General features: G+C 32.3%; 50 protein-coding genes and 1 pseudogene (1 of these 51 cut by a window edge). 16 read left to right on the forward strand and 35 right to left on the reverse strand.

Going from position 1 to position 57,671, the window contains the following annotated elements; all coding sequences use genetic code 11:
* Positions 1–26: 26 nt before the first annotated feature.
* The 8 genes from B2U95_RS07445 to B2U95_RS07480 all read right to left on the reverse strand — a co-directional run bounded on the left by B2U95_RS07445 (position 27) and on the right by B2U95_RS07480 (position 6,674).
* On the reverse strand, positions 27–725 hold the full coding sequence (locus B2U95_RS07445) for a DUF4369 domain-containing protein (protein ID WP_296314362.1): 699 nt from the start codon (positions 723–725) through the stop codon (positions 27–29).
* A gap of 52 nt (positions 726–777) precedes the next feature.
* Positions 778–2,037, reverse strand: a complete 1,260-nt coding sequence (locus B2U95_RS07450; protein ID WP_296314516.1) for a DUF819 domain-containing protein — start codon at positions 2,035–2,037, stop codon at positions 778–780.
* A 548-nt stretch (positions 2,038–2,585) separates the two neighbouring features.
* Entirely contained in the window at positions 2,586–2,765 is a 180-nt protein-coding gene (locus B2U95_RS07455; RefSeq protein WP_296314365.1) for an Arc family DNA-binding protein, read from the reverse strand.
* 4 nt (positions 2,766–2,769) lie between these two features.
* Entirely contained in the window at positions 2,770–3,273 is a 504-nt protein-coding gene (locus tag B2U95_RS07460; RefSeq protein WP_296314368.1) for a DUF1648 domain-containing protein, read from the reverse strand.
* A 2-nt stretch (positions 3,274–3,275) separates the two neighbouring features.
* A complete protein-coding gene (locus B2U95_RS07465; protein WP_296314371.1) occupies positions 3,276–3,434 on the reverse strand; it encodes a DUF4177 domain-containing protein in 159 nt (52 codons plus the stop codon).
* Between the two features lie 188 nt (positions 3,435–3,622).
* Positions 3,623–4,483: an SPFH domain-containing protein gene (locus tag B2U95_RS07470; protein ID WP_296314373.1), complete on the reverse strand. Its 861-nt coding sequence runs from the start codon at positions 4,481–4,483 to the stop codon at positions 3,623–3,625.
* A 286-nt stretch (positions 4,484–4,769) separates the two neighbouring features.
* A complete protein-coding gene (locus tag B2U95_RS07475) occupies positions 4,770–5,696 on the reverse strand; it encodes an alpha/beta hydrolase family protein (protein WP_296314376.1) in 927 nt (308 codons plus the stop codon).
* A 372-nt stretch (positions 5,697–6,068) separates the two neighbouring features.
* Positions 6,069–6,674 (reverse strand): alpha-ketoglutarate-dependent dioxygenase AlkB family protein, encoded by a 606-nt coding sequence (locus tag B2U95_RS07480; protein WP_296314379.1) that lies wholly within the window; start codon positions 6,672–6,674, stop codon positions 6,069–6,071.
* Positions 6,675–6,706: 32 nt separating this feature from the next.
* Here B2U95_RS07480 and B2U95_RS07485 point away from each other — a divergent pair, with 32 nt between their 5' ends.
* A complete protein-coding gene (locus B2U95_RS07485) occupies positions 6,707–7,387 on the forward strand; it encodes a M15 family metallopeptidase (protein WP_296314383.1) in 681 nt (226 codons plus the stop codon).
* A gap of 2 nt (positions 7,388–7,389) precedes the next feature.
* On the opposite strand, the gene B2U95_RS07490 is transcribed toward B2U95_RS07485, so the two are convergent.
* The 5 genes from B2U95_RS07490 to B2U95_RS07510 all read right to left on the reverse strand — a co-directional run bounded on the left by B2U95_RS07490 (position 7,390) and on the right by B2U95_RS07510 (position 12,157).
* Positions 7,390–8,565: an MFS transporter gene (locus B2U95_RS07490; protein WP_296314386.1), complete on the reverse strand. Its 1,176-nt coding sequence runs from the start codon at positions 8,563–8,565 to the stop codon at positions 7,390–7,392.
* A 12-nt stretch (positions 8,566–8,577) separates the two neighbouring features.
* Positions 8,578–8,934, reverse strand: a complete 357-nt coding sequence (locus B2U95_RS07495; protein WP_296314390.1) for a DoxX family protein — start codon at positions 8,932–8,934, stop codon at positions 8,578–8,580.
* Positions 8,927–9,910, reverse strand: coding sequence for a hypothetical protein (locus tag B2U95_RS07500; protein ID WP_296314393.1), 984 nt, complete (start codon positions 9,908–9,910; stop codon positions 8,927–8,929). Before B2U95_RS07500 ends, B2U95_RS07495 begins: the two co-directional genes overlap by 8 nt.
* A 2-nt stretch (positions 9,911–9,912) precedes the next feature.
* On the reverse strand, positions 9,913–11,697 hold the full coding sequence (locus B2U95_RS07505) for a DUF885 domain-containing protein (RefSeq protein WP_296314396.1): 1,785 nt from the start codon (positions 11,695–11,697) through the stop codon (positions 9,913–9,915).
* Positions 11,698–11,809: 112 nt separating this feature from the next.
* Positions 11,810–12,157, reverse strand: a complete 348-nt coding sequence (locus tag B2U95_RS07510) for a DUF6249 domain-containing protein (protein ID WP_296314400.1) — start codon at positions 12,155–12,157, stop codon at positions 11,810–11,812.
* A 139-nt stretch (positions 12,158–12,296) separates the two neighbouring features.
* Here B2U95_RS07510 and B2U95_RS07515 point away from each other — a divergent pair, with 139 nt between their 5' ends.
* Both B2U95_RS07515 and B2U95_RS07520 read left to right on the forward strand, forming a co-directional pair.
* On the forward strand, positions 12,297–12,878 hold the full coding sequence (locus B2U95_RS07515; RefSeq protein WP_296314403.1) for an RNA polymerase sigma factor: 582 nt from the start codon (positions 12,297–12,299) through the stop codon (positions 12,876–12,878).
* Complete coding sequence (locus tag B2U95_RS07520; protein WP_296314405.1) at positions 12,868–13,272, forward strand: hypothetical protein; 405 nt, start codon at positions 12,868–12,870, stop codon at positions 13,270–13,272. The genes B2U95_RS07515 and B2U95_RS07520 overlap by 11 nt, the downstream gene beginning before the upstream one ends.
* Positions 13,273–13,543: 271 nt before the next feature.
* On the opposite strand, the gene B2U95_RS07525 is transcribed toward B2U95_RS07520, so the two are convergent.
* Positions 13,544–13,867 (reverse strand): hypothetical protein, encoded by a 324-nt coding sequence (locus tag B2U95_RS07525; protein ID WP_296314407.1) that lies wholly within the window; start codon positions 13,865–13,867, stop codon positions 13,544–13,546.
* Between the two features lie 128 nt (positions 13,868–13,995).
* Here B2U95_RS07525 and B2U95_RS07530 point away from each other — a divergent pair, with 128 nt between their 5' ends.
* The 3 genes from B2U95_RS07530 to B2U95_RS07540 are packed head-to-tail and all read left to right on the forward strand — an operon-like array spanning position 13,996 to position 16,196.
* Positions 13,996–14,544, forward strand: coding sequence for an RNA polymerase sigma factor (locus B2U95_RS07530; protein WP_296314409.1), 549 nt, complete (start codon positions 13,996–13,998; stop codon positions 14,542–14,544).
* The gene (locus B2U95_RS07535; RefSeq protein ID WP_296314412.1) at positions 14,528–15,043 is read left to right on the forward strand and encodes a hypothetical protein; all 516 of its coding nucleotides are present in this window, start codon (positions 14,528–14,530) and stop codon (positions 15,041–15,043) included. Before B2U95_RS07530 ends, B2U95_RS07535 begins: the two co-directional genes overlap by 17 nt.
* Positions 15,027–16,196, forward strand: coding sequence for a hypothetical protein (locus tag B2U95_RS07540; protein WP_296314415.1), 1,170 nt, complete (start codon positions 15,027–15,029; stop codon positions 16,194–16,196). The genes B2U95_RS07535 and B2U95_RS07540 overlap by 17 nt, the downstream gene beginning before the upstream one ends.
* Positions 16,197–16,198: 2 nt before the next feature.
* Here B2U95_RS07540 and B2U95_RS07545 read toward each other — a convergent pair whose 3' ends face one another.
* Positions 16,199–16,585: a DUF2306 domain-containing protein gene (locus B2U95_RS07545; RefSeq protein WP_296314418.1), complete on the reverse strand. Its 387-nt coding sequence runs from the start codon at positions 16,583–16,585 to the stop codon at positions 16,199–16,201.
* Between the two features lie 93 nt (positions 16,586–16,678).
* Between B2U95_RS07545 and B2U95_RS07550 the strand changes: the two genes are divergently transcribed.
* Positions 16,679–17,764 (forward strand): hypothetical protein, encoded by a 1,086-nt coding sequence (locus tag B2U95_RS07550; RefSeq protein ID WP_296314419.1) that lies wholly within the window; start codon positions 16,679–16,681, stop codon positions 17,762–17,764.
* A gap of 2 nt (positions 17,765–17,766) precedes the next feature.
* Here the strand turns inward: B2U95_RS07550 and B2U95_RS07555 are convergent, their stop codons facing one another.
* The 14 genes and pseudogenes from B2U95_RS07555 to B2U95_RS07620 all read right to left on the reverse strand — a co-directional run bounded on the left by B2U95_RS07555 (position 17,767) and on the right by B2U95_RS07620 (position 34,347).
* Positions 17,767–19,002: a DEAD/DEAH box helicase gene (locus tag B2U95_RS07555; protein ID WP_296314422.1), complete on the reverse strand. Its 1,236-nt coding sequence runs from the start codon at positions 19,000–19,002 to the stop codon at positions 17,767–17,769.
* Between the two features lie 115 nt (positions 19,003–19,117).
* Positions 19,118–19,828 carry a CPBP family intramembrane glutamic endopeptidase gene (locus B2U95_RS07560; RefSeq protein ID WP_296314425.1) on the reverse strand — a complete coding sequence of 237 codons (711 nt, stop codon included), beginning with the start codon at positions 19,826–19,828 and terminating at the stop codon, positions 19,118–19,120.
* Positions 19,829–19,913: 85 nt separating this feature from the next.
* On the reverse strand, positions 19,914–20,870 hold the full coding sequence (gene rlmF / locus B2U95_RS07565; RefSeq protein ID WP_296314427.1) for a 23S rRNA (adenine(1618)-N(6))-methyltransferase RlmF: 957 nt from the start codon (positions 20,868–20,870) through the stop codon (positions 19,914–19,916).
* Positions 20,871–20,875: 5 nt separating this feature from the next.
* A complete protein-coding gene (locus B2U95_RS07570; protein WP_296314430.1) occupies positions 20,876–24,328 on the reverse strand; it encodes a pyruvate carboxylase in 3,453 nt (1,150 codons plus the stop codon).
* A 104-nt stretch (positions 24,329–24,432) separates the two neighbouring features.
* The gene (locus tag B2U95_RS07575; protein WP_296314431.1) at positions 24,433–25,494 is read right to left on the reverse strand and encodes a hypothetical protein; all 1,062 of its coding nucleotides are present in this window, start codon (positions 25,492–25,494) and stop codon (positions 24,433–24,435) included.
* 192 nt (positions 25,495–25,686) lie between these two features.
* Positions 25,687–26,322: an MOSC domain-containing protein gene (locus B2U95_RS07580; RefSeq protein ID WP_296314434.1), complete on the reverse strand. Its 636-nt coding sequence runs from the start codon at positions 26,320–26,322 to the stop codon at positions 25,687–25,689.
* Between the two features lie 17 nt (positions 26,323–26,339).
* Positions 26,340–26,873 (reverse strand): hypothetical protein, encoded by a 534-nt coding sequence (locus B2U95_RS07585; RefSeq protein WP_296314437.1) that lies wholly within the window; start codon positions 26,871–26,873, stop codon positions 26,340–26,342.
* Between the two features lie 154 nt (positions 26,874–27,027).
* Positions 27,028–27,603: a Crp/Fnr family transcriptional regulator gene (locus B2U95_RS07590; RefSeq protein ID WP_296314440.1), complete on the reverse strand. Its 576-nt coding sequence runs from the start codon at positions 27,601–27,603 to the stop codon at positions 27,028–27,030.
* 175 nt (positions 27,604–27,778) lie between these two features.
* A complete protein-coding gene (locus tag B2U95_RS07595) occupies positions 27,779–27,904 on the reverse strand; it encodes a hypothetical protein (protein ID WP_296314443.1) in 126 nt (41 codons plus the stop codon).
* A gap of 134 nt (positions 27,905–28,038) precedes the next feature.
* Positions 28,039–28,586: pseudogene (locus B2U95_RS07600) on the reverse strand (serine hydrolase domain-containing protein); the annotation flags it as partial.
* Between the two features lie 66 nt (positions 28,587–28,652).
* A complete protein-coding gene (locus B2U95_RS07605; RefSeq protein WP_296314445.1) occupies positions 28,653–28,817 on the reverse strand; it encodes a hypothetical protein in 165 nt (54 codons plus the stop codon).
* A gap of 103 nt (positions 28,818–28,920) precedes the next feature.
* Complete coding sequence (locus tag B2U95_RS07610) at positions 28,921–29,241, reverse strand: LytTR family DNA-binding domain-containing protein (protein WP_296314446.1); 321 nt, start codon at positions 29,239–29,241, stop codon at positions 28,921–28,923.
* Between the two features lie 520 nt (positions 29,242–29,761).
* Positions 29,762–31,675 carry a molecular chaperone HtpG gene (htpG, locus tag B2U95_RS07615; protein WP_296314448.1) on the reverse strand — a complete coding sequence of 638 codons (1,914 nt, stop codon included), beginning with the start codon at positions 31,673–31,675 and terminating at the stop codon, positions 29,762–29,764.
* Between the two features lie 218 nt (positions 31,676–31,893).
* Positions 31,894–34,347, reverse strand: coding sequence for an alpha/beta hydrolase family protein (locus B2U95_RS07620; protein WP_296314451.1), 2,454 nt, complete (start codon positions 34,345–34,347; stop codon positions 31,894–31,896).
* 170 nt (positions 34,348–34,517) lie between these two features.
* Between B2U95_RS07620 and B2U95_RS07625 the strand changes: the two genes are divergently transcribed.
* Positions 34,518–35,528 carry a 3-oxoacyl-ACP synthase III family protein gene (locus B2U95_RS07625; protein ID WP_296314453.1) on the forward strand — a complete coding sequence of 337 codons (1,011 nt, stop codon included), beginning with the start codon at positions 34,518–34,520 and terminating at the stop codon, positions 35,526–35,528.
* 459 nt (positions 35,529–35,987) lie between these two features.
* On the opposite strand, the gene B2U95_RS07630 is transcribed toward B2U95_RS07625, so the two are convergent.
* Complete coding sequence (locus B2U95_RS07630) at positions 35,988–38,462, reverse strand: TonB-dependent receptor domain-containing protein (RefSeq protein WP_296314455.1); 2,475 nt, start codon at positions 38,460–38,462, stop codon at positions 35,988–35,990.
* A gap of 104 nt (positions 38,463–38,566) precedes the next feature.
* On the opposite strand from B2U95_RS07630, the gene B2U95_RS07635 reads away from it, so the two are divergent.
* Entirely contained in the window at positions 38,567–38,929 is a 363-nt protein-coding gene (locus B2U95_RS07635) for a CoA-binding protein (RefSeq protein WP_296314457.1), read from the forward strand.
* Positions 38,930–38,931: 2 nt separating this feature from the next.
* Here B2U95_RS07635 and B2U95_RS07640 read toward each other — a convergent pair whose 3' ends face one another.
* From B2U95_RS07640 to B2U95_RS07650, 3 genes are all read right to left on the reverse strand, one after another.
* Entirely contained in the window at positions 38,932–40,263 is a 1,332-nt protein-coding gene (locus B2U95_RS07640) for a vanadium-dependent haloperoxidase (RefSeq protein WP_296314460.1), read from the reverse strand.
* 3 nt (positions 40,264–40,266) lie between these two features.
* Entirely contained in the window at positions 40,267–43,518 is a 3,252-nt protein-coding gene (locus tag B2U95_RS07645; protein ID WP_296314463.1) for a VCBS repeat-containing protein, read from the reverse strand.
* Between the two features lie 112 nt (positions 43,519–43,630).
* Positions 43,631–45,091, reverse strand: coding sequence for a sodium:solute symporter (locus tag B2U95_RS07650; RefSeq protein ID WP_296314465.1), 1,461 nt, complete (start codon positions 45,089–45,091; stop codon positions 43,631–43,633).
* A gap of 76 nt (positions 45,092–45,167) precedes the next feature.
* Here B2U95_RS07650 and B2U95_RS07655 point away from each other — a divergent pair, with 76 nt between their 5' ends.
* From B2U95_RS07655 to B2U95_RS07670, 4 genes are all read left to right on the forward strand, one after another.
* The gene (locus B2U95_RS07655) at positions 45,168–48,155 is read left to right on the forward strand and encodes a VPS10 domain-containing protein (RefSeq protein ID WP_296314467.1); all 2,988 of its coding nucleotides are present in this window, start codon (positions 45,168–45,170) and stop codon (positions 48,153–48,155) included.
* An 83-nt stretch (positions 48,156–48,238) separates the two neighbouring features.
* Complete coding sequence (recR, locus tag B2U95_RS07660; RefSeq protein WP_296314470.1) at positions 48,239–48,856, forward strand: recombination mediator RecR; 618 nt, start codon at positions 48,239–48,241, stop codon at positions 48,854–48,856.
* A 4-nt stretch (positions 48,857–48,860) separates the two neighbouring features.
* Positions 48,861–49,961 carry a glycosyltransferase family 2 protein gene (locus tag B2U95_RS07665; RefSeq protein WP_296314472.1) on the forward strand — a complete coding sequence of 367 codons (1,101 nt, stop codon included), beginning with the start codon at positions 48,861–48,863 and terminating at the stop codon, positions 49,959–49,961.
* A gap of 80 nt (positions 49,962–50,041) precedes the next feature.
* Entirely contained in the window at positions 50,042–51,358 is a 1,317-nt protein-coding gene (locus B2U95_RS07670) for a dihydrolipoamide acetyltransferase family protein (protein ID WP_296314473.1), read from the forward strand.
* 91 nt (positions 51,359–51,449) lie between these two features.
* On the opposite strand, the gene B2U95_RS07675 is transcribed toward B2U95_RS07670, so the two are convergent.
* Positions 51,450–53,081 (reverse strand): isocitrate lyase, encoded by a 1,632-nt coding sequence (locus tag B2U95_RS07675; RefSeq protein ID WP_296314475.1) that lies wholly within the window; start codon positions 53,079–53,081, stop codon positions 51,450–51,452.
* An 84-nt stretch (positions 53,082–53,165) separates the two neighbouring features.
* The gene (gene aceB / locus B2U95_RS07680; protein WP_296314478.1) at positions 53,166–54,764 is read right to left on the reverse strand and encodes a malate synthase A; all 1,599 of its coding nucleotides are present in this window, start codon (positions 54,762–54,764) and stop codon (positions 53,166–53,168) included.
* A gap of 125 nt (positions 54,765–54,889) precedes the next feature.
* On the opposite strand from aceB, the gene B2U95_RS07685 reads away from it, so the two are divergent.
* From B2U95_RS07685 to B2U95_RS07695, 3 genes are all read left to right on the forward strand, one after another.
* Complete coding sequence (locus B2U95_RS07685) at positions 54,890–56,368, forward strand: helix-turn-helix domain-containing protein (RefSeq protein WP_296314480.1); 1,479 nt, start codon at positions 54,890–54,892, stop codon at positions 56,366–56,368.
* Positions 56,369–56,463: 95 nt separating this feature from the next.
* The gene (locus B2U95_RS07690) at positions 56,464–57,240 is read left to right on the forward strand and encodes a 3'-5' exonuclease (protein WP_296314483.1); all 777 of its coding nucleotides are present in this window, start codon (positions 56,464–56,466) and stop codon (positions 57,238–57,240) included.
* 84 nt (positions 57,241–57,324) lie between these two features.
* Positions 57,325–57,671, forward strand: the 5' portion of a protein-coding gene (locus B2U95_RS07695; protein WP_296314486.1) for a fumarylacetoacetate hydrolase family protein. It continues 265 nt past the right edge of the window; 347 of the gene's 612 nt are visible here — the first part of the coding sequence; the start codon lies at positions 57,325–57,327; its stop codon lies off the right edge, out of view.

The following is a 57,671-nucleotide window of genomic DNA, read 5'->3' on the forward strand; positions in this document are numbered from 1 at the left end:
ATTGGATTTTTTAGTTTTTAGAGTGATTATTTTTTATTAACTACTTCACTAAGTCGTTTTCCGTATAGTGAAGTTTTAATTTTATCCGTTAAGTTGTTGTAGACTGAATCTATATAAATAGGGTTAGCGTTAGGCATCTCATATAGAGCTAAATAAGCAGCAACTTCACTATCCTTGTTGTTTATAGCAAATTGAATGGTATATGAATACTTTCGTTTTATTAAAGTATTAGATTTGCGAATAATAGAGTCTAAAGCAATACTGTCATTCTCTTTTTGAGCTAGAAAATTAGCTTGCATTAAATTTAGATTTTCATCATTAAAACGAGACATAATATCAGTGAACTCATTCAATAAATCTTGCTGTGAAGATCCTTTTATTTTTGCGTCAAAATTAAAATTCTTTAATGTTGTATTAACTTCTGTAATTCCTTTATCAGCAAAAAAGGGAATATAATGTTCTTCACCATCGTTCTTAAAAAGCTTTAAATATAACAATATAGGTTCATCTATGTTAGTTTGTAAACTAAAATTGGGCTCTCCATTAATGACCATTGAATCTAAATCTATAATTGATGAATCACCATCCTTTTGTAAATAAACAACACCTTTTTTAAGGCCTTTTACGTTGCCTTTTAAGGTAAAGTTTGCTTCTTTGTCTTTACCACAAGAAACGACTACTAATACTAGAATAATAAGGCTTAATACTTTATTTAGTTTTGACATGTTTTATTTAAAATAATTAGAGAGCAAATATCTTATAATAGTTTTAGAATTGCTAACTAACAGCAGCCAATTCCATTAAAATTGTACATGCAATAGCAGCAATAGTTCCTACGGCATAACCAAAAACTGCGAGTAGTACACCAACAGTTGCTAATGATGGATGAAAAGCAGAAGCAACAATAGGTGCAGAGGCTGCACCACCAACATTGGCTTGGCTACCAACAGCTAAAAAGAAATAGGGTGCTTTAATAAGTTTAGCAACTAGAATTAGAAGTAAAGCATGTATCGTCATCCAAACCACACCAATTGCTATGAGACCAACGTTATCAAAAATCATAGTTAAATCCATTTTCATTCCAATAGTAGCAACAAGGATATAAATAAATACGCTTCCGAACTTACTAGCACCTGCACCTTCATAGTTTTTTGCTTTTGTATTAGATAATAGTATAGCGATTAAGGTGGCAATACTAATCATCCAAAAGAATTTAGAACCTAAGAATGTAAATATATTTCTTGAGGTTGGTGACTCAATATCTGCAACAACACCATCGAAAAATGGTGCTAAGTAATTGGCGCTTAAATGGGCAATACTTACAGTTCCAAAAGCTATAGCACAGATAATCATAATATCTGTAAGTGATGGGTTACGTTTTACTTTTTCTGAAAATGTTGACATTTTCTCTTTAAGGTCTTCTATAGAGGACGTGTCTGCTTTTAACCATTTATTAATACGATTCCGTTTTCCGATACCAATGAGAATAATTGCCATCCAAATATTTGCAACTACGATATCTACAAATACCATTCCGCCATAAAGACGTTGATTATAGCCGTAAATTTCTAGCATGGCAGTTTGGTTGGCTCCACCACCAATCCAACTTCCTGCTAATGTAGAAAGACCTCTCCAAACGGCATCTGGTCCAATACCTCCAACAGTTTCTGGCGAAACAGTAGCTATTAATAAAATAGCAATTGGTCCACCAATAACAATACCCAAAGTACCTGTGAAGAACATGACTAAAGCTTTCCAGCCTAAATTAAAAACAGCTTTTAGATCTATACTTAATGTCATTAGTACTAATGCTGCAGGTAATAAATAGCGGCTAGACATATAATAAAGGTTAGTTCCATGCTTTAAAATGTTATTTTTTTCTGATATGCTTTCCCATTCAGGTGATATTAATCCTGTTGTTGTTAATACAGCTGGTAACATATAAGCAACAAATAAACCAGGAACTATTCTATAGAATTTTGACCAAAAGCCTGTTTTAATAGATTCTGTAATAAACACAAATCCTAATGCAAGCATTAAAAGGCCGAATACAATAGTATCATCTGTGAAGAGTGGTGGTTTAATTATTGCTGTTGAAATTTTATTATCAATATTTACATCTAAAATTTTATTTCCATTTTGGAATGTAATATTCTTTACGTCTATGATTGTTTTATCAATAAAACTTTCGTCCGCTTTAATAATAATATCAAATAATTTCTCAGAGTCTATGCCGATAGTTTTCTTAGAGCTGAATTTTATGATTGCATAATAATCAGAAACTTCAGTTGTGTATAAGTCAACATTTTTAAAAGGTACTATTTTTTTTATTTTGGCAAGAGAATCTCTTGTGGATATTTTAAAGATGAAATCGGTAAAGACAAGTTTATCAACAATTACTGGGACTTCAATAGCTTTAGAACTATTTGCATCAAAACTTCCTATAGTAATTTGTGCTTCAGAATAATTTAAAAAAAGTAAGACAAATATTAATAAAATACTAAATTTTGAAATTGCATTCATATTAGAGGTTTAGTCCTCGCAAAATACAAAAATTAAAAACTAAAAAAAGTGACCGTTTCCGATCACTTTTCTTCTGTTGAGTTATCTTTCTTTTTGGGTTGCCTATTATGCTCTTTTAGATATTGCATAAGCATCCATTCTATTTGTCCGTTAGTGCTTCGAAATTCATCTGCAGCCCATTTTTCAACAGCTTTCAGCATTTCTTCATTCATTCTTAGTGCAAAGGCTTTCTTCTTAGACATTATACTATTTTTTCAGTTTTTGTTGATACACATAAATAAATACAGGTAGTAAAACACTAACACCAACAACGGTTATTAAAAACCCAACCCCTAAATCTGAAGCATTGTTTTGAGCGCCAATAATTATCTGATAATTAATATATGCTAATATTAATGCACACAGAAAGTTTACAATTCTAAGTATTCTAGTACTGAATCTGTATTGTTTTAAAGTATTCTCTTCAGTAATATTCACCTTATAATTATGGAGATGCGGAAAACGATTTAAAATAAATAAACCAATATACATTACAGTAGCTAAAGCAGGTAAAAACCATAAAAAACCTTTGCCACTATAATTATCTGGCTCACCTGCAGCATTAAAATGAGAAGGAACAGAATCAGGTAGATTAGCAAATTCTAGTATTAGGTGAATCCACATTAAAATTAATACTGTAATCGAAGCTAGTTCAATAACGATATCAATAGTTTGAAAAGGTATTTTTAGTTTTGGTCTTTCCGCATTCATTTTTATCTGTTTTTGTCGCGTTCTAAAACAACACTAGCCCAATTGGGTGCAATATGACTTACGACCCAACCTTCACGAGCATATTGATTTAAAAGATCTTCAAAATTTTGAATTCTATTTCTAAATCCAAGTTTTGGTATTACTACTTTATATTCCTTCATTTTTATTTTCTGATTTTATCGTCTTTAAATACAGTCAATGCTAATACAACACCTATTAACAAACCGATGATTGAACCATAGATTAAGCTCATGGCTATGTTATTTGTAACAGTTCCAATAGTTGTGCCAATACTAGATCCTAAAGAACTACCAATGGCTATACTATATGTTTGATTTTTATTTATTTTTTAATGACTTAAGGTGCCTGTATTTAGTACTGGTGATGCATCCTTGTCACCACAAAGTACAACCATTAGGTTACTCACCATGGCAGCTTTACGTTCGTCGTCTAAATCTACAACATTCTTTTTGCTGAGTTCGTCAATGGCCATTTCTACCATGCTTACAGCTCCTTCAACAATTTTATGTCTTGCTGCAACAATTGCTGTTGCTTGCTGACGTTTTAACATTGCGCTTGCAATCTCGTTTGCATAAGCTAAGTATCCAATTCTGGCTTCGAGTACTTCAATACCTGCAATAGTTAAACGTTCGTCGATTTCTTTTTCTAAAGCGTTGCTTACTTCATTTACACTAGAACGAAGCGTAATATCCTCAACAACACCTTCATCTGCAAAATTATCATAAGGATACATACTTGCTAGCTTTCTTACAGCGGCATCGGTTTGTACACGTACAAAGTTTTCATAATTATCTACATCAAAGGCTGCTTTATAGGTGTTTTTAACACGCCATACTAAAATGGTACTAATCATAATAGGGTTACCTAATTTATCATTTACCTTAAGACGTTCACTATCAAAGTTACTAGCTCTCAATGATATTTTCTTCTTAGTATAAAAAGGATTTACCCAATAGAAGCCGTTCTTTTTTATAGTACCAACGTATTTTCCAAATAAAAGTAATACTCTAGACCCATTAGGTTGAACCATTAAAAAACCAAATGCTAATACAAATGCTGCCAGAATTCCGAAAGCAGGCCAGCCCGTTTTGGTGATAGCGATAAGTGTTATGCTTCCAAAGAATAGCAATAAAAATAAAAATAGCATGAGATAGCCATTTGCTGGGACGATAATTTTTTCTTCTTTCATAAGTTTGAAATTTAGTTGGTTAATTAATATTATAAGTCAATATGATATTAAAATGATATCATAAAGATATAATTTATTTTATTAGTATGCAAATTCATTCATTTGTTACAGATATATAAATTAAACTTTGGCACAGCATTTGTTATATGCTATTTGTAATGAATAATGTGATAGTTACCTAGAGTAACATACTACAAAATCGCAGCATTACATTGGTTGGTTAGTTAGAAAAAAGCATCTCGTGGTCGGGATGCTTTTTCATTTTATGTGTATTTTAGAATAAATATTAAGACTTAATAAAGTCGGTAATACTTGTAATCAATAATGGAGAGATTGATCTAAAGGATTCATTGTAAGATTTAGAATTTTCTAAGTCATCACCTTTAATTTCAAATAAGACATGATTCATGTTTTCAATAATGATGAGCTTAGCTTTATAGTTAGCCTGCTTTAGTAATTCAGCTTCTGCAACAGAAACTTGTAGATCTTTTGTGCCATTGATTAATAGAATAGGCATGTTTAAGGTTTTTAAGATATCTGTTGGATTATGGGTCATCCAATTAATCATAAAACTTTGAATATCTGGGCCAAATAAAGAGGCTAGTGGAGCAGGATAGTCTGTTGTCGTTTTGCCAGTTTTAAGTATGTCTACAACACGTTGCGTTTCTTTACCTAATATAGGCGCCATTTTGCTCACTTGTTCAACAAGAACATCTCCTATATTATTACCAGCACCTGCAAGAGATATAAAGCCATCCGCTTTATCTTTAGCTGCGAGCATGCCAACCAAGCTTCCTTGACTGTGACCAATAATATATATATTAGAATAACTATCTTTTTCTTTAAAGTAGTATAAAACGTCTGAAGCGTCATTTACAAAATCATCGAACTTAGTGTCTTTATCTACATTGCCTTGGCGAATTTGTTTTACAACACGTTTATCATATCTAAAAGTAGCGATACCATTATTAGTTAGGTCTTCTGCTAGTTTCTTTAAAGAATTATTTTGTAAAAAGTTCTGGTTTCCATCTCTATTTGTAGGACCAGAGCCAGCTATGATTATAGCTAAATTTGGTTTATCAGATTCATTAGGTATGAGTAGTGTACCATCAATCCATTTAGAAACAGATATATTTTCTTGAGCGTATGTTTTTTCTTGACTTAAACTTACAGATGAAACTAAAAGTGAAATTAGTAATAAGTAATACTTCATTTTAAATTTTTTACGATGCTTAAAGTTACTTTATAATACAATGCATTCTTATTTTTGAAACAACTTTTACACTAATTTATTGTAATTTATATACTTCGATATTTTATTTTTAAGTGTATTTCATCGATTAAATGTATTATTTCGTCTTCAAAAGTTAAAATTAAGTGTATTTCATCGATTAAATATGTTTTTAACCGTTATAACTGAAATACAATGATATATTTGAAGTGTACTAAGATTTAGTTTTTAGTTCAATGGATTAATTAATTAATATTTGCATTATGTTGTTGACTTAGAGACCCTAAATTTACTGCATGATATAAAAGCAAATTTTAGAAAAACCGAGATTGAGGGATCTCGGTTTTTTGTATTTTATAAAGTTATTAATTTTCTAAACGTCAGGTTTATTCTTGGATTAATGTCTTTTTTAGTCTTTGTAATTTGATGTAGCCAATGCTTTTGCATTTCACCTTCCATTATTAATAAGCTTCCGTGTTCTAAAATTAATTTATGACGTTGCTCTTTTATTGTTCTATGTTTAAAATGAAAGGCACGCAATTCACCAAAACTAACCGAAGCAATTACAGGGTGTTCACCTAACTCTTTTTCATTATCTGCATGCCAACCATTACTATCGTTACCATTTCTATAAAGATTAACTAAAACGGTATTGAATGAGTGCTTAATAGCATCTTCAATCTTAGCTTTTATGTGTTGAATTGGTTTGGTAAACGGCTCAGGATGCATTACAATATTAGAATAACCATAAGGTTGGTTAGAATCTCCAAAAAGTGCAGTTAGACGTGGTTGCTTGTATGTTTTGCCGAAAACGGTAATGTCATCATGTTGCCAATTCGTGTCTGTTTCAATTGCTTTGAAATACGAATCAGCTTCAGATACAGAGAAGAAATTTGGAATATAAACTAACTCCGCATTCGGTAGATTAAAATGTTGTTTCTCTTGCGAAAACAAGTCCATAGTATAATTTTTGTCTAAATTAGTATTTCAATATGAATTATAAAAACCTCATATTAATTGTTTGCGTTGCGATGCTCTTCTTTTGTTTTAATAAAAAGCAGACGTTACCTGATGGTTTTGTTTACGCTAAAGATATTATTCCAGATTTAGATGTAGAATTACGCTATTTTACTACTAACAATTTTGTTGGTGATACGATTGATGGTTATAAAACCAATAAGTTAATTCTCACCAAAGAAACGGCCGAGAAATTGAAATTAGTACGAGAAGAACTTCAAGAGCAAAACTTGTGCTTAAAGGTTTATGACGGTTACAGACCGCAAAGTGCTGTTAATCATTTTATACGCTGGGCAAGAGACTTAAACGATACAATTAATAAGCAACAATTTTATCCAGATGTTAATAAGCGTAACTTATTTAAAGCAGGTTATATAGCATCGCGTTCTGGGCATAGTAGAGGAAGTACTTTAGATTTAACTATTACTAACGGAGAAACAGGTGAGCCTATAGATATGGGAAGTCCTTATGATTTTTTTGGTGAACAATCTTGGGTTAATTATAAAGTGATTACAGAAAAGCAAAAGGAAAATAGGCAGCTATTACAAACTGTAATGCTAAAGCATAATTTTAGAAACTACCCAAAAGAATGGTGGCATTTTACGTTGCGTTGGGAGCCGTTCCCAAAGACTTATTTTGATTTTGAAGTGGAATAGTTCTACGATTTCTTCAAAAACAATAATCCCACAATAGGTCCTAAAGCCAAAATCATAAATGCGAATTGTGTATAATCAACTATTAAACTATTTAGCAATTGAATACTCACAATAGTAATTGCAAAACCAATACAATTTACAATAGTCAATGCTGTGCCTTTAGATTGTGCGTCACTATTTTGTGCTACCATAGTAGAAAATAATGGAGAATCTGCAATAACTACCATTCCCCAAATAACAAGAAAGCCAATGAAAACTGGAATAGAATTTATCAAAAAGAATAATGGTGAGAGTAAACAACATAAGCCAGAAATACTCAGAGATAATACGGCTATTTTTTTAGTACCATAACTATTTGAAATAAAGCCACCTAATATGCAAGCTATAGTTCCGGAAGCTATGACTATGAAAGAAAATAAAGAGATATTAAGTTCTGTATTATGAAGTTCAGTATGCGTTAACAGAAGAATTGGTACAAATGTCCAAAAGGCATAAAGTTCCCACATGTGTCCAAAATAGCCAAAAGCTGCAGATCGGAATGACGGATTTTTAAAAACCTTTACGATTTTAGAAACATCAAATTTGCTAGCTAATTTTTGATAAGGTCCATTTGGTACAAATAAAAAAACCAGAAAACCACCAGTTAGTGCTAATATTGATGTCGTCCTAATGACGCTTTCCCATTTAAAATTGAATCCAACAGACTTTATAAGATGAGGAAATGCTGTGCCTAATACTAGCGCACCAACTAAAAGGCTAAGTGATTTTCCTAAGCCTTTTTCAAAATGATCTGCTGTAATCTTCATTCCTACGGGATAAATACCAGCTAAGCTAAAACCCGTTAGGAATCTAAAACCAATTAGAGTTAAAATAGAATTGTTAGAATAAAGCATACCAAGATTAAAAATAGCACCAAGAACTGCACAGATAAAAAATACTTTAGAAGGTGAAAACCGATCACTCAGTGTTAGAATAGCAAATACAAAAGTGCCTACAATAAATCCAAATTGTACAGAAACGCTTATATAACCTAAAGATTGAGAGCCCAGGTTAAAGGTTAAAATTAAATCATCAATTATAGCGTTACCTGCAAACCAAAGCGAGGTACAACAAAATTGGGAAAATATAATTATTGGTAAAACCCATTTGTTGGTGCTGGTAATAGCTTTGTTTTTCAAGTAATTTATGTTTTAATTCAAATACATCCAAGCCCAATACATCAAGCCAAATTGAAGTGGAATACGAAGTAAGAGTATCCATTTTGGGATACCTGCAGCAGCTTTTTCGTTAGATAGCATATAAAAATGAACCATTAAGAAAACAGCTAGCATAGCTATAATACCGTAAATAGAAATTACTTTAAGAATAGCGATACATAAGCTGACTCCTAAAAGTATTTCCGCAATACCACTCCAAAACACTAACGCTTTGTGGTTTGGTAAATATTTTGGCATAATGGGCAGATATATTTTTGGTTTTATAAAATGCATAACTCCTGCTAAAATATACATTACAGCCATAATGTAAAGTCCAATGGGTTCACTCATCTTTAAATGTTTTGTAGATTAAACCAATTCCGTAGTTATTGAAATTTTTGTCTAATAAACTAGATTTAAAACCATTCCCTTTTTCAAATTTAACCCAGCCATTACCACCAATAAATACACGTTTTATAAAGGTGTTTTTGGTTTCAATCTCATCAGTAAATGGAAGTAATGGTCTAAAATTAGTAGGGATTTTAACCAGGCCATTTTTAGATTTTATCTCTTTATATTTTTTATTTGGTAATAATTTCCCAGCTTTATTCGTGTAGCCAAGAGCTTGTAATGATACAAAAAATCCATTTTCAGGAATATAGATATCATAGTCGTCTACATTAAGTTCATAAGCATCTCCGTTTTTTTCTGTTGCTCTAAATGCAATGGTTTCATAGGTTAAAACTTTACCAGGAAGTCCATTGTCATTTTTGTAAAATTGTACTTTAAACAATGTTGAAAAAGGTTTTTTATCGCTGTTGGCACGCTTGCGTTTGCTCCAATCTTTAGATTCTAATGCAATCGGAAAAAGTACACTAGCTAATTTTTGATTTTTAGCAGTTGTTTTAGGGAAAAAAACTGCGATTTCAGACTCAATTGTTGGTAACCAACATTTATAATAATCGTTGTCTAAATAAGGTTTCAGAGTTTCTTTTTTGAATTTACGCTTTAGTTTTACATCAATTACAACTTCATCTAGTTCGTCTGCCTGCGATTCCATTAATAATACTTTTGGAAGGTTGTGCGTAGAAAGATTAAGGTTTTTAAAACCTAATGCAGAGATAAACAACGAATCTATATTCGGATATATTTTTTGTGTGAATATAAATACACCTTCATCATCAGCGAAAATACCTTGCCCATTTCCAAAAGAAATGGTGGCATAAGATATTGGAAATTCTGTTTGAGAATCTTTAATATTTGTTTGCGAATGTGCTAAATTAAAAAGATGAAAACAGCAAATAAAGCATAAGGTTTTATAGCGCATATTTATTTATTACTTTCTATCCAAGCATTTATTTTTTCTTGTAATAAAGCTAAAGGAATACAACCAGGTTCTAATATTTGATTGTGAAATTCACTAATTTGAAACTTGTCACCTAATTGTTCTTCAGCCTTGGCACGTAATTCTAATATTTTTAATTGTCCAATTTTATAAGATAATGCTTGACCAGGATTTGCCATATAGCGCTCAATTTCTCGGGTAATACTTTCTTCACTTTCAGCTTCGTTTTTTAAAGAATATTCTATTGCCTTTTCTCGGCTCCACCCTTTTGTGTGTATGCCAGTATCAACAACCAATCGGATAGCTCTATGCATTTCTGCACTCAGATTGCCGAAATATTGGTAAGGATCTGTGTATAAACCTAGTTCTTTTCCAAGTGATTCTGTATATAAAGCCCAGCCTTCTCCATAGGCACTATACCATAAAGCTTTTCTGAATTTTGGTAAGTTTTCATTTTCTTGTTGTAATGAAATTTGAAAGTGATGACCAGGTATTGCCTCATGTAAAAAAAGGGACTCATCAGAATAGATATTATAGGTTTTGGTGTCTGGTATAGGAACATAAAAGACGCCTGGACGATTTGCTGCTATCGAACCTGGGTTATATTCAGCACTAGCTGATGCTTCCCTAAAGGCTTCCGTACGTCTTACTTCAAAGGTTGTTTTTGGTTGAATATTAAAAAGTTTATCGACTTGAGGTTTCATTTTATTATAAATCGCATTAAAGTTTTCTATCACCTCTTCAGGAGTTGTAAATGGCATAAGTTCTTTTTTGTTTCGCACGTGGTCAAAAAACGAAATGATATCACCTTCGTAACCCACTTGCTTTTTTACTTTTTCCATTTCTGATAAAATACGTGCAACTTCAGTTAAGCCTAATTTATGAATTTCATCTGCGGACATATCTGTTGTCGTATATAATTTTATTTGGTGTTTGTAATATGCTTCACCGTTTGGTATATCAGAAATTCCGCTAGAAATTCTACCAGCCAACATGTAATCAGTACCCATAAAGGTGTGTAATTGCTCAAATGCTGGAACAATTTTATCTAAAACCATACTCTTATAGTCTTGTGTTAAATTGGTCTTATCTTCTTCCGAAAACCCATCTGGTAAATTAGTAATAGGTTTGTAAAATAAATGTGCGCTTAAATCTTTGGTAGTTAATGCTTTTAGTTGAGGTAGTACTTTAACAATTAATGATTTTGGTAATACATGTTTAGCTTTAATACCTGCTTTCATATTGTCTTCGGCTGATTGCATCCAAAGTAAAAAACCGTCAACACGCTCTAACCAATTCTTATAATCTTCAACGGTCTTAAAAGGTTGTGCACTTGCGCCACTTGCAAATTGGCCAATCATTAAATTGATGGACCACATTTGGTCTACTGGTGTATAAGCCGTAAAATTTAAACGACTTAGATTAATATCGCACTCCCAGTTTAAGACAGCTTTACTTAATTGTTGACTTTCAGTTAAATCTGAATCCTCGAACGTATTAACTTCATATTTAAATCTTGTTAAATACGCTTTTTCGGTAGCAATGAAATTATCATCTAAAACATTTGGTAATACATTGTTGTAAGTGTTATCACCCATAAAAGTTGCCTCTAAAGGATGTGCCATAAGGTTTTCGTTGTAGTAATCATTTAAAAGAGCACTAAATGAATCAGAAGTTGTAGTACTTAATTCCTCATTAGTAGTTGATGTGTTCTCTTTACATGCTGTAAGACTAAGAAGTATGCAAGCAAGGACCAAAATGTTTTTCATGATTAGTATGATTTTATAATTAATTATCTAAAGATATTGAATCTTAACTATTATCAATAAAAAAACTGCTAAGTATTAGTTAGCAGTTTTGGTAAAAGTAAGGGTAATGCGCTTATTCTTTGTCGAGATTTTTTGTCATGTTAAAACCTACAAATAATGCAATACCTGCTGTTAAGAAAATAGTACCTGGATAGGCTGCCTCTTCTGCAACTCCTAAATTGTGGTAAAGTATCGAAGCTACAAAAATACCAGCACCAATTCCCATTAACAACAATGCTAAGTTTAAAATAAGAACTTTCCAGATCGGTGCTGCATTTCTGCGACCTTTCATAAAAATAGTGGCATCTGCGCCTTTTTCGATAAGTGCTAAACGTTCTTTGTTTCTAGTTGAAAGGTATAAGTATACCACACCAAAAATAGCTAAAAACATGCTAATTGGTATTAAAATTTCTCCTGACATAATGTTTGATTTTTAATTGATTATTTTTAAGTGTTCATAGCTTATGACGACAAGTTTTGGATGAAGGTTACAATTTTATCAAAAAAAGTTTTTTAAAATTTATGTAACCTATTATTATATAAGGTCGTCTTAAATAGTAATGACCACCATCGACGACCAAAAGCTAATAGAAACTATTCAAAATGGCGACACTAAAGCGTATTCGCAATTAGTGAATCGTTATAAGGACTTGGTGTTTACATTGGCCATAAGAATGCTGAAGCATAGGGAAGAAGCAGAGGAAGTGGCACAAGATACTTTTATAAAGGTGTTTAAATCCTTAGATAAGTTTAAAGGCGATTCTAAATTTTCGACCTGGATTTATAAGGTCACTTATAATACTTGCTTAGATCGTATAAAAAAGAATAAGAAGCATTATAATGATGTAGCTATAGATGAATTTACATTTAATAAATTAGATACTATTGACAACGCTTTGGATAATATGATAAATGAAGAAAAGCGTGTTTTAATAAAGAATTGTATCAACAAATTACCAGAAGATAGTAGTGCTTTATTGACTCTATTTTATTTTGAAGAATTATCTTTAGAAGAAATATCTAAAATTATAAATATTGAAGCGAACACAGTTAAGGTAAAGCTTTTTAGAGCAAGAAAGAAGTTAGCTGTTATATTAGAACAGTATTTGAAACCTCAAAATAGCATGAATTATGAAAAATGATGAAAAAAAAATAGAGGCATTTATAGATAAGCTAATTGCTAATGAAACTTTAGAGCAACCCGCTTTAGATTTCACAAATAAAGTGATGACTGAGGTTGAAGCTATTTCTAATTCAACAGCGACAGTTTATAAACCATTGATTCATAGGTCTGTTTGGCTACTTATAGGTGTTAGTTTCGTTGCTTTGGTTGGTTATATTTATTTAAAAGAACCTATAACAAGTAGTGGATGGCTGGGTCGTTTTAATTTGTCTAATATTTCTGTAAATCCTTTAGAAAATATAGCGATCAATTTTTCGTCAACATTAATGTATGCTTTTGTCCTATTGGCGATCATGGTAAGTATTCAAGTCCCATTATTAAAGCATTATTTTAATAAACGTAATGTTTTTTAATTGGGATAATACCAGAATAAAATTTCAGCATAGTTTAGGTCAATAGTATCTTTTTCTCTAATCTTTTAGTAAAAATATTGAGCACATGATTGCCTTCAGGTAAAACCTCATTTTGAAGTATATATTCTATAACAACTGCAAAGGAAATAATTGAAAATGTTAATGCCAATACATAAAAAATGAGTAAAAAGGAAATGGCAAAAATGATACTACAATAGTTTTCTAAAGTCCCAATATTTTTTCAAAAGATACCACCTTCTTTTTAAGATATTTAGTGAGCTTTTGGCTGTAATTGTTTTTCATAATCAAGATTACCAGAAACATAGTGCAAGCCTAAAGTACCAATCCATAAGCCTCTTAATAAAACATGCAGTAATAAATTAAATATTAAAATAAAACATGCAAACATAGTAATAATACCTTTATACATTAAACCGTTTATTTGTGCTCCTTTAATGCCAACTACAATAGGTTCGTAAGCACTGAATAAAGCAAAAATTGCAAAACCAGAGATTAGCAATTCTAGTTGCCACCTTTCTTCCTGCAATTTTTGTAAAAGTTTTTTGAATGTAGGATTATTGCAATCGTTATTCATTGTTAGGTTGGTTCCGTTTAATTTCTCCTAAATTTAGTGATATTCAATTAATTTCAATCTTTCTAATCAAATTTTGAAACCCTTTTGCTTTTTTTTCGTTTTTAATATTGAAACCGCTAACCAATTAGATGCATAAAACAGATAACACGTTAATAGAACTTTGCAAAAAAGGCAATCAAAATGCTCAGATGCAAGTTTATGATGGGTATAGCCAAGCGATGTTTACCATTGCTTGCCGTTATCTAAAACATGAAGAAGATGCTAAAGACGCGATGCAAGATGGGTTTTTAAAGGCATTTACAAATATTGAAATGTATAAGCCTGAAGCCACATTTGGAGCATGGCTAAAACGAATAATTATCAATCAGTGTTTAGATGTATTAAAGAAAAAACAATTAGAATTTGTTACTGTTGAGGTTTCAGAATTACGGATTATTGAAGATGATAATTGGAATTTTAATAGCTCAATTTCTAAAAATGATATTCTAATAGCTATTGAGCAATTAAACGAAAAACACAAAATAGTAGTAATCCTATATTTAATTGAAGGCTACGATCACCAAGAAATTTCAGAGATTTTAGCCCTGCCAATAAAAACCTCGAGAACCCATTTAAGACGCGGAAAGCAAAAATTACAAGACCTTTTAAAACGAAAGTACAATGAAGCGAGATATTAGAGATTTATTTAAGGAAGAAGACGAATTAAAGTCGCTTCCTGAAAATTACAGAAAAGAGTTTTTAGAAAAGCTTAAAAAGCAATCTAAGAAAAAAGTAACATCTTTTTCTTGGTTAAAAATTGCAGCAGTATTACTAATTGCATTAACAGTAGGTTTTAGTTTGTTTTATAATAATCCTGAAGAGGAAAAAGTATCACCAATTATAGCACAAGTTGAAGCAGTAGAAGCAGAGTATTTAAAAAATATTGAAGTCGAGTGGGAGAGTTTTGTGGCTCTTGCCGATGATGAAATTTTAATTTCAAGATTTAAAAAGAAACTAGAGGACTTAGATACTGACTATCAAGAAATTTCTGTTAAGTTTAAGAATGAATCTGATAATTTAGTTGTTATTGAAGCTCTAGTAGAAAATCTTCAAACACGACTTCAGATTCTGAAAAATATACAAAAACACATCAAAATATTAAATCAAAAAAACGAACAACATGAGAACATTATTTAAACTTATACTATTAATCACAGTTCAAGTATTGCATGCGCAAAAGCCTTCTAATATTGAAATGGAAGAGATTCATACAATCTATGATGAAAGTTTTACGACAGATGCAAATACGACTTTGGTTTTGAATTTAAGTAATACTGCGGCTCGTATTTATAAATCTAAAGATGATAAAGTCCATATTAAATATACTATGGAATTTAATAATTACAGAAAAAAAATAGTAGAATCTAGTTTGAAACGTGCAATTGTCTCTGGAAAAAAAGAAAATAATAAAATCACATATACTTCAAAAAGCCGGAATTCAAAATATTATAGACAATATCAGATGGAAGAGGTTTTGGTAGGTCGCTTGGGTAAAATGGTGGATTCAACAAATAAGATAAAACCCGTTATCAGAAAATCTTTAGATTCAATTCTTATTCAAATTAACCTATCTGAGCGCAAACGTTTAAGGAAATTTTATGGCACATTTAAAATTAAGCCAAGAGTAAAAAAATGGAAGAAAAGTGATAAACTCCAAATAACTCGAATGGTGATTTATATACCAGAAAACATTCATGTTAGAGCAACTTTAGAAAATGCACAGCTTATATTTTTAGATGATTTCATTAATAGAGCAACTATAAATAGCCGAAATTCTAAGCTTAGATTTAAGACTATTGGCCATGAGCTAAATATATTTGATATTGACAATGGCTATTTTAATGCAGAAGCAGTCACTAGTGGTAGTTATAGTTTTGCAAACACAAAAGAAGTTACTATTGGTAGGCTTAGCAATTCATTGGTGAATTCTGAATTTACTAAGATTGAATTAGGTGAAATAGGTAAAAATAATAAGGTTGTTGATTTTAATAGTAAATATTTTATCTACAATTTTAGTAACGATTTTGGTGCATTTAATCTTGATACTGATTATACCGAAGTTAATCTATTTTTTCCTGAAAGCATAGACTATTATATCGAAACGTTTGGTTACGATACGGTACATTATTCGAAGGGTTTCACAGGGGTTATTGGGTCACCTAGTAAATATGAACCTACAAAAATGATGACTATTGGTAAAGAAACTAATCCTAATAAAATTAAAATTAACACCACACATGGTATAATTAGGCTTGGTGAGGATTCTATAGACTTTGGTAAAAAAAACTAATATTACCCAAAAAATACTCCATGCAAATAACGACCAGGCATTAACGTAAAGCCACCAGCAATAATGAGAGCGCCAAAATAAAGTAATATCATCTTTCTTTTGTGCGCTTTTACATTCCCTTTTTTAATGGCTAAATAAGCCGTTGGTACTGTCCAAATAGTTAAGAAACTAAATAGGTGAATCCAACCAAAATGATTTAAAACTCTACCACCAACATCAGCTGGCATAAATAAGGTCACAATGGCTGTAAACAGCATTAAAATCATATAGATTCTACCAAGTTGTTTATGGATTTGCGTTCCTTTTTTAATGATTAAAAGAAAACCACCAATAAATACACAAGGCACTACGGTGTATAAATGGAGAAACATTAGAGTGTCGTAGCTCATATATTATTTTTGAAAGTAAATAAATTTTAAGAATCAAATTCAGCTTCAGAGGCATAATCAATAAAGGATCTAACTCCTTGAAAAGGACTATATTTGATAAAGTTAATCATTGCTATGTGTTTATATAAATTAAAATTTATAATATTTTTTTTCTTCATAAATACAATTTCTAGCCATAGCCAAACAAATCAAAATTTTGACGACTCTAAATTAGAAAAGACCCTTTTTGAGAGTAACGACTTACTTTCTATTAAACTTTCCTACTCAAGAAAACAACTCAAAAAAGAAACTAACGATTCTACATTTCTCGATTCATTTTTAGCGCATAAAAGTGCAGATAGTAAATGGGATACATTACGAGTAAAAATTAGAGCTCGTGGTAATTTTAGGCGTGCAAAGTGTCATTTCACACCTGTTAAATTAAAAATTAAGAAATCTGATGCTAAGAAAACTATCTTTAAAGGTCAGAAGCAATTAAAAATGGTCTTGCCCTGTGTTAATGAATCTTCTAAAGATGATAATGTAATAAAGGAATATATTATTTATAAAATGTTTGAGGTTGTCTCGCCCTATTATTTTAGTTCGCGGTTGTTAGATATAGAATATTCAGAAATTAAAAAAAGACGAACTCAAGTGCACAATTTTAAGGGTTTAATGATAGAAGATAATAGCAAAGTTGCTAAGCGATTAGACGCTAAACTTGGTAAAAGAAAATACTATCCACAAGCTTTTGATGAGTTGGGTGCTGTGAGACACGCTATGTTTCAATTTATGATTGGGAATACGGATTTTTCTACAGTTTATCAGCACAACACTAAGGTGTTATTCGTAAACAAAAGGTTTTTTACGATACCGTATGATTTTGATATGGCTGGTTTTGTAAATACAAGTTATGCTGTAGTATCGCAGATTGGTAACCAAAAATTACCAATAGATAAAGTGATAGATCGTTATTATAGAGGTTATAAACATGATTATAAATTCTTTCAACAAGTACGAGAAGAATTTATCGATAATAAAGAGGATCTGCTTCAAATTATAGATGATAACAAGTTGAATTTTATAGACCAGAAAAGTTATAAGGTTGCAAGAGTCTATATTTTAGATTTTTTCAAATTAATAGGGAATGAATCAACTTTCAAAAAGCGCACTTATTTGGCCGCATTAGAACTAAATTAAACTTAATACCAACGTTTCTTTTTCTTTTTAGAAGCCTCACTCTTTCTACCCTTTTTATATTTACTCCCTTGCTTTTTATGTACAACAGGTTTTGCTTTAGGATCTAAAGGATAAGGATGTTCAGTCTCTACAGGGATTTGAACATTAATACTGTTTTGAATCGCTTTTACATAGCTTTTTTCGTCAGCAGAACACATCGCGTACGCTTTTCCAAGATTTCCAGCGCGTCCTGTTCTACCAATTCTGTGCACGTAAGTTTCAGGTACATTTGGCATATCAAAATTAAGCACGTTATCTAATTCATTAATATCAATACCACGAGCTGCAACGTCAGTCGCAATTAAAACTTTGACGTATCCATTTTTAAACTTGTTTAAGGCGTTCTGTCGTTCACTTTGGGCTTTATCTCCATGAAGGCTATTTACTGCGTAACCATTTTTCAATAAAGTTTCCTCTAGTTTATCGACACCATATTTAGTGCGTCTAAAAATAAGAACGTTGCCTTCTATAGTGTTTCTCAATAAATGCAAACACAACTCTATTTTACTTTGTTTAGGTACATAATACAAGACTTGACTCACATCTTTCGCTACAGATTTTGTAGGAGTCACATCGATACGTTCAGGATTTTTAAGAATGGTATTTGCTAATTCCTCAATCTTATAGGGTATAGTTGCTGAGAATAAAAGTGTTTGTTTAGTTTCAGGACAAAGACGTTCAATCTTTTTAACATCATCAATAAATCCCATCGCTAGCATTAAATCTGCTTCATCTAAAACGAAGGTTTCAACATAATCGAGGTTAATGTAATCTTGTTTGTGCAAGTCGAGTAGGCGACCAGGTGTTGCTACTAAAATATCAACCCCTTTTTTCAAAACATCTTTTTGTGGTTCAATAGAAGTTCCTCCAAAAACAACCAGAGATTTTAGGTTAGTAAACTCAGCATACGTTTTAAAATTTTGTTGAATTTGAACAGCGAGTTCTCTAGTTGGACTCACAATCAACGCTCTTATTTTTTTTCCTTTCTTAGGCGCATCTTGTTTATCATATAGTTTTTGTAGAATAGGTAATGCAAAAGCCGCTGTTTTACCAGTGCCAGTTTGAGCAGATACAATAACATCTTTACCATCTAATACAAGAGGTATTGAGCGCTGTTGTACCAAAGTTGGCTCAATATAGCCAGAAGCTTCAACGGCTTTCTGTAAGGGTTTTATGAGGCCTAAGTCTTTAAATGACATGTGTTTTAATTTGTGGTAAAGGTAATGTAAAAGATGAAGTTGATTTAAAATAAAAGCGATTTCAAATTTGAAAGCTTTTATACGTTTTGGCGGTTTTATAGACAATGATAAAATGCTAAAGAACGCGCTCAATCATAGACATACTATTCAAGATGCAATGTGCAATTATTAAAGGCCACAAATTACGACCAAATTTAACATATGCAATTCCCATAACTAAGCCAATAAGTCCAACAGTTATTGATCTTTCAGATAAATCGTTTGAGTGTCTAAAACCAAAAATCACTGCTTGTAATACAACTGCTATAACAGTAGCAAATGAAGTAAAAGAAAATAGTTTTTCAAACCAATTCATTAAAAAACCTCTGTCTAGTAATTCTTCGAGCATTGATTCAATTAAAACCATTGGAATAATTGTGAAGAAGAGCGACCAGTTTCCTTTAAGGTCTCCAAATTTAGAGGTAGTACTACCTTCAGAAACCTCTTGTTCAGTTATAAAAGGTAAAGCATCTTTAATAATATTGAAAAGCATTATAGATGCTACTGTTGCAATTAAAATCCCAATACTAACCAATATTGTTTTTTTGATGCTTTTGGGTTTACGCAGGCCTAAATCTTTCCATGATAAACCTCGGACTTTCATTCTCCACATGGCTATAATTAATGTTGAGAATGACCAAAACAGACCATTTATGATAAAACCAACATTTGGAAAATAAATTTCTCTAATGAGAAACATGACTGTGATATAGATTACTAAATCGACTAAAATACCCTTATGGTTAGGGTTTTTAATTATTACTTGGGTATTAGTATGATTCGTCATTTATCTTTACCGTTGGTTAGATTAACTTTTTATAGGACGATAAAAACTACAAATAGGTTACAGTCTTAAAAAAAATCACCTGAATTTACCAACGCTCAATAGCCCAATCCTTTTGCTCTTTCTCAGATAAAAATGTCCAAGCAATAAATCTGCTAATCTTATGACCTTGACCCATTTCAATAGTTTTTACATCAATAGCATTCACTTTTTGTAAAATCTTATAGGTTGGTTTTAGTGTTGCTTCTTTCGAAATTAAGCTTGTAAACCAAAAGCATTGTTTACTGAAATGTTTACTCTCGTAAATCATGTCTTTTACAAAACGTGCTTCACCACCTTTGGTCCATAATTCATTATTTTGCCCGCCAAAATTAAGAAGTGCTTTACTCGGACGTTTTCCTTTTAAGTTTTTAAGTTTTCGTAGACTGGCTTTTTGAGCATCTTCTAATGAGACATGAAACGGTGGATTGCACATTGTAAAATCAATATGCTCGTTTGGTTTTATAATATCTTTAAAAAATGCATTAGATTGCTCTTGTCGTCTAATTTCTAAACTAGATTTTAAATTTGAGTTTCTTTGCTCTATCTCTTTTGCAGATATAATTGCAGTTTCATTAGTGTCACTTCCAATAAATGACCAGTCATATTCAAAATTGCCAATAATTGGATAAATACAGCTTGCACCAACACCAATATCTAAGCCTGTGATATGGTTTCCTTCTGGAATATTAGTTCCATTTCCTTTTAAAAGATCTGCAATATTATGAATGTAATCTGCACGACCAGGAATAGGTGGGCACAAATAATGCTCCGGAATATCCCAAAATTCAACATTATAATGATGTTTTAATAAAGCTTTATTTAAGGCTTTAACGGCATCTGGATTAAAAAAATCAACCGAATTATCACCATATTTGTTTGGTGCTACAAATGCTTCTAATTCAGGTGAGCTTTTAATAAGTTTATCAAAATCGTAGCGTTCTCTATGTTGACTTCTAGGATGAAGTTCTGATTTTACTTTTGCGTGTTCTTTTTTATCTTTCAATTGTTCTATTCTAAAGTAATAACTAAATCATTTTGTTTTACCATTCTGCCTTCTTCTAAGCTTATAGATTTTACTTTACCAGCTTTGTGTGCCGCAACTGTAGTTTCCATTTTCATAGCTTCAATGATAAATAAAGGGTCATTCTCTTTTATAATTTGATCCTTCTTAACCACTATTTTATAAAGTGAGCCTTGCAAAGGTGCACCAATTTGATTAGGATTTTCAGAATCTATTTTTTTATTTTCTTGTTTTACGATTTTTGAAGATTTATCAAAAACATCAACAAATCTATTCTCACCGTTTACTTTAAAGAATACGGTTTTATAACCATCATCATTTGCGATACTTACAGAAAGTAACTTTACAATAATAGTTTTTCCTTGTTCTAATTCTATTAATGTTTCTTCGCTAGGTTTCATTCCGTAAAAGAAGTTTACCGTCGGAATTAAACCAAGGTTTCCATAATTCTTGTAATTTTCGTGAGCGTCTTTAAAGACTTTTGGATATAAGGTGTAGGATAAGAAATCTTCTAGCTCAATAGGTCTTGTAAATCCTTTTTGAAATTTCTTTTTAAAGTCTTTATAATCCTTATCAAAATCAATAGGCTCTAAATGTGCATTTGGTCGATCTGTATATGGTATTTTATTTCTTAAAATTATTTTCTGAAGTTTTTTAGGAAAACCGCCAGTTGGTTGTCCTAAATCTCCCTTAAAGAAATTAATTACCGATTCTGGAAAAGAAATTGATTCACCACGAGTCATCACATCTTCTGGTGTTAAATTATTGGTCACCATAAAAATAGCCATGTCACCAACCACTTTAGAACTTGGTGTTACTTTTACCAAATTACCAAACATTTTATTGACTTGCGCATACATTAATTTTACCTCACTAAATTTATCTACCAATCCTAAAGCTGTGGCTTGAGGTCTTAAATTTGAATACTGTCCACCTGGAATTTCATGCTGAAAAATTTCAGCAGAACTGGCTTTTAATCCAGATTCAAAAGGGTAATATAATTCTCTTGTATCTTCCCAGAAGTTTGAAAATTGATTTAACTTATCCATGTCAAAATTATGAGCACGTTCTTGGTATTTCATCATTTCTACAATCGAATTAAAATTGGGTTGTGATGTTAAACCAGATAAGCCACCAAGGGCAACATCTACCACATCAACACCCGCCTCAATAGCTTTCATGTAAGTCGCAGATTGTAACGATGATGTATCGTGGGTATGTAAATGAATAGGGATATTCACGGTGTTTTTTAAAGCCGAAACCAGCTCAGTAGCTGCATAAGGTTTTAGTAAACCAGCCATGTCTTTTATAGCAATCATATGTGCGCCTGCATTTTCTAAATCTTTAGCAAGTTGCGTATAGTATTTTAGCGTGTATTTTGTTTCTTCAGGATTTAAAATATCACCTGTGTAGCTTATCGCTGCTTGTGCAATCCCACCCGTTTTATTGCGGACATAGTTAATACTTGGTTCCATGGCTTTCACCCAATTGAGCGAGTCGAATATTCTAAAAATATCAACACCATTTTCCCATGATTTTTCAACAAATTTTTCAATCAAATTATCAGGATATGCTTTATAGCCAACAGCATTAGAACCACGTAAAAGCATTTGGAATAAAATATTAGGTACTGCACTCTTAAGTTCTCTTAATCGTGTCCAAGGACTTTCGTGCAAGAAACGCAGACAAACATCGAAAGTTGCACCTCCCCAAACTTCCATACTAAAGGTATTCGCATGGTTTTTTGCAAAACTTTCTGCGACTTTAAGCATGTCGAATGTTCGCATTCGTGTTGCTAATAACGATTGGTGCGCATCTCGCATTGTCGTATCTGTATATTGAATTTTATTTTCAGCTTTTAACCATTGGCAAAATTTTTCTGGACCAAGTTCTGTAAGTAAATCTTTGGTGCCTTTTGGGAATTCTGCTTTAAGATCAAACTTAGGAACTTTAGGATGTCTAAATACTTTATTATCATCCTTAAACTTTATATCAGGATTGCCATTGACAACAACTTCAGCTAAATATTTTATGGCTTTAGAGGTTCGGTCTTGTGGTAATCTTATTTCGAATAACTCTGGTGTATTCTCTATGAAATTCACAGATACTTTACCTTCTCTAAATGTATTATGAACTATAACATTCTGTAAAAAATGGATATTAGTTTTTACACCTCTAATTCTAAATTCTTTTAAGGCACGTCTCATTTTTCTAATAGCTCCATCTAATGTTCTGCCCTGAGCAGATACTTTTACGAGCATAGAATCAAAAAATGGACTCACATTATAGCCTTGGTAAATGCTACCAGCATCGAGTCTAATTCCCATGCCAGACGCACTGCGATAGGTGGTAATGTTTCCATAATCTGGTGTGAAATTATTTTCAGGATCTTCTGTTGTTAATCTACATTGCAGTGCAAATCCGTAAGTTGCCAAACTATCTTGCCCATAGATTTTTATTTGTTGGTCAGACAATTTATAACCTCCTGCAATGAATATTTGTGTTTTTACCAAATCGATACCAGTCACCATTTCGGTTACTGTGTGTTCGACCTGAATTCTTGGATTCACTTCAATAAAAAAGATGTTGTCTTGTTGATCTACCAAAAACTCAACCGTTCCAATATTATTATAATTAACTTCCGAAGTGATCGCAATTGCATATTTGTAAAGCGCATCTTTAACGGTTTGCGATACATTAAAAGAAGGAGCGACTTCAACTACTTTTTGGTGCCGACGTTGTACGGAACAATCGCGTTCAAACAAATGACGAATATTGCCATGTCTGTCGGCAACAATTTGTACCTCAATATGTTTTGGATTTTCGACATACTTTTCTAAAAACATGGTGCCATCACCAAAAGCATTTAAGGCTTCATTACTTGCGGAATTAAAATTTTGTTCTAAATCCTTGTCAGTTCTTATGACGCGCATACCTCTTCCGCCACCACCAGAGGCTGCTTTTAGCATTAATGGATAGCCTATCGCGTTAGCTTCCGAAATAGCAATCGTTAATGAGGTTAGATCATTTTGGTTGCTTTCTATAATTGGGATATTACATTTTACAGCGATTTTCTTAGCTGTTATTTTATCACCCAAAGCATCCATAACTTCTGGATCTGGACCAATAAAAATGATGTCGTTTTCAGCACATCGTCTGGCGAATTCTGAATTTTCAGATAAGAACCCATAGCCAGGATGGATGGCGTCTACATTTTTCTCTTTTGCTAATGCTACAATTTCTTCAATATCTAAATACGGTTTTAGAGGATCATTATCTTCACCAATTTGATACGACTTGTCTGCTTTATTTCTGTGTTGGGAATACCGATCTTCATAGGTGTAAACTGCAACTGTAGCAATATTAAGTTCAGCACAAGCTCTTAAAACACGAATCGCAATTTCACTTCGGTTGGCAACTAAAATTTTCTTAATTTTCATGTCTTTATTTTATTGTTTTTCAATGGTCACCTGCAGTTCTATTTTAATTATTCTCTTAGGTAATAAAAATTTTGAACATGTGCGTTTCACGGTAGATAAAAAATTTATTTTATGATATATGGGTTTTCATTTTGGTAATTTCTAATGACAAATTGTAGTACTGCATTTAATAATTCGCCCATATTTTTTGAACGTTTAATTCGAACATCTCCTGTTAAGTTGAATAAGCCTTTTTTTAATTGTTTTACTTTTTCAGGTGAAGAAATGATGTCTTTTTTCATGCATTTTATTAGGTGGTTTAAGCGTTTATGTTCACTCTTAGCGCGTTTTGCTAATAATGAGCGTTCTTCTTTTTCGTATTGCTCTATTGACTCTTTAGCTAAAACTTTTAAGCTCATATTTACGAGTGCGTTGTTTTCTTTTAAAAACTGAGGTTTATATACTTTTGGATTGCCTTCATAACTCTGTTGATCAAAATCTACTGCACGAATACGATATTGTTTACGGTCGAAATCGTAAGTAATTACGATAACGTAGTTGTACGATCGCATATCTGCTAATAATCTAACAAAGCAACGTTCATTAAATTTAACAAATTCCTTAGCCAAAGCACGTTTGTCTTGTTCTGAAATGGTATTAAGATATTCGCTTATGTAAGTGTCTCCTGGTATTCCAGAAATATGTTCTTCTATTAAAGTGTCTCGATGAACTAAAAAATTAATGTGATTTGGAGATAATATATCTTCTAGTTCTAAGCCATAAATACGTGATGCATCTGCCTTTTTTATGTAAAGAAAGATATAGTTGTCGTTTAAAATATTTCTAACCTTTATACGGAAAGGCTTCGTGTTGCCAAAGGTGCAAAAGTCTATACTGTCAATATTTAAATATGGAATAATGCTATCACTACCATCAGAATGTAAAATGGAATACACCTGTTTTAAACTGAGATCTATTTCGTCACGCTCGTATTCGGCATAATAACAACTGATCCAAAGCGTGTCTTTTCCATTGGCGTCAAAAACTTCAACGGCACCTTGAAAGCGTAATAAGTCATCATAAAATATAGGTATTTTTATATTTCTTCCTTGGGCAGTTAGATAATTTGATAATAGACTACTTATAGGATATGCTGGTTTTTTTTTAGAAATAAGTTTTTTATCCATTTTGATTTGGTCTAATGGTAGTTTTAAAAGTCTTGTTTTAAGTGTTTTGTATTGATAATCTTAAAGTTACATAATTAATTAATACCCTGCCTTATAAGAATTTTTTTTATAGATGTAAGGTGTAAATATAACTACGATGCAAGAAATTATTCAACAAATATCGATTTGGAAACAAAATTGAACTGTTGTTAATTATCGCATAAAAAACTTTAAACGTCGTTTAAAATCTTTTGGTAAAGCATCAGTTTTTAGCATTAAATTTATATGCTCTTTATTTTTGTTTTCAGCATAAAGTAATTCAAATAATTGAAAAATTGAAATACTTTCATTGGCTTTTTCAACTAATTTTAGAGTGTCTCCTTTTTTAACATCACCTTCTTCTATTACTTTGACATACATGCCAGAGTAACCATGGTCTATAAATTGTTGTAAAACTGTTTCTGAACCAAATTTATAGGCAAACTTAAAACAAGGTTCTCTCGGTTGGGTTATTTGTACTAATGCACTACCGAGTTTATAAATGTCGCCTACAAATAATTCTTTTTCTTCTAAGTTCTCTACTGTTAAGTTTTCACCAAGCATACCATAAGTCCAATCTAAGTTTGGATATAAATTGCGCCAAAAAGGGTATTGATTGGCTGAAAACAAATAACATGCTTTAAACTCACCACCATGAACTTTTCGATCTGAAACTTCATCACCTCTAACTTCTTCTTTTCCTAAATGTATAGTGACATCAGTTGGCTTTTTATAAATGCCAGTAATAACTTCGTTGCCTTCCCATATAAAACTGGTTGGTTGTGCGATATTGGTAGAGATTACTTGCATGGTCTAGTGTTTTATAGTTATCCAAATAGGGAATAAACTCTTTTAAATTTTTTATAAGCTTCTGGGATTTTAGTTAATGGTTCTTCTGTAAACGAAAAGGTTTTGTTCGCTTCAGAAATCCAATACCGTTTGCCTAGTTCTCCATCCGCAGATTTTGTATGAGATTTAGGGAAATTAGTCATTGAGAACTTACCATCTTTATTTAATTCTATGCCAAATACTTTTAAGTCTAATACTTTGTTATAGGTTAAGCGTATTTTTGAATTTAATGCTTTAGTGTCTTTAGAGATGAAGAAACGTTTCTCTTTTTTTGTATAATCCTTAAACTCTGAACTCCACTTATAAGTTGCTTTAGAAATAGCGGCTAATTCTGTTCTAACTTTTAGATTATCACTTTCATTTTGAATAATTGACACAATATTTTTACGTAGAATGACAATAGTTTTCTCTTCAGGATTAATATTTACTATTGTTTTCTCTGAGAGAACAAGACTTTCTTTCACTCCAAAAAATGAACCAACGACTAAGAATAGTATTTTTATAAGTTCCATAGGCTAATTTATACAAAAAAAGCGCAAGTTTATAACTTGCGCTTTAATGCTATTAATCTTAAGGGTTCTAAGGTTTTAATCTCGTCTTGTAAAAAAGCAAAATTATAATTATTAATTCATCTAAAAATTGATGTATGATAAGAAATAAATAGATTTATAATTCTTTTCTAATTCTGCTTAGGCTCTCGGTAGTAATGCCAAGATAAGAGGCTATATGGTAGTTTTTTATACTTTTTTCGATATTTGGATAGGTCTTCATGAAATCGAGGTAACGCTCCCTTGCCGATTGGGATAAATTAGATAAAATTCTTTTTTGAAAACCGGCAAATGCGCGTTCAAGTTTTATTCTAAAAAAACGATCTATTTTAGGGATTTTCTTGTACAAATACTCTTTGTCTTTTACGGCAATTCTGTAAAGCGTTGCGTCTTGAATCACTTCAATAGTCATTATGGACTTTTCTGAGGTAAAAAACCCTGTATAATCACTAATCCACCAATCTTTAATACCAAACTGAACCGTGTGCTCTTTGCCATGAGTATCTATATGGTAGCTTCTTAAACAGCCGTCTAAAATATAGTATTGCTCATTAACAGATTCACCTGCGTTCAGTAAAACGCTACCTTTCTTTACATTTATTTTATGAAAAAGAGAGGTGATTATTTCTACCTCATTTTCTGTGAAAATAACGTCTTTAAAAATGTCTTTTATTTTGAAATTATCGCTCTGCACCTAAAAGTTAAATTATTCATTAAATATATGTAAAAGCTTTTAAATGAGTGTGTTAAAATCGACGTTATGGTTTAAAAATAGTTTATCGATTTTTTTATATAAGAAAAAACCACTTTATTTAGTAACGTGGTTTTTAATACTAAACGATTAACTGAAATAATTTCAATATATCATCTTAGTCTTTCTGTTGAGTGATGTTTATCAATTTTCCTGCGACAGTAGTCACTTCTCTTATTGTACCAGAGGTGTTTGCAACTACCGCAATAACAGTATTTAGACTAGGGATTACAAATAATTGCATTGAGGTGCCGCTTTGTGCTCCATTATATCTTCTTTTTGCACGCCTACATAAAGGTAGAACCCAAACCATTATTCACCTTTTCTAAACTGTGGTGTTCTCCCATGAGTTTAAAAGTGTCGCTACGCACTAATGTATTATTGATTAAGGTCTTCCGAATTTATAAGATTGTTTGTAGTAGAGTAGAAACCACCGGCTGGAATTCTGTTACTTAAATTAATAGTCTTAGCCTCTTTAATTTTTCCTTTGCGAACTCTAAGATATAGTGTTGTTGTATGTTCTTGTTTCACTTCAGGTTTCTCTATTCTTGTGTTCGCCATTTTCGCTTTATCCCAAATATCAGTTTGCATATATGCCTCATAAGATAAACCTGAAACTTTTTCTATAAGTATACCAAGAATTACATAGCCATAACTTGTATAGTAGAACTCTTTAACAGGTTTAAAACGAAGTTTGTGGTACTTAAATACAGCATAAGCATCTAATAAAGTCGCGTAATTATTTTTGTTGTCAGCTTCTTTATCGTTTTTGTAAGTATCCATTACAAATGTATGTGCCAACAAATGTTTTGTAGTGATTTTTGTTTTTGAATAAACTCAGGTATGTAGTTGTCAATAGGTAATAAGTCTTGCTCTACCAATTGCATTATAGCGATAGCTGCCATCGATTTGGTGATCGAAGCCGTTCTAACTTCAGTGTATAAAGTAAAATCTTGTTTTTTATCTTTATCTGCGTAACCTTTAGCAGCCTCCTATGTGATGTCTCCATTTACGGAATAACTTGCTGATGCGCCAATTGCAAAACCATCCTTTACTAAAGTTTCTAGTAACGCATTAGAGGTTTTAGTTCTATCTTTAGTAACACTAAAAAATGTGTGTAATAATGAAATGATGGCTATAAAAAATGTCTTATTCATGATGAAAATATTTAAAATTGATTTGATTAAAAAATAGACAAGAATTGTCCACTAATCAATTCCTCTATTGGTTTGGGATAAACTATTCGTTTTTAGGGAATGTCTAAATGACCTCTAATAGTGCTGCTCTGTAATTTTCGGAAACAGGTACTTCCATTTCTGTTAACACGATAGTGCTAGAACTCTTCCCTTCTTTAAAGTGAGTTGGGTTAATTAAATGAGAACGATGTACTTTTAGTAAATCTGGAATACCTTTTAATGTATTACGTAATAATTTTTTATGTAATTCTCCTTGCGTTAAATAGCTCACTTCAACATAATTATCTGCACTAGAAATACAGATTAAATCTTTTGGTAAAATCTTCAAAACATCTAATTTACTATCCCTTTTTAAGATGCTGTTGTTTTGGGTTTTATTGGGCACTTTTTTGTTTAGAAACCACCTAGAGAATAGAATTATAGTAAGAAGTACAAAAAATATAGGAAGATAAACTTCATGCAAGAATTTTTGAAAATCATAATTCCCATTAACAATACTAGATTTGTAATAGCTGTTGCTTAATATAATTTGAATACAATGAAAAGAACTTCAGAAAGCAATGCCTATTTCTCAAATTGTTTAAATGTCCAATTCTGGATAGGAATCAAAGACATATAAACCACAAAACTTACAATTCCATAAATAGGAAGAATTTCTAGACGGACGCTAAATTTAGGTTCTGCGATATAAAAAGGAGCAATAAGAACCAAAAACAACACTAACCATAGACTAATTACTAGAGCAATGATTGTATGGTATTTATAAGATATGTTTAAAGGGAAGTTTGCATGGATTGCTAATAGATGAAAATTTTTACAACGACAAGGAATAAAAAAACCACTTTGAATTAACAAAGTGGTTTTAGGTTGTTTTTGATAAGATTCCTGTGTTCGTAGGAATTTATTTATTTAATCATCTCATAACTTCGCTTAATAAAGTTCGTCAACTCTTCACCTTTTAATAGGCCTTGAGATAAACGCGCTAAATCTAAACTCTGCGTGATTAAACGTTCTTGTTTCTTTTTGGTTTTAGTACCTAAAATTTCACCAACCAATGCAGAATTTGTGTTTACGATGAGGTTATACATTTCTGGCATATTACCAAACATATTCATTCCGCCTCCACCACCTGTGGCTTGCATCTCTTTCATACGACGCATAAACTCTGGTTGTGTAATTATAAATGGAGACGCATCGCTATCCATAGCTTCTAACTGTACAGCAAACTTTTCAGAAGGAATCGTTTCTTTTAATAAAGCTTCTAATGCTGTGTTCTCTTTTTCAGACAATTTAGAAATTGCAGTCTCGTCTTTCTTAATTAAATTATCGATATGATCACCATCAACTCTAGCAAAAGTAATATTCTCTTTAGTAGATTCTAACTTCTGAATTAAATGCGGAACAATAGGAGAATCTAACATTAAGACCTCGTAACCTTTTGCCTTTGCAGCTTCAATATAACTGTGCTGTTGGTCTTTATTAGATGCATAAAGAACTACAAGCTTGCCATCTTTGTCTGTTTGATTTGCTTTTATAGTATTAAATAATTCTTCGTATGTAAAGAATTTACCATCTACCGTTGGGTATAAAGCAAAAGCATCAGCTTTCTCAAAGAATTTATCTTCAGATAACATACCGTATTCAATAACGATTTTAATATCGTCCCACTTTGCTTCGAAATCTTCGCGATTTGCGTTGAATAAAGACTTTAATTTATCTGCTACTTTACGAGTAATGTAAGATGAAATTTTCTTCACCGCTCCATCAGCTTGCAAGTATGAACGCGATACGTTTAAAGGAATATCTGGTGAATCAATAACACCACGTAACATGGTTAAAAATTCTGGTACAATACCTTCAACATTATCCGTTACATAAACTTGATTTTGATACAGTTGAATTTTATCCTTCTGCATGTTCATATCATTCGTCATCTTAGGGAAATACAAAATTCCTGTTAAGTTGAATGGATAATCTACATTTAAATGAATGTTGAATAACGGCTCTTCGAATTGCGCTGGATATAACTCTCTGTAAAAGCTTTTATAGTTTTCATCCTCTAAGTCAGCAGGTTGTTTAGTCCAAGCTGGATTTGGATTATTGATGATATTATCTACCGTAATCTGTTTGTGTGGCTCAGTCGTTTCTTTACCTTCAGCATCAGTCGTAGTTGCTGGAGTAAATTCTGGATCGTTTATCTCATTAGTTCCAAATTTAATTGGAATAGGCATAAATTTATTATACTTATTTAATAACGTACTAATTCTTGCGTCTTCTAAAAACTCAGTAGAATCTTCAGCAATATGAAGAATAATCTCAGTTCCTCTTTCTGTTCTGTCAGATGCTTCTAAAGTAAATTCTGGTGAACCATCACACGTCCAATGTGCTGCATCAGCTCCATTATGCGACTTTGTAATGATTTCAACTTTTTCCGCGACCATGAATGCAGAGTAGAAACCAAGACCAAAATGGCCTATGATTCCTGAATCTTTAGCAGAATCTTTATACTTATCTAAAAACTCTTCAGCCCCAGAAAAAGCGACTTGGTTAATGTATTTTTCAACCTCTTCGGCCGTCATTCCTAAACCTTGATCAATGATGTGAAGTTTTTTTCCTTCTTTATCAACCTTTACTTCTAGGATTGGATTACCATACTCAGATTTAGATTCACCAATACTGGTAAGGTGTTTTAATTTTAGTGTGGCGTCTGTACCATTACTAATGAGCTCACGTAAAAAAATTTCGTGATCACTGTATAAGAACTTTTTAATTAGCGGAAAGATATTCTCTACCGATACATTAATACTTCCTTTTGTCATAATTATAATTATTTTTCGTCACTTCGAGTGTTTCGAACTATATCGAGAAATTATCGATACTTCGACTTTGTCTTAACTCAAACTGACAACATTAGTTGTTTTATTGTTTACTTAACTACTAGTCAAATAAAATACCAAGAAAATATTTATGACAAGATGGCATAAAAAAACCATTCGTTTTACGGAATGGTTTTTCAAAATTATATAATAGTAGTCACTTAATCTTTAATCTTTTCTTTTAGGTCTTCGATAGTTTGCACTTTCACAACCCGATTTTTCACATGTTTATCTAGCCATTGGTCTTGTTCCCAAAGCATGTGCATAATAGATTCTTTAGCTCTGTAACCATGACTCTCTTTAGGTAACATTACTAGTCTCACTGTTGCGCCTAATCCTTTGAGTGCATTAAAATAACGTTCACTTTGTAATGGATATGTGCCAGAATTATTATCTGCTACACCATGAATTAGAAGTAAAGGCGTCTTCATTTTATCAGCATGCATAAAAGGTGACATGTTATAATAAATCTCTGGTGCTTCCCAATAACTACGCTCTTCACTCTGAAAACCAAAAGGGGTTAGCGTTCTGTTATAAGCTCCACTTCTTGCAATTCCGGCAGCATACAGATTAGAGTGCGATAGTAAATTAGCCGTCATAAAAGCTCCATAACTATGACCGCCAACTGCAACTTTATTTCTATCTATATAGCCAAGATCATCAACAGCACCTATTGCTGCTTTTCCGTTGGCAACTAATTGTGTCCTAAAAGAATCATTAGGCTCTTCATTGCCTTCTCCAACTATAGGGAAAGCCGCTCCATCCAATACTACATACCCTTTGGTTACCCAATAGATTGGCGAACCCCAATTAGGATATACAAATTTATTAGCGTTAGCTGTACTTTGAGAAGCACTTGCTTTATCCTTATATTCTCTAGGATATGCCCATAAAATCATTGGGTATTTTTTACCGGTTTCGTAATTTAACGGCAAATATAAAGTACCGTCTAAATCTAATCCATCGTCACGCTTATAGTTAATGACGCGCTTATCTACATTCTCTAAACTTTTAAATGGGTTGTCAAAAGCGGTAATTGCAGTAAGGCCATTTTTTTTATTAATATTTCTAATATAATAGTTTGGATATTCTGTTTGAGATTCTATTCTTACTAAGATTTCTCCCTTTTTCATGTCAATTGCAGAATTTAGACTTTCTAACTTATCTATATATTCTGACTGGTATACGCGTTTTGTTTTATCTGTTTTTACGCTATACTCATCAATAAATGGGAATTGCCCTTCTTTTGAGTAACCAGCTCCCATTAGATAGAGTTTATCATTATTCATTTCTAGTGTATACCGGCCTAACTCATTTTTTGATTGTACAAAGCTTCCAGGATTGCTATAAACATCTTGATAATTTCTATCTGAAATAATCTTTGCTTTTTGCTTATTATCTGATGGATTAAATACGTACGTTTTTGTGTTTCTTGTATTCCACCATCTGTCATAAGCAACCGCGGTTTGGTCATTTCCCCAATCTATACCAGCAAAACGTTGTTCTGTTTTTAAAATTAATTTTGCATTAGCAGTAAAAGGAGCATTTTGTTGGTAAACAGCATCTCTGTAGTCTACATTTACTTCAGGGTCGCCATTATCTAAAGCTTCTGCCCAAACTAAAGAAGCTGGTTTATCTGCTCTCCAGCTCATGTTACGTTTTCCTGCTCTTGTAGCCATGAAACCTTTTGGTCTCACTTCGTCTAAAGCAACTTTGTTAACGGTTTTAATTTTGTTTCCGTTAGTGTTATAAATTATACTTTCGCTAGGAAATCTTGAGTAGGTTACTAAATAAGAAAATGGTCTCTCAATTTTAGTAATCATTACATAGGCACCATCTGGAGAAAAACTAACACCACGATACATATCTGCTTCCAAAAAGTTTGTAACCGAACCATTAATAGATATTTTTTTTATTTCAGAACGTGCTAATTGTTCAAAGTTAAATTCGTCATTTGGTGTTTTTAATAAATCTTGATAGGTTCTGTTTTGTGCTTTTTCTCCATCACTTACAGAAACGGTAGGTCCTGATGGTACAGCAACAGCAGTATTGATTAACGGCTTTCTATCTGCTGGTAACATTTTTACTAATAAATGTTTATTATCCTTCATCCAATTTAAAGTACTACCCATATTTGCATTTACAGTAGCAGTTGTTAATTTTGAGACTTTCGTATCATTAATATTGAGAACCCAGACTTCTACACCACTATTTGTTGTGTTTAGACAAGCAATCATAGATTCGTCTGGCGACCAGCTAAAACCAGATAATCTTGGATTTTCTGGTAATCCAATTACTTGTTTAGCATCTTTATCTGATGTTTTTTTGACTTTTAAATTTGTGTAGTAAGTCGTTCTGCTACCAATGTTTGTAATAGGGTTTATTCTAAGTCCGGCTAAACGTAGTTCTGTTTCAGAAAGTTCTGATATAGACTTGTACTGATTGCGATATAGCAATACCATATGTTCCCCTTTACTATCAATCTGAACGCCAGGTGCAAGATCTACATCTGCGAGTTCTAGTATTTCTTGTGAGGGTTGTTGGTACTTTAAATTTTGTTGCGCATAGCTGTTTACAACTATTAAAAACGCAAATAATTGGAAAAATAATTTCATAATGAGTTTTAAAGTTTGATTAATTGCATTCAAGATACTTATAATGTATGCCTATAAATGTGAGAGAATTGTTAAAATTATAAATTGTGTTATGCATGCATAACGAATCCAAATTGGAATAAAAGTAAATTGTTTCTTATAGATTAACTTCGCATTATTAAATAGATACTATGTACAATTCAAAAATAATAGGCTTAGGTAAGTATGTTCCAGACAACGTTGTTACTAACGAAGATTTATCTAAAATGATGGACACCAATGATGATTGGATAACAGAGCGTACAGGTATTAAAGAACGTCGTTGGGTCGAAAAAGGGAGTGGTGATACTACGGCTACAATGGGTGTGAAAGCCGCTAAAATTGCGATTGAACGTGCAGGTATAGATAAGGATGATATTGATTTTATCATTTTTGCGACATTAAGTCCAGATATGTATTTTCCTGGTCCGGGTGTACAAGTACAACATGCTCTAGATATAAAAACGGTTGGTGCTTTAGATGTACGTAACCAGTGTTCTGGTTTTGTATATGCTATTTCCGTAGCTGATAACTTTATAAAAACTGGGATGTATAAAAACATCTTAGTTATTGGTAGTGAGTTACATTCTTTTGGTCTAGATAAAACGACTAGAGGTAGAGGAGTTTCTGTAATTTTTGGTGATGGTGCAGGTGCTGCAATATTAACTAGAGAAGAAGATATGTCTAAAGGTATTTTATCTACACACTTACATAGCCAAGGTGAACATGCAGAAGAATTGGTATTGATTGCACCAGGAATGGGTAAGCGTTGGGTAAGTGATATCTTAGAAGATAACGATCCTAATGACCAAAGTTATTTCCCTTATATGAATGGCACATTTGTATTTAAAAATGCAGTTGTCCGTTTTAGTGAAGTGATTATGGAGGGTTTAATGAAAAACAACTTGCAGGTAGATGATATTGATATGTTAATTCCGCACCAAGCCAATTTACGTATTGCACAATTTATACAGCGTAAGTTTAAGTTAACTGACGACCAAGTCTTTAACAACATACAGAAATATGGAAACACCACAGCTGCGTCGATCCCAATTGCTTTAACTGAAGCATGGGAAGAGGGTAAGGTAAAAGAAGGAGATACCGTTGTATTGGCTGCTTTTGGTAGTGGCTTTACTTGGGGAAGTGTGATTGTTAAGTGGTAAAACCCCTTTAAAAAAAAGAGATCTTGTGGATTTAGTACTGACTTGACTTTTTTTAAATTTTGAACTAACTTCTTTTAACGTCTGATATAAGTCATTAAAAACAGTCTCATATCATTAAAGTTAAACGCAACATCACAAAAAGCCCAAACAACTAACGTGTATGGGCTTTTTAACTATTAACCAACTTAACTAACACTATTATAAAAATTAATTTATAATTACTATTAACTAAAACTTATCTCATTACTATAGACGTAAAAGTTTCAATTTTATTTTATTGAAAAATGGATTTAACTTGTATTTAACAAAAACCCGAAACATAGCGCTTCGGGTTTTTTTATTTAATAGCTAAACATTAACACTAACCATCAACTATTTATGTAGGCTATTAAACATTATCTTCACTTGTTATATTAAAGACAATTTAAAAAGCTGAGTGTGACACTTTATTATGGGTTATTACATAAACCCTCCACCATCTTTCTCATTGTCGTCTCGTTGCTTACGAGATTTTGCTCTGTATTTTCCTCCACCAAAACGGTAAGATAAACCAGCGAAAATCGTTTTAAATTCTGGCTGTACAAGGACGTCTTGTCTAAAAGGACGCTCACTGAGTATATTTATTTCTTGTGTATTAAATACATTATTAAAGTTTAAGCTAAATGTTGCTCTGTTATCTTCTAAGAAGCTATAGCGCATTCCTAGATTAACAAAATACATAGGCTCCATTTCAAAATTTAGACCCGTATCTTTTCCGCGATACATTGCAAATGCTGAGAGGGATAGTTTCTTTGTGACTTTAAAATTGTTGAATACTCTAAAATTATAAATAAGGTTGTCGACTTCAATATTGTTTAAGTCTATATCGTCCTCAGTCGGGTTAACAATATTTGGATCTAGACTTTCTGCAAAACCACGTTGTGTGCGACCATACAAATCAAAGCTTGCATTAAAATTCCACCATTTTGTAGGTTTATAACTTCCAGAAACTTCTACACCATAAGCTGAAGTATTACCGAAATTATCAACTCTTAATATTACTCTGCCAGATCCTAAGGTTGAACGATCAACAAAAAGACCTTGGTTAATCTCATCTTCGATAAGTCTGTAAAATACACCACCAGTAATACTGCCTTTTTCTAGATTTCTTGTGTAATTTACTTCAAGAGAGTTTGTAAATTGTGGTTCTAACTCCTGATTTCCAAATTGCGATATTAAAGGGGTGTTAAACTCTGGTATTGGATTTACTTGTCCTACGCTTGGTCTATCAACTCGACGACTATAACTGAATTGATAGGAATTCTTATCCGTTGGATTATAAGTTACAAAAGCAGATGGATAGACTTGTACATAATCATTTTCAAAAGGAAACTCTGTAACTATGTTATTTGCTAAATCTGTATCTACAGCAAATGCATCAACGTTAACCGTCTCTGCTCTAAGACCTAATTTATAAGACCATTTATCTAGTTGTTTGCTATAACTGGCGTAAAGCGAATAAATGTTTCTTTCATAATTAAAAGCTGTGGATGTAGGAATGTAATTTCCAAGTTCATCTTGCACACGTGCATCGGAGGTATAAGACAGATCGTTAGTAAAAAGTCTTATCTGAGCACCGAACTCAAGTTTTGTAGATTCAGACAATGGGTTTACATAATCTAAATTTACAGTGGTGCGCTCTCTGTCTGTGTCTGTGAATTCATCAAAATTGGGTCTTACATTTGCTCCAGAAAATCGGTTAAATGTTTCTACATCATTATTAAAAATATTATAATCTATTTCTAATTCAATATTATGTCCTTCTTTATCAAAATCTAATTTGTAGTTGGCATTGTATTGTTGACTGTTATTTTCATTGCTATTATCAATGATCTGAGTTTGACTTAAGTTAGTGTCATTGCCAAAAGTTAATGTAGACTCTCCTAAAGCTCCACCATCAAATATATTTTGATTTGAGAATAGCGAGAAGGTGTTTTTATCATTGATATAATAGTCTACACCAAATTTAAATAAGTGTGAATTACGTTCTTCTAATAAATCTAAATCTTGAATTAATTCTGATGCTGTCTGTTCTAGAACTATAGCATTTCTGTTGTCGGATATGTTATTACCATAACTTCCATAAAAATTCAACTTACCATTTCTATAATTCATGTCAATAGAACTATTAAACTTAGGTTCTAATTGATAGCCTAATCCAAGATTTACATTACCATTAAAACCAATATTTACATTCTTATGTAGTATTATGTTTATAATACCGCTCATACCATCAGGATTGTATTTGGCAGATGGGTTGGTAATCAATTCTATTTGTTTTATAGATGTGGAAGGGATTTGTCTTAGCAACTGTGCCGTGGGAATGTTAGATAATTTTCCATCTACCATAACCTGCACATTTTGATTTCCTCTAAGCGCTATTTCACCAGTTTGTTGATCTACATTTACAGTAGGAATATTATTCATAATATCTGATGCAGTTGGCCCAGAAGTCGTCAAGTCTTTACCGACATTTATAACTTTACGGTCAATTTTTTGCTGAATGGTAGTTGTTTCAACTATGATGGTAACTTCGTCTAAAGACTCGGCACTTTCTGCTAGCATAATATCTCCAACATCTATATTATAGCCATTTTTTCCAATATTTATCTGTTTTTTAATAGTCTTGTAGCCGATGAATTTAATTTCGACGTTTACATTGCCTTCAGGTATCTTGCTGATTTTAAAAGTACCATCACTATTGGTAATACTACCGGTAATGATCTTATCTGCAACATTTTTAATAATTACATTAACATAAGGTAATGGCTCATTGAGCTCTGCATCCATAACGCGTCCTAAAATTGAACCGTTTTTAATTTCCGAATTGGAGTTGGGTTGTGCACTTAAAATGGCTGATGAGACCATTATAAGCATTAAGAAGAAATGCTTCATTTTTTGATTGTTTTTTGATTGTTTTTGATTGTATGTTATAATGTAGACGACTACATTTACAATATGTTACTGTATTTAACATTCCTTAACATCTATTAAACAGTATGAAGAAAAAAACATTAGTACTTGGAGCATCGCTTAAGCCAGAACGCTATTCAAATATTGCTATTAATAGATTGGTGAATTATAATCACGATGTCAAAGCCTTTGGTTTAAGAGAGGGTGAGGTAAGTGGTGTTAGTATTGACACAGAACTAGTGTCTTATGATAACATTGATACAGTCACTTTATACTTAAATCTTAAGCGCCAGGTGGCGTATTACGATTATATTATTGGCTTAGAACCTAAACGGGTTATTTTTAATCCAGGTACTGAGAATCCTGAATTTTATGAGTTATTAAAAGCACATACTATTGAATTTGAAGAGGCTTGTACTTTAGTGCTGTTAGGAACAGGGCAGTATTAAATTTACTTTAAAAAGGAAACTTTAGAATTTACTAAAGTACCAACACCAATACCTTGATCTACACCAACCTCTACAGCAGCTCTATAATGAATACCTCCATAAAGTCTACTTTCTGCAGCTTCATTTGCAGCTAGTTTAAAGGATTTAAATTGGCGCATTGGTAAGCCATAAGGTAATTCTGTAGTATCATTAAAAGCAAAATTGTCACCAAAAATTTTGGTTAAAACTTCAGAGGAAGCAGCAGATACTACTGAATGTCCACTTGTGTATTCTGGGAAAGGTGGTGTTTGGATTATTGGAGCCCACTCTAAATCTATGTATTTATTTATTAAAGTTTCTGGCCTAATGAGGTTACTTTTATATTTTTCATCCCAACAACTTATAAAAGCATCTGCAATAGCTACAGATGTTTTGGTATAAGCAAAGACTGTTTTTTCAAAATCAGAATTGGTTTGTTTGCATGCAATTTTACAAATACCAATCCAATGTGCACCAGGTGTGATTTTTTTCTCAGCAAACATAAAGTGTCCTTTATTTACGGACACAAAAGGGTTACAATCCCAAAAACGCGCAATTGAAATCTCTTCGGAGTCATCACCTTTTGCTCTAATAGTATTATTTAAGTTTACAACATCCATTAATTCGTTATGAAATGCAGACCCTTTTTTTAAAGAAAACGGAGGATGAGTTTTGGGTTTAAATTGTGCTGCAGAATCTAAAACAAATGGTCTTATTTTGTTCCAATGTGGTTCAATACCTTTCATGTAAGCTGGTGGAGTAGGTTCCCAACGCGACTCATCATCTGTATAAATGTTATAGTCTGGCATGGTACGCGTTTCGGAATACTTGTCCGCATTCATCCATTCTTTTATTTGCTCGGAAATTACTAAAGCGTAAGTTTTAGAACTTTCAAATTCATTAGGGTTTATGGTTTTCCATTCTTTGTACAAACTATCTCTATAAACTTCTATTCTATCAGCAGAAAACACGAGTTCTTTAGCTACATCTATATAAGCTATGACTGCTGCTAGTTTAAGATTTACATCTTCGTCTGTTTTAGAAATGGCGGTGATATTCAACTCATTTAACTGGTTGTTTAACGATTTATACGTGCTGTTATTTTGATTTAAAACTTCATAAGCAGCAATATTAGGATACACATAAATACGACTAGCAACAGGAGGCGAGAATATGTCGTGTACCATGATTTCTGTTAATTTATCTACTGAATTGTGATAGTCATCAGTTGAGATAGTAATAGATTTATAATCTTTTTCACAAGAAAACAAACCCGTAAAAAGGATAAGCAATAAAACAGAATGTTTAGGTTTCATATATTAATTTTTATACGAGTAAACCTTTAATTTATCGTTGTTAGAAAGAATTATAAGTAGGTTTTTTTCTTTCATTTTAATAGTTTCAATTTGCTTAATCTGAGAATTAAAAGGTTCGATTCCAAAATTAGAAACAGGTTGGTAATTAGATTCATCTTCAGCAATTAAACCTTTTAAGGCTGAATATGAACCATGATACGTGTTTACTCTATAGGAATTACCACCAACTAGTAATTGATATTTATCATTGATACTTAACTCAGAAAATGAAGTTATTGGTGCTAATTGAAAGGCGTCTTCAAATACCACAAATTCATTGAAATTACCATTATTGTTTTTTAAATAACCCGAAGCTAAAGTGTGTACTTCATACTTTATGGCATCATTAATAGTTCCTTTTCTGAGCACTTCTTCAATAGTTTGACCTGCATAGCTTTTGTGATCTACATATAATTTACTAATGATATTCATTTGAGCAGCCAATTCGTCTTTAGAATTTAAAGGATAATAATTACCATCTTTATTATAAGCTATCACTGTTTCTTTTTTGCCATTCTTATCAAAATCAGAATAATACATGACTAATGCTCCATCAAAATTAAGATTGAATTTGGTGTTAGTTCCCCAATTACCTAATAAGATGTCTTGGTCTCCATCATTATCCATATCATAAGTTGAAATGGTTTGCCACAAACCATTGAAGTTTTCTAGGATTGTTATTTCCTTTAATTTCCCTTTAGTATTAATAAATAGCCTTGGTGCATCCCATTCTGTTGCGACTAATAAATCTTTTAAATTGTCTCCGTTTATATCTTGCCAAATAGCTGAATTCACTTTAGAGTTGAGTTTAAAATTTTCATCTTTTGTAAATTCACCTTTACCATTATTAATTAAAATATAAGAATCAACAGACTTGCCAAAGTCTTTATAATCTGTCAGATTACCTATAAACAAGTCGGTGTCACCATCATTATCATAATCGTAAGCTTTTGAAGTTGAGGTCACCAATATATTCGCTGGAATTCTGTTTTCTGAACGCTCAAAAGTTCCATTTTTATTTATATAAAGACGATCAACTTGGTAAGTCTCATTTTTATATTCGTTTATTCCTGAAGCGACATAAAGGTCTAAATCACCATCGTTATCTGCATCAAAAAAGGTAGCGTCATTATCTTCAAAAGCTTTATCATCTTCAAAAGTTATTTGTTTTTTAGTAGAGAATCTAGTGCCAGAATTCATGAATAATTGTGCAGGTTCTCCAGAAGCATTTCCTATAAAAATGTCTTCAAAACCATTATTATCTATATCTGCTTTTGCAATAGCAGGCCCAAGCGTTGATATTTTATAAGGAATTAATTTCTCTTGTATAAAATCATTGTAATTATCTTCTTTGTGTGTATAACCTATAAGATTCTCTCTTTTGAAATATGGTGTTTTATTAGACGGGTTATCGTAATTATAAATAGTATTAGTAGACGTGTAAACAATTTTAAGTCTTTGGTTTATTTCTGGATTTTTAACTGTTTGCAATTTGTTATTTGGCCAAATAATTTGAATTGAATCTATCGCAGTAGCATCATTTATTCCAAAATGTAATTTACTGTCTACTGAAGATAGGAACCCTCTAGATGTATACAATTGTTTTAATTGATGTTTGTTGTCTGAGTAAATAATAGCTTTAAGCCCTATACCTTGATTATTAGATTTTTTGTATTCAAAATCTAACGAAATATAGTTTTTACTACCATTTGTTGTGTTTTCATACAAGCCAGCAGTTTCATTAAAATTATTAGTAATAATGTCTAAATCACCATCTAAATCTAAATCCACATAGATAGCTCCGTTAGAAATATTGGCTTCATTTATTATCCAATCTCCTGTTTTATTTTCAAATAATTTAGAATTCCCTTCAAATATTTCATTGGTTACTTTTCCGCTGGGCATTTCATCAATAGAGTTAAATAACCATTCTAAACCCTCATTTTCAGTACGTCCTTTAAAAGCACTAGAGACATATTTTTTAAAATCTAAACCATTTGGTCTTCTATGAATACCATTAGATATAAATAAATCTTGATGGCCATCATTATTGAAATCAGCAAAGAGTGGTGCCCAACTCCAATCGGTGTCAGCTACTTTATTTAACAATGCGGTTTCCTGAAAATACTCTCCTGAATTATTCATCTGAAGCATATTTCGAGAATATTGGTCTTTATAGCCTAACTTGTTGAGGTGTACTTGCATATTAAACATGGCGTCATCTCCTTCTGTTTCTTTTAGAACTTTTTCGTTTTTTGGTAACATATCTAAGGTCATAAGATCTTGGTAACCATCTCCATTGATATCTGCTGCATCACTTCCCATTGAAAACCTACTAATCGTTGTGAATTTTTCTGCAAGACTTTCTGTGAAAGTACCATCTTGATTGTTTAGATAATAATAATCGTCTTCATGGAAATCGTTACAAACATAGATGTCATCCCAACCATCATTATTGAAATCGGAAACAGAAGCACTTAAGCCATAGCCGTTAACTCCTCCAAAAATATTAGACGATTCGCTAACATCTGTGAATGTGCCATTATCGTTGTTTAATAGAACGTCCCCTACAAGTGGTTCACGCTGATTTCGTAAAGCAGCTCTTCCGTGCGATAAATTTGTGTGTACTGCGTGGTTTACTATATAGACGTCTAAATCATCATCTTTATCATAATCAAAAAAGTAAGCTTGTGTAGAATAGCCTTTAAAATCTAGACCGTAATCTTTGGCTTTTTCTGTAAATGTACTATCACCATTATTAATAAACAGCTCATTATGACCTTCAAAATCTAAAAGTCCGGACACTGCACAAACATAAATATCTAGTAAGCCATCGTTATTAATATCTACCATAGTAACTCCAGTATTCCAACTAGAATTCCCTTTGATATTTGCTTTTTCTGAGACGTCTTCAAATTTTAATTCACCTTTATTTAAATAGAGTTTATTTTCACCTGTGTTAGATATAAAAAACAAATCTGATAAGCCGTCATTATTAATATCGCCAGCTGCAACACCACCACCATTGTAGTAATAAATGTAATTTATAATGCTATGTTGTGCGTCTTCTGTAACTAAGTTAGAGAAATCTATTCCAGAATCTTCGGAAGTTACTTTGTTGAGAATAAAATTTGATTTTGCAGTTGGTGTTTTTTCTTCATTTTCACAGGCAAGCAAAACGCAAATTGATGCCAATACAATATTTATCTTTTTCATTTAACGTGATGGTTACTCAACTGAACAAAGATAAGGTTTTCTTAACAAATATTTAACACAAGGTAGTAGTATTTGGAAGTGTTAGTTAATTCTCTGAGATTTATCGCTTTTTTTAAGATTTAATATGAATTTTTGATTCTTTAATAAGAAATAATCCTAAAAACATGAGTAAGCCGTTAATGATTAAAATTTCAAATCCAATTTCATAGCCATTAAACAGTTCTTTTGAATATAAATTGAGAATATAAGATAGTATTGGAGCCACAATAGCTATAATCCAAACAAATCTATCTTTTATCTGAGATTTGGTGATTAATCCAAATGCAAACAAGCCTAGTAATGGGCCGTAAGTATAGCCTGCCGCTTTAAAGAGTTCCCAAATTACAGAGACATCTTTGAAAATTAAATCGAACAAAAGTATCACAACGATCAATAAAATACTAAACCCAATATGAGTTTGTTTTCTAATACGTTTTCGAGCTGATTCTTCTTTGTGTTCTATACCAATTATATCGATACAAAACGATGTTGTTAAAGAGGTTAATGCAGAATCTGCACTAGAGTAAGCTGCTGCAATAAGACCAAGTAAGAAAAATGCAGATGTTACAATACCTATTTTAGGAAGCATTGCAATTGTAGGGAATAAGTCATCTTTTGTCGCGGTAATACCATTTAATTCTGCGTATTGTGTTAGCATAAGTCCTAAGACTAAGAATAAGATATTTACAAAAACTAGGACGATGCTAAAAGATATCATATTCTTTTGTGCGTCTTTAAGGTTACGACACGTAAGATTTTTTTGCATCATATCTTGGTCCAAACCTGTCATTGTGATGGTTATAAAAATTCCAGATAAAAAGCTTTTCCAAAAATATTGAGGGTCATTACTGTCTTCAAAAAAGAAAACTTTACTAAGATTACTATTAGTGGTATTATCTATAATAGCAGACATACTATTAAGATCTAATGCAGATGCTAAAAACACAATTGCAACGACAACAGAAACTAACATAAATAACGTTTGAAGTGTATCTGTAAATATTATGGTTTTAATGCCTCCTCTAAAGGTATATAGCCATATTAAAGCAATAGTAATAATAACGGTTATGGCAAACGGAATATCAAACAAATCAAATACTAATAACTGCAATACTTTAGCTACTAAGAATAATCTAAAAGCAGCTCCAACTGTTCTAGATATTAGAAAAGCAATAGAACCAGTCTTATAACTAACCGTGCCAAAACGATCCCTTAAGTAGGTGTAGATTGATGTTAAGTTTAGTCTGTAATAAAGAGGGAGTAAAACATATGCGATAATTAGATAGCCAAAGAAGTAGCCAAAAACAACTTGCAAGTAGCCAAACTGTTTTGCTTCAACAGCTCCAGGAACAGAAATAAAAGTAACTCCAGACAATGAAGCGCCAATCATTCCGAAGGCTACTAAATACCAAGGAGCAGATTTATTAGCTTTAAAAAAAGCAGCATTAGAATCCTCTTTACCTGTGAAATAAGATATTAAAACTAAGACTCCAAAGTAGCAAGCTATTAATATTAGTATCGACGTAGGACTCATAAATCTTTTGATTGTTAAATAAATTTCACGAAATGTAGTACATTTGAAAAAAAAAGCCCCAAAAAATTGAACAAATATGAAAAAGTTAACCCTTTTAGTTGCGGTCCTTGCAATTGGATTTAACCTGTTTGCACAAGATTATAAGAAATTAATTGCCGAAGGTACACACACCGTATATTTTATCAGTGAAATTGCTGAACGTCATTTTGATTCCGTAGGCAGAGAAAGAGGAAATGGTTATAAACCATTTAAGCGTTGGCAATATTTTGCTGAGCGTGCGATGGATGAAACGGGTAAACTGAAATCTCCAGAATTTTATTACAACGAATTACAAAATTATAATTCTCAAATAAATAGTGAAGGTATTACGCCTAAAACTATAGTCGGTACTTGGGAAGAAATGGGACCAACGTATTGGGATGCAACTTCAGGTTACAATCCAGGAGTAGGTAGGGTAACTTCAGTAGCAATTGAAGAAGGTAATTTAAATCATATTATAGTAGGAAGTCAAACAGGTGGTGTATGGCGAAGTTTAGATGGTGGAACTTCATGGACTGTTTTAACAGATAATTTAGCCAATATTGATGTGTATGCTCTTGCTATAGATCCGTTAAACAGTTCAACTTATTATTGGGGATCTAGAGGTGGTTCAATTTTTAAGTCTACAGATGCTGGATCAACTTGGACATTGCATGGTATTTTGCCAGGAGGTAATATTAATAAAATATTAATTCATCCAACGGATGCCTCAAAAATGTATTGTAGTGCCGAAGGTTCTGGTCTATATAAATCAATAGATGGTGGTTTAAATTGGAGTAGAATTAATGGAGGTGCAACAAATGGTTATGATGTAGAATTTAAACCTGGTGATCCCAATACAATCTATGCATCTGGTAATAATTTTTATAAATCAACAGATGGTGGGTTAACGTTTAATAGTGCAGATGGATTAGACGCTTGGGCACAAGAATATGTCTCTGGGTCAAATGCTTGGACAACGAGTGGTTCTAATCAAAACAATACCGTAGTGCCGAGAACAGGTAATGCTATGGCGTTATTTTATATTGGTAACTTTTCTCAACCAAAAACAAGATTGGTATCTCCTTCATTAAACCTAAGTGGTGCAGTAAACCCTGAGGTGAAATTTTCTTACACACAAGTGAATTGGGCTGGCGATATTGATGAACTTAGAGTTTTTTATAAAACCTCTAGTGCTGGTACTTGGACACAACTAGCAGAGTATACAGCAGAATCTGCTAATTGGTCAGACATTACACTTAGCTTACCAAGTGTGAGTTCAGATTATTATATTGCTTTTGAAGGCACTTCAAATTATGGAAGAGGTTTAACTTTAGATGACATATCAGTTGAAACTAATAACTCAGGTGTTATATTTTCTGATGGCTTTGAGTCTGCACCTAATCAATTTTCTTCAGGTCCAAAAATGATTGGTGTTTCTGCAGATGATCCGTCTGTTGTATATGTATTAGAGGCTGAAGGAGGAGTTTTTGGAGGTTTTCATAAATCAACCGACAATGGTAATAATTTCGCGAAACTTGCTCACACTGCAAATTATTTTGGATATAATTCTTTAGGTTTTGATGACCGAGGTCAGGCACCTAGAGATATGGATATTGTAGTACATCCAGGTGATATTGATGATGTGCACATTGCAGGTATTAATACTTGGCGTTCTACAAATGGAGGTGTAGATTTTAGTATCACCTCACAGTGGACGCCTAATAACGCTGCTAGTAATAATATAGGCTATTGTCATGCTGATGTAGATATCATGTTGTTTTCAGGCTCTGGAGTAAACACTAAACTTTTTGTAGGTTCTGACGGTGGGATTTTTAAAGCTGAAAATCCAAAACTTGTTAATAGTGATTATTACACAGATTTAACACCAGGTCTGGGTATTAGACAATTTTATAAAATTGGTATTAGTCAAACAAATCCTGTTGTGGTAACAGGTGGTTCTCAAGATAACGGATCTTCTGTTTTAAGGGCAAATGGTAATTGGATAGATTGGTGGGGAGCAGACGGTATGGAAGGTTTTGTAGATAAAAATAATACTTCAATTATCTATGGTACATCACAGTTTGGTTCATTTGTTAGGTCTATAGATCGCGGAGAAAGTATTCAAGGTGTTAATCAGCCAGATGATAAAGGCGGTCAGAATAATTGGAATTGGGTAGTGCCTTTTGAGCAAGATCCTATAGTGCAAAATAGAATATATGCTGCCTTTGATGAGGTCTATACATCCTTAAATAGTGGAAATACATGGACTTCAATTTCACAGAATTTTGGAGCAAATATTGATCATTTTAAAGTTGCACCAATAAACAACCAAATAATGTATTTAGCGATTAATGGGGTCTTTTGGTTTACAACTAATGGTGGTACAATATGGACAGCATCTAGTTTAGATCTTAGCGGAGGTAGAATTAACGAAATTGCTGTTCATCCTACAGACCCAACAAAAATTGCAATAGCAACAACAAATAATCAAAAAGTTTATACGAGTACAGATAATGGTGTTAGTTGGACTTCAATTTTATGGGATTTACCAAACTTTTCAGCACAAGCATTAGCTTGGCAAGATAACGGCGAAGATGGTCTTTATGTTGGTATGAATTACGGTATCTATTATACAGACAACACTTTAGGCGATACTTGGAATCCATTTAATAATGGTTTGCCAAACGTTAGGATTAACGAGCTAGAAGTTAATAATGTAGACGGAAAATTATATGCAGCTACTTACGGAAGAGGTTTATGGCGATCTAATATTTTTAATCCTTTGAGCGTTGAGGAGTTTGAATTAGAAAATTTTTCATTATATCCAAATCCAGCAACAAATGAAGTAAATATAAAGTGGAATAAATCTGAAGATGTTAGTATTAGGATATATAATACAATTGGTAAGTTAATGTTTTATGGAAAGAAAGTTAATTTGCTAAACGGACTTTCAGTAGATGTATCGTCTTATGGCGCTGGTATGTATTTTGTTAAACTTAATAGCAATAAAGGAGAAATCACTAAGAAATTGATTTTAAAATAATAACGAATCAAATATTAAAAAAAGTCCAATTGTAGTAATTACAGTTGGACTTTTTATTTGTAAAAATCAGTACCTTCGCATCTATGGAATTTTCATCTAAATTATTAGAAAATGCAGTAAATGAAATGTCGCAGTTACCAGGAATTGGTAAGCGGACTGCATTGCGTTTGGTTTTACATTTATTAAGGCAGCCAGAGGATCAGACATTACAATTGTCTCAAGCATTATCTAAAGTTAGAGCAGAAATTAATTTCTGTAAATCGTGTCACAATATAAGTGATAAAGTATTATGTGAAATTTGTGAAAACCCAAATCGAAAGAAAGAATTAATCTGTGTTGTTGAGGATATTAGAGACGTTATGGCAGTGGAAAACACAAGCTCATTTAAAGGACTTTATCATGTCTTAGGAGGTAAAATATCACCAATGGATGGGATTGGACCTCAAGATTTAAATATAACATCTCTAGTAGAAAAAGTTAAACAGGGACAAGTGAAAGAATTAATTTTTGCTATGAGTCCAACAATGGAGGGTGATACCACTAATTTCTATATATTCAGGCAAATACAAGATTATGAGGTAAATATGTCTACTATTGCTAGAGGTGTTGCAGCTGGAAATGAATTAGAATATACAGACGAAATTACTTTAGGTAGAAGTATTGTAGATCGTATACCTTTTGAGGCATCACTAAAATTATAAGTATTTGAAACTATCTGTAATTATACTTAACTATAATGTGCGTTATTTTTTAGAATTATGTCTAAAAAGTGTCCAGTCATCTATTGAAACACTTGATGCTGAAATTATTGTAGTAGATAATAGCTCATCGGATGATAGTTGTGCAATGGTTAAAAGCCTATTTCCAGAAGTTAAGCTAATTAAAAATAAAGATAATTCAGGGTTTTCAAAAGGGAATAATATAGGTGTAGATTTAGCTAAAGGAGAGTATTTGTGTATTCTCAATCCAGATACGGTTGTTGCAGAAGACACATTTATTAAACTTTTAAAATTTTCAAACTCTAAAAAAAACTTAGGTATAGTTGGTTGTCAATTAATAGATGGAAAAGGAAATTTTTTACCAGAAAGTAAACGTAATGTACCAACGCCAAAGGTATCTTTAAAAAAGATGTTGGGTAATGCCAAAGGCTATTATGCTAATACTTTAAAAGCAGAATCAGTTGGCGAAGTAGATATTTTGGTTGGCGCTTTTATGTTTATGACAAAAGAGGTTTATCAAAAGGTTGGTGGCTTTGATGAAGACTATTTTATGTATGGTGAAGATATAGATTTGTCATATAAAGTATTAAAAGCAGGATATACCAACTATTATTTTGGAGAAACCACGATCATTCACTTTAAAGGTGAAAGTACGCTAAGAGATGCTAACTATGCTAAGCGCTTTTATGGCGCAATGCAGATATTTTATAAAAAGCATTTTAAACGGAATAAATTATTTAATAGTCTTGTCTGGCTTGGTATAAAGCTTGCGTTCATTCTCAGAACTACACAAAAGTTGGAGCCTGTAAAGGCTAATCAGACTTATGTTTTTGCAACCAAAACAGATAACAAATTAATAGATAAATTAGAACAACCTGTAAGTGTTTTACCTCAGGTTTTAAATGAAGTACCAAATCAAAGTATGTTAGTATATGATTTTAATCACCTTCAAATTAAGTCTGTAATTGCAGATATGAAAGAAAAATCAAAACAAGAACATATAGTATTTAGATTATTACCGAAAAATAGTAATTTTATCATCGGAAGTGATAGTGCAATAAACAGAGGGACTATTATTCATTTTTAATTGAATAAATAGCAACGAAATATCTCTTTTTTTACTAATTTTGCAATCGCTTAGCGAATAAAGACCTTCAAATTAAAGATATGGCAAAGTTTGAACTTAAATTACCTAAAATGGGAGAGAGTGTTGCGGAAGCAACTATAACCTCCTGGCTTAAAGATATTGGTGAAACAATTGAGGCAGATGAAGCCGTTTTAGAAATTGCTACAGATAAAGTAGATAGTGAAGTGCCTAGTGAGGTAGACGGCATACTAGTTGAAAAACTATTTGATGTAGATGATGTTGTACAAGTTGGTCAAACCATCGCAGTTATTCAAACTGAAGGTGGTGATACTATTGAAATAAAAGCATCAGTATCTGAGCCTGAAGCTCCTAAAGCTATAGCTGAAGTGGCACAAACAGTTGTAGCAGCTAAAACTGCTGTAGCACCTGTTGTATCTTCAGAAGAGCGTTTTTACTCACCACTCGTTAAGAATATTGCAAAACAAGAAGGTGTTTCTCAAGCAGAATTAGATACTATTCCTGGAACAGGAAAGGATGGGCGTGTTACTAAAAATGATATTAAAGGTTATTTGGGGTCTCGCAGTTCAGCTCTAAAAGCCGAGCCTGTAGTTGAGCAAAAAGTTGAAGCAACATCAGTACCCATTAAAGCAGTTGAAAAACCAAAAGCACCACCAATAGTAGCTTCTGGAGATGATGAGATTATAGAAATGACCAGAATGGGTAAACTCATTTCTAAGCACATGGTAGATTCAATTCAGACGTCTGCACATGTACAATCATTTATCGAAGCAGATGTTACAAACATTTGGAACTGGAGAAACAAACATAAAGACAGCTTTAAAAAACGTGAAGGTGAAAATCTAACCTTTACGCCAATATTTATGGAAGCTGTAGCAAAAGCTATTAGAGACTTCCCTATGATTAATATTGCTATACAAGGTGATACGATCATTAAAAAGAAGCATATCAATTTAGGTATGGCTGCTGCATTAGGAAATGGAGATTTAATTGTACCTGTTATTAAAGATGCAGACCAGTTAAACTTATTGGGTATGGCTAAAAAAGTAAATGATTTAGCTAAACGTGCAAGAGAAAACAATTTAAAGCCAGACGACATACAAGGCGGAACTTATACGGTTACTAATGTTGGTACATTTGGTAGCATTATGGGGACACCAATTATTAACCAACCACAAGTTGCTATTTTGGCATTAGGTGCTATTAGAAAAGTACCTGCCGTTATAGAAACACCAGAAGGTGATTTTATTGGTATCCGATATAAAATGTTTTTATCACACTCTTACGATCATAGAGTGGTTAACGGAGCTTTAGGTGGGCAGTTTGTAAAAGCAGTTAAAGATTATTTAGAAGCTTGGGATTCTTCTCGGGAAATCTAACAAATCCCTCTGAAAAATGGGGATTCATTATAGAAAAGAAAAAAGCACAGTTTTAACACTGTGCTTTTTTTGTTAGTAATCTTTAAGTTATTTATGCAACTACATTTAATTTTCGCTCAATTTTAGGACTCTTTGTCTTAACTTCAAATTGATTAGACGTGTTATTTTCACCACCAGCTTTTAAAGCTTTGTCTCCAGCAAAGAAAGTTTTATGATCATCTCCAAGGTCAGATCCTGCCATGCGCTGGTGCTTTACACAAGAAACTCCTTTGCGGATTTCTTGTCTCTGCACACCTTTTACATAAGCTAACATACCTTCATCTCCAAAATAACCATCTGTTAAATCATTCATGTGAAGCGCAGTTGTATGATATGTTGGTAATGTAATTAAGTGGTGGAAAATCCCCGCTTCTCTTGCGCTATCTATTTGAAATGTTTTTATTTTCTGATCAGCACGATAGCTTAATTCTGTAGTATCATATTGTGTATCCATTAAATTGTTTCTATCATAAGCTGTCATGTTTTCTCCTTCATCTAGCATTTCTTCAAATACTTGATTACGGAAACTCAACGTCCAGTTAAATGAAGGTGAATTATTGTAAACCAACTTAGCATTAGGTACAACTTCTTTAACTCTATTTACCATATGTGCAATTTGCTTTACGTTAGGGGTTGGAGTTTCAATCCATAATAGATCAGCTCCATTTTGCAGACTCGTAATACAATCTAAAACTACACGATCTATGTTTGAGCCTTCCTTAAATTTATATAAACCATTAGCTAATCGTACAGGACGAACTAATTTACCATCCCTTTTAAGAAGTACGTCATCTTCCTTAGCATCAGAAATGTCAATTTCTTCCCCTTTTACAAAGGCTAAATACTGAGAGGCTAAATCTCCAGGTTCTTGACTTACTGGAAGCTTTTGCGTTAAACCAGCTCCTTCAGAATCTGTTCTTGCAACAATAATTCCTTCACCTACTCCCAGTTCTAAAAACGCATATCTAATAGCATTGAGTTTAGCAATAAAATCTTCATGTGGTACAGTTACTTTTCCATCTTGATGACCACATTGTTTAGCATCGGAAACTTGATTTTCAATCTGAATAGCACAAGCTCCAGCTTCAATCATTTTTTTAGTTAACAAATACGTCGCTTCTTCATTACCAAAACCAGCATCAATATCTGCTATAATTGGAACAATATGTGTTTCAAAATTATCAATTTGATCTTGTATATCTTCTCCTTTTTTCAATCTTTTAAATAAATCATTAAGTTCAATCGCATCTGCTTGACGCAAGAAATCATAGATTTCTTTTATTAATGAGGGAACAGCAGTTTTTTCGTGCATTGATTGATCTGGTAATGGTCCAAACTCAGAACGTAAAGCAGCGACCATCCAACCTGAAAGATATAAGTATTTTTTGTTGGTAGTTTTGTGATGCTTTTTAACAGCTATCATTTTTTGTTGTGCCACAAACCCATGCCAGCAACCAAGAGATTGTGTATAATTTGAAGAATCTGCATCGTACTCTGCCATATCTTTTCTCATAATAGCTGCTGTGTATTTAGCAATATCTAAACCTGTAGCAAAACGATTTTGAGATACCATTCTGGCTGCACTTTCAGGATTAATTGCATTCCAAGCATTTCCATACTTTACTTTAAGATTTCTTACAGTTTCTAGTGCTGAACTGTAATTACTTTGTGCTAAATTTTTCATAATTTTGTATTTAATTATTAAAGTTTTTCTAGATTTTGATAATTGAGTCTCGTAAACTATTACAGTAGTTGCGAGACATTTTTTTTATATGTATTTGTATGCTGAAAGCGTTAAGAATTCTTCAAATTCTTCGGATAAAACCAATCTATCAAAAAGCTCTATGGCTAATTTAAACTTGGAGTTTTCGATGTTGTCTTCTCCAAATTCTTTTATAATTTTTTCTACTTCATCGTTTAATACGTCATTGTAGAATTCTCTATTGAATTTGCGTCCATCCTCTAGTATGACTTCGTTTTTTAACCATTGCCAAACTTGTGTTCTAGATATTTCTGCAGTGGCAGCATCTTCCATTAAATTATAAAGAGCTACAGCTCCATGACCTCTCAGCCAAGCTTCAGTATATAGAATACCAACATTGATGTTTTTTCTAATGCCAACTTCTGTTATAGTACCTTTTGGTAGTTCTACTAAGTCTTGTTCTGTAATGTTTATATCGTTACGTGTTACATGTAATTGATTTTGTGTTGGCATGTGTTTGTTAAATTCGTTCATTGCTATTTCAACTAAAGCAGGATGTGCAACCCAAGTACCATCGTGTCCGTTTTTAACTTCACGCTCTTTGTCTTTTCTTACTTTTTCTAAAGCTGCTGCATTTGCTTTTTTATTATTTTTAATAGGAATTTGTGCAGCCATTCCTCCAATTGCTAAAATGCCTCTTTTGTGACATCTTTGAATTACCAGTTTAGAATACGCATCCATAAAAGGTGTTGTCATAGTAACTTGGTCACGATTAGGCACAACAAAATTAGGATGGTTTCTGAATTTTTTGATGTATGAGAAAATATAATCCCAACGACCGCAATTTAAACCTACAATATGATCTTTGAGTTCATAGATGATTTCATCTAGTTGAAAACTTGCGGTAATAGTTTCTACTAAGACAGTAGCTTTAAATGTTCCGTTTGGTACATTAAGATAGTCTTGCGCAAATTCAAACACTTTATTCCACCAACGTGCCTCTGTATAATGTTCTAATTTTGGTAAGTAGAAATATGGTGCAGTACCATTCTCTAACATGGTTTTTGTATTATGAAATACATATAAACCAAAATCTACTAAGCTGCCCGAAGTTTCGGCATTATTAATTATAATGTGCCTTTCGTTAAGGTGTAAGCCCCTCGGTCTTAATAAAAGAACAGCTGTTTTATTATTTAAATGATATGATTTTCCTCGTTTTGAATCTACTAATTCAATTGTTTTCTTATTAGCATCAATTAAATTTTGCTGACCTTCTATTGTGTTTTTCCATGTTGGTGCATTGCTATCTTCTAAATCGGCCATAAATGTTTTGGCACCAGAATTTAGAGCGTTTATGATCATTTTTCGATCAACGGGTCCAGTAATCTCAACACGTCTATCTTGTAAGTCATTTGGGATATTACCGGCTTTCCATTCACCATTTCTAATAGCTTCAGTTTCTTTTGGAAACTCAGGAAACTTACCATCGTCAAATAAGCGCTGTTGGTTTGTGCGTTTCTCTAATAATTCTAATCGCTCAGTATTAAATTTTTCATGAAGCATAGTTAAAAAGTTAAGTGCTTCATCCGTTAAGATTTCTGGATAGTAATTATTAACGTCTTTAGAGAAAGAGAATTGAGGTGATTTTAATAATGTGTATTCCATGATATTGTTATTTATATATCAATGGTAAAACAAATATTTTTATAAAACAAGCGAACGTTCGCTAAAACGATTAAGTTCACAAAAATTAGTTTATTCGCAAAAATTATTATCTTTGATTATTAATTATGGAACAAGATTATATAAAACTCATATTTGGCCTAAAGCTAAAACAGATAAGAACTGATAAAAATTTATCATTATTTGGATTATCCAAACTTTCTGGACTATCAAAATCATATTTAAACGAAATTGAAAAAGGGAAGAAATATCCTAAGCCAGATAAAATTGTTACACTTTCAGAAAGGCTAGATGTGCCTTATGACCAAATGGTCTCTTTAAAGTTGGATAAGAATTTAGCTCCAATAGGTGATTTGTTGCGGTCTAAAATTTTAAAAGAAATTCCTTTAGAGCTTTTTGGGATTAAAGAAAGTAACCTAATAGATATTGTTGCAAATGCACCAGCAAAAGTGAATGCATTTATTAGTACAATAATAGAAATTGCACAGCATTATAATTTTAGTAGAGAAAGCTTTTTTTTGGCATCTGTACGTTCGTTTCAGGAAGCAAACAATAATTACTTCGATGATTTAGAACAAAGCGTCATAAAGTTTGCTAAAGCCTATCATATAGATTTAAAACAACCAACTACGTCTAAAGATTTAGAAGATATATTAACTGAAGAGTATGGTTATGTGATTGCGTATAATGAACTAAGTAAATATGAAGCTTTAGAAAACTTACGTTCAGTTTTTGTACCTAAAACAAAGGCATTATTACTTGCAGATGGAATAGATGAAGCACAGCGTACCTTCATATATGCTAAAGAAATTGCTTATAATTTTTTAGAAATATCGGATCGGTTATATACGTTTCCATGGATAAAATTTAAAAGCTTCGATCAGGTGCTTAATAATTTTTATGCCTCATATTTTGCAGGTGCGTTAATTATTCCTAAGGATGCATTAACCTTACAATTAGAAGCTATTTTTGAAAAAGACACCTTTGACGAAACCTTATTTCTTAAAACGTTAGAAGCCTTTAATGCCTCACCAGAATCGTTTTATCAGCGTTTAACCAACATTTTGCCTAAAGCCTTTAATATTCAGAATTTATTCTTTTTAAGATTTACGCATAAAGGAGATAGTGAAGGGTTTTATTTAAAAAAGGAATTGCATTTATCGCATCAGCATTCACCTCGTGCCAATGAAGCCAACGAACATTATTGTAGGCGTTGGGTATCCTTAAAAGTATTAAAAGATATAAGTAAAAATACAGAAGAGCATATTTTTGATATGCAGATTTCTAATTATGAAGGAGATGACACAAAGTATTTAGTGTTATCATCTGCAACTAAAGATCCATTTCGTGATAATCATTACCGAAGTATTAGTGTTGGCTTGTTAATTAACAAGCAATTACAGCGAAAGCTTAAGTTTTTGGAAGATCCAAAAATTAAAATTCAGAATGTTGGAGTTACTTGTGAGCGCTGTGATATTAAAGATTGTAAGGTGAGGCAAGCACCAGCTATTGTTTTAGAGCGCGCAGACAAAAACAAAAAGATAGAACTTATTGTTGAAGAGTTAAATGATAAGTTTAAGTCTTAAATTTAGTAAAATAGTTTTCAGATGAAAAAATCGTTTCAATCCTTTCAAGGCTATTCTGCTAATTCTATTTATCTTTGATATTCAAAATAAAGACAATGCAACTCAACCTTAACAATCCCATCTGTTTTTTCGACTTAGAAACTACAGGAATTAATATTTCTAAAGACAGAATTGTTGAAATTTCAATTCTTAAAGTTTATCCAGACGGTAAGGAGGAGACTAAAACTTGGGTAGTAAACCCTGAGATGCCAATTCCGGCAGAGGTTACTGCTATTCATGGTATTTCAGATGTAGATGTAGTAGGTAAACCAACGTTTAAAGAATTATCTAAAGAAATTTATAATCTTATAAAAGATTCAGACTTAGGTGGTTTTAATTCTAATCGTTTTGATATTCCGTTACTAGCAGAAGAAATGCTAAGAGCAGACATAGATTTTGACATGAAAGGGAGACAAGCTGTAGATGTTCAGACTATTTTTCATAAAATGGAACAACGCACATTAAGCGCAGCTTATAAATTTTATTGCGATAAAAACTTAGATGATGCGCATAGTGCAGAAGCAGATACAAAAGCAACATACGAAGTATTAAAAGCACAACTCTCTAAATACGATAACTTAGAAAACGACACCAAATTTTTAGCAGAATTTAGCACCCATAAAAAGTTTGCAGATTTTGCTGGTTTTTTAATCTTCAACAAAGAAGATGAGGAATGTTTCGCTTTTGGTAAGCACAAAGGAAAAAGAGTCGTAGATGTTATGGATAAAGAACCTGGTTATTTTGGATGGTTACTAAATGCAGATTTTCCCTTGTACACTAAAAAAGTGTTAACTGCAATTAAGTTACGTCAGTTTAATAATAAATTGGGTTAAGAAACAAGAAACAATAATTTAGACTAATGCAACTCAACGAGCATCTTGTTTCTATCAGAGAAGCGGTGTTGATTCTATTTTTATATGAAACTAATCTGTATAGGTCGCAATTACACAGACCACATTAAAGAATTAGAGAACGAAAAGCCAACAGAGCCTGTGGTGTTTTTAAAACCAGATACAGCGATATTATTAAAAAAGCAGCCGTTTTTTATTCCAGATTTCTCAGATGATATACATCATGAGGTTGAGGTTTTGGTGAAGATTAATAAAGTAGGGAAGCACATTGATAAGAACTTTGCACATAAATATTATGATGAAGTAGGACTTGGAATTGATTTTACAGCAAGAGATCTTCAAGCAAAATTAAAAGCTAAAGGCTTACCTTGGGAAAAAGCTAAAGCCTTTGATGGTGCTGCGGTTATTGGGAA

Source organism: Winogradskyella sp. UBA3174 (genome assembly GCF_002364335.1).
GTDB lineage: Bacteria > Bacteroidota > Bacteroidia > Flavobacteriales > Flavobacteriaceae > Winogradskyella.

Coding starts and splice junctions, on each gene's coding strand:
- B2U95_RS07445 (WP_296314362.1), bottom strand. CDS start 725: ATGTCAAAACTAAATAAAGTATTAAGCCTTATTATTCTAGTATTAGTA.
- B2U95_RS07450 (WP_296314516.1), bottom strand. CDS start 2,037: ATGCTTGCATTAGGATTTGTGTTTATTACAGAATCTATTAAAACAGGC.
- B2U95_RS07455 (WP_296314365.1), bottom strand. CDS start 2,765: ATGTCTAAGAAGAAAGCCTTTGCACTAAGAATGAATGAAGAAATGCTG.
- B2U95_RS07460 (WP_296314368.1), bottom strand. CDS start 3,273: ATGAATGCGGAAAGACCAAAACTAAAAATACCTTTTCAAACTATTGAT.
- B2U95_RS07465 (WP_296314371.1), bottom strand. CDS start 3,434: ATGAAGGAATATAAAGTAGTAATACCAAAACTTGGATTTAGAAATAGA.
- B2U95_RS07470 (WP_296314373.1), bottom strand. CDS start 4,483: ATGAAAGAAGAAAAAATTATCGTCCCAGCAAATGGCTATCTCATGCTA.
- B2U95_RS07475 (WP_296314376.1), bottom strand. CDS start 5,696: ATGAAGTATTACTTATTACTAATTTCACTTTTAGTTTCATCTGTAAGT.
- B2U95_RS07480 (WP_296314379.1), bottom strand. CDS start 6,674: ATGGACTTGTTTTCGCAAGAGAAACAACATTTTAATCTACCGAATGCG.
- B2U95_RS07485 (WP_296314383.1), top strand. CDS start 6,707: ATGAATTATAAAAACCTCATATTAATTGTTTGCGTTGCGATGCTCTTC.
- B2U95_RS07495 (WP_296314390.1), bottom strand. CDS start 8,934: ATGAGTGAACCCATTGGACTTTACATTATGGCTGTAATGTATATTTTA.
- B2U95_RS07500 (WP_296314393.1), bottom strand. CDS start 9,910: ATGCGCTATAAAACCTTATGCTTTATTTGCTGTTTTCATCTTTTTAAT.
- B2U95_RS07505 (WP_296314396.1), bottom strand. CDS start 11,697: ATGAAAAACATTTTGGTCCTTGCTTGCATACTTCTTAGTCTTACAGCA.
- B2U95_RS07510 (WP_296314400.1), bottom strand. CDS start 12,157: ATGTCAGGAGAAATTTTAATACCAATTAGCATGTTTTTAGCTATTTTT.
- B2U95_RS07515 (WP_296314403.1), top strand. CDS start 12,297: ATGACCACCATCGACGACCAAAAGCTAATAGAAACTATTCAAAATGGC.
- B2U95_RS07520 (WP_296314405.1), top strand. CDS start 12,868: ATGAAAAATGATGAAAAAAAAATAGAGGCATTTATAGATAAGCTAATT.
- B2U95_RS07525 (WP_296314407.1), bottom strand. CDS start 13,867: ATGAATAACGATTGCAATAATCCTACATTCAAAAAACTTTTACAAAAA.
- B2U95_RS07530 (WP_296314409.1), top strand. CDS start 13,996: ATGCATAAAACAGATAACACGTTAATAGAACTTTGCAAAAAAGGCAAT.
- B2U95_RS07535 (WP_296314412.1), top strand. CDS start 14,528: ATGAAGCGAGATATTAGAGATTTATTTAAGGAAGAAGACGAATTAAAG.
- B2U95_RS07540 (WP_296314415.1), top strand. CDS start 15,027: ATGAGAACATTATTTAAACTTATACTATTAATCACAGTTCAAGTATTG.
- B2U95_RS07545 (WP_296314418.1), bottom strand. CDS start 16,585: ATGAGCTACGACACTCTAATGTTTCTCCATTTATACACCGTAGTGCCT.
- B2U95_RS07555 (WP_296314422.1), bottom strand. CDS start 19,002: ATGTCATTTAAAGACTTAGGCCTCATAAAACCCTTACAGAAAGCCGTT.
- B2U95_RS07560 (WP_296314425.1), bottom strand. CDS start 19,828: ATGACGAATCATACTAATACCCAAGTAATAATTAAAAACCCTAACCAT.
- B2U95_RS07570 (WP_296314430.1), bottom strand. CDS start 24,328: ATGAAAATTAAGAAAATTTTAGTTGCCAACCGAAGTGAAATTGCGATT.
- B2U95_RS07575 (WP_296314431.1), bottom strand. CDS start 25,494: ATGGATAAAAAACTTATTTCTAAAAAAAAACCAGCATATCCTATAAGT.
- B2U95_RS07580 (WP_296314434.1), bottom strand. CDS start 26,322: ATGCAAGTAATCTCTACCAATATCGCACAACCAACCAGTTTTATATGG.
- B2U95_RS07585 (WP_296314437.1), bottom strand. CDS start 26,873: ATGGAACTTATAAAAATACTATTCTTAGTCGTTGGTTCATTTTTTGGA.
- B2U95_RS07595 (WP_296314443.1), bottom strand. CDS start 27,904: ATGCAATTATTTGTAATCCCTAGTCTAAATACTGTTATTGCGGTAGTT.
- B2U95_RS07605 (WP_296314445.1), bottom strand. CDS start 28,817: ATGAATAAGACATTTTTTATAGCCATCATTTCATTATTACACACATTT.
- htpG (WP_296314448.1), bottom strand. CDS start 31,675: ATGACAAAAGGAAGTATTAATGTATCGGTAGAGAATATCTTTCCGCTA.
- B2U95_RS07620 (WP_296314451.1), bottom strand. CDS start 34,347: ATGAAATTATTTTTCCAATTATTTGCGTTTTTAATAGTTGTAAACAGC.
- B2U95_RS07625 (WP_296314453.1), top strand. CDS start 34,518: ATGTACAATTCAAAAATAATAGGCTTAGGTAAGTATGTTCCAGACAAC.
- B2U95_RS07630 (WP_296314455.1), bottom strand. CDS start 38,462: ATGAAGCATTTCTTCTTAATGCTTATAATGGTCTCATCAGCCATTTTA.
- B2U95_RS07635 (WP_296314457.1), top strand. CDS start 38,567: ATGAAGAAAAAAACATTAGTACTTGGAGCATCGCTTAAGCCAGAACGC.
- B2U95_RS07640 (WP_296314460.1), bottom strand. CDS start 40,263: ATGAAACCTAAACATTCTGTTTTATTGCTTATCCTTTTTACGGGTTTG.
- B2U95_RS07645 (WP_296314463.1), bottom strand. CDS start 43,518: ATGAAAAAGATAAATATTGTATTGGCATCAATTTGCGTTTTGCTTGCC.
- B2U95_RS07650 (WP_296314465.1), bottom strand. CDS start 45,091: ATGAGTCCTACGTCGATACTAATATTAATAGCTTGCTACTTTGGAGTC.
- B2U95_RS07655 (WP_296314467.1), top strand. CDS start 45,168: ATGAAAAAGTTAACCCTTTTAGTTGCGGTCCTTGCAATTGGATTTAAC.
- recR (WP_296314470.1), top strand. CDS start 48,239: ATGGAATTTTCATCTAAATTATTAGAAAATGCAGTAAATGAAATGTCG.
- B2U95_RS07670 (WP_296314473.1), top strand. CDS start 50,042: ATGGCAAAGTTTGAACTTAAATTACCTAAAATGGGAGAGAGTGTTGCG.
- B2U95_RS07675 (WP_296314475.1), bottom strand. CDS start 53,081: ATGAAAAATTTAGCACAAAGTAATTACAGTTCAGCACTAGAAACTGTA.
- aceB (WP_296314478.1), bottom strand. CDS start 54,764: ATGGAATACACATTATTAAAATCACCTCAATTCTCTTTCTCTAAAGAC.
- B2U95_RS07685 (WP_296314480.1), top strand. CDS start 54,890: ATGGAACAAGATTATATAAAACTCATATTTGGCCTAAAGCTAAAACAG.
- B2U95_RS07690 (WP_296314483.1), top strand. CDS start 56,464: ATGCAACTCAACCTTAACAATCCCATCTGTTTTTTCGACTTAGAAACT.